At 67.3% G+C, this 57,340-nt stretch carries 50 protein-coding genes and 1 pseudogene (1 of these 51 cut by a window edge); 25 read left to right on the forward strand and 26 right to left on the reverse strand.

The features are described from left to right. The first annotated feature begins 114 nt into the window (after positions 1 to 114). On the forward strand, positions 115 to 1,389 hold the full coding sequence (locus FS825_RS14420) for a hypothetical protein (RefSeq protein ID WP_144714225.1): 1,275 nt from the start codon (positions 115 to 117) through the stop codon (positions 1,387 to 1,389). Positions 1,390 to 1,428: 39 nt separating this feature from the next. Here the strand turns inward: FS825_RS14420 and FS825_RS14425 are convergent, their stop codons facing one another. The 8 genes from FS825_RS14425 to FS825_RS14460 all read right to left on the reverse strand — a co-directional run bounded on the left by FS825_RS14425 (position 1,429) and on the right by FS825_RS14460 (position 8,463). Further along, complete coding sequence (locus tag FS825_RS14425; protein ID WP_144714227.1) at positions 1,429 to 2,055, reverse strand: response regulator transcription factor; 627 nt, start codon at positions 2,053 to 2,055, stop codon at positions 1,429 to 1,431. Further along, positions 2,052 to 3,251, reverse strand: a complete 1,200-nt coding sequence (locus tag FS825_RS14430) for a sensor histidine kinase (RefSeq protein WP_186377260.1) — start codon at positions 3,249 to 3,251, stop codon at positions 2,052 to 2,054. Before FS825_RS14430 ends, FS825_RS14425 begins: the two co-directional genes overlap by 4 nt. A gap of 53 nt (positions 3,252 to 3,304) precedes the next feature. Beyond that, a complete protein-coding gene (locus FS825_RS14435) occupies positions 3,305 to 4,120 on the reverse strand; it encodes an ABC transporter permease (protein WP_144714231.1) in 816 nt (271 codons plus the stop codon). Beyond that, the gene (locus FS825_RS14440; protein ID WP_144714233.1) at positions 4,117 to 4,956 is read right to left on the reverse strand and encodes an ABC transporter ATP-binding protein; all 840 of its coding nucleotides are present in this window, start codon (positions 4,954 to 4,956) and stop codon (positions 4,117 to 4,119) included. Before FS825_RS14440 ends, FS825_RS14435 begins: the two co-directional genes overlap by 4 nt. Positions 4,957 to 5,073: 117 nt before the next feature. Further along, positions 5,074 to 5,493 carry a hypothetical protein gene (locus tag FS825_RS14445; RefSeq protein WP_144714235.1) on the reverse strand — a complete coding sequence of 140 codons (420 nt, stop codon included), beginning with the start codon at positions 5,491 to 5,493 and terminating at the stop codon, positions 5,074 to 5,076. Between the two features lie 839 nt (positions 5,494 to 6,332). Then, positions 6,333 to 7,313 (reverse strand): tetratricopeptide repeat protein, encoded by a 981-nt coding sequence (locus tag FS825_RS14450; RefSeq protein ID WP_144714237.1) that lies wholly within the window; start codon positions 7,311 to 7,313, stop codon positions 6,333 to 6,335. Next, positions 7,310 to 8,134 (reverse strand): hypothetical protein, encoded by an 825-nt coding sequence (locus tag FS825_RS14455; protein WP_144714239.1) that lies wholly within the window; start codon positions 8,132 to 8,134, stop codon positions 7,310 to 7,312. The genes FS825_RS14450 and FS825_RS14455 overlap by 4 nt, the downstream gene beginning before the upstream one ends. Continuing rightward, on the reverse strand, positions 8,131 to 8,463 hold the full coding sequence (locus FS825_RS14460) for a hypothetical protein (protein ID WP_144714241.1): 333 nt from the start codon (positions 8,461 to 8,463) through the stop codon (positions 8,131 to 8,133). The genes FS825_RS14455 and FS825_RS14460 overlap by 4 nt, the downstream gene beginning before the upstream one ends. 248 nt (positions 8,464 to 8,711) lie before the next feature. Here FS825_RS14460 and tcmP point away from each other — a divergent pair, with 248 nt between their 5' ends. Together tcmP and FS825_RS14470 are read left to right on the forward strand one after the other, a co-directional pair. Continuing rightward, positions 8,712 to 9,923: a three-Cys-motif partner protein TcmP gene (gene tcmP, locus FS825_RS14465; RefSeq protein WP_144714243.1), complete on the forward strand. Its 1,212-nt coding sequence runs from the start codon at positions 8,712 to 8,714 to the stop codon at positions 9,921 to 9,923. A gap of 21 nt (positions 9,924 to 9,944) precedes the next feature. Further along, positions 9,945 to 10,712 (forward strand): DUF5131 family protein, encoded by a 768-nt coding sequence (locus tag FS825_RS14470; RefSeq protein ID WP_144714245.1) that lies wholly within the window; start codon positions 9,945 to 9,947, stop codon positions 10,710 to 10,712. Between the two features lie 231 nt (positions 10,713 to 10,943). On the opposite strand, the gene FS825_RS14475 is transcribed toward FS825_RS14470, so the two are convergent. The 3 genes from FS825_RS14475 to FS825_RS14485 are packed head-to-tail and all read right to left on the reverse strand — an operon-like array spanning position 10,944 to position 16,944. After that, positions 10,944 to 14,324, reverse strand: coding sequence for a DEAD/DEAH box helicase family protein (locus tag FS825_RS14475; RefSeq protein WP_144714246.1), 3,381 nt, complete (start codon positions 14,322 to 14,324; stop codon positions 10,944 to 10,946). Further along, positions 14,321 to 15,487 (reverse strand): restriction endonuclease subunit S, encoded by a 1,167-nt coding sequence (locus FS825_RS14480; RefSeq protein ID WP_144714248.1) that lies wholly within the window; start codon positions 15,485 to 15,487, stop codon positions 14,321 to 14,323. Before FS825_RS14480 ends, FS825_RS14475 begins: the two co-directional genes overlap by 4 nt. Next, complete coding sequence (locus FS825_RS14485; RefSeq protein WP_144714250.1) at positions 15,484 to 16,944, reverse strand: type I restriction-modification system subunit M; 1,461 nt, start codon at positions 16,942 to 16,944, stop codon at positions 15,484 to 15,486. Before FS825_RS14485 ends, FS825_RS14480 begins: the two co-directional genes overlap by 4 nt. Before the next feature lie 129 nt (positions 16,945 to 17,073). Between FS825_RS14485 and FS825_RS14490 the strand changes: the two genes are divergently transcribed. Both FS825_RS14490 and FS825_RS14495 read left to right on the forward strand, forming a co-directional pair. After that, positions 17,074 to 17,811: a hypothetical protein gene (locus FS825_RS14490; RefSeq protein ID WP_186377261.1), complete on the forward strand. Its 738-nt coding sequence runs from the start codon at positions 17,074 to 17,076 to the stop codon at positions 17,809 to 17,811. 157 nt (positions 17,812 to 17,968) lie between these two features. Further along, positions 17,969 to 18,607: a TY-Chap2 family putative peptide chaperone gene (locus FS825_RS14495; protein ID WP_144714252.1), complete on the forward strand. Its 639-nt coding sequence runs from the start codon at positions 17,969 to 17,971 to the stop codon at positions 18,605 to 18,607. 30 nt (positions 18,608 to 18,637) lie between these two features. Here the strand turns inward: FS825_RS14495 and FS825_RS14500 are convergent, their stop codons facing one another. After that, positions 18,638 to 20,737, reverse strand: a complete 2,100-nt coding sequence (locus FS825_RS14500; protein WP_144714254.1) for a DUF262 and DUF1524 domain-containing protein — start codon at positions 20,735 to 20,737, stop codon at positions 18,638 to 18,640. Between the two features lie 421 nt (positions 20,738 to 21,158). On the opposite strand from FS825_RS14500, the gene FS825_RS14505 reads away from it, so the two are divergent. The 5 genes and pseudogenes from FS825_RS14505 to FS825_RS14520 all read left to right on the forward strand — a co-directional run bounded on the left by FS825_RS14505 (position 21,159) and on the right by FS825_RS14520 (position 30,499). Next, entirely contained in the window at positions 21,159 to 26,669 is a 5,511-nt protein-coding gene (locus FS825_RS14505) for a DUF3320 domain-containing protein (RefSeq protein ID WP_144714256.1), read from the forward strand. Positions 26,670 to 27,619: 950 nt separating this feature from the next. After that, entirely contained in the window at positions 27,620 to 27,859 is a 240-nt protein-coding gene (locus FS825_RS14510) for an AAA family ATPase (RefSeq protein WP_260981205.1), read from the forward strand. Next, positions 27,768 to 28,736, forward strand: a pseudogene (locus FS825_RS19005) (GIY-YIG nuclease family protein); the annotation flags it as partial. The gene FS825_RS14510 and the pseudogene FS825_RS19005, both read left to right, overlap by 92 nt. 83 nt (positions 28,737 to 28,819) lie before the next feature. Then, positions 28,820 to 29,449: a DNA/RNA helicase domain-containing protein gene (locus FS825_RS19010; RefSeq protein ID WP_395886359.1), complete on the forward strand. Its 630-nt coding sequence runs from the start codon at positions 28,820 to 28,822 to the stop codon at positions 29,447 to 29,449. Between the two features lie 231 nt (positions 29,450 to 29,680). Continuing rightward, a complete protein-coding gene (locus FS825_RS14520) occupies positions 29,681 to 30,499 on the forward strand; it encodes a hypothetical protein (protein ID WP_222126943.1) in 819 nt (272 codons plus the stop codon). On the opposite strand, the gene FS825_RS14525 is transcribed toward FS825_RS14520, so the two are convergent. Both FS825_RS14525 and FS825_RS14535 read right to left on the reverse strand, forming a co-directional pair. Continuing rightward, on the reverse strand, positions 30,496 to 30,888 hold the full coding sequence (locus FS825_RS14525) for a (deoxy)nucleoside triphosphate pyrophosphohydrolase (protein ID WP_144714260.1): 393 nt from the start codon (positions 30,886 to 30,888) through the stop codon (positions 30,496 to 30,498). The genes FS825_RS14520 and FS825_RS14525 overlap by 4 nt on opposite strands. A gap of 622 nt (positions 30,889 to 31,510) precedes the next feature. Next, positions 31,511 to 32,149, reverse strand: coding sequence for an NUDIX hydrolase (locus tag FS825_RS14535; protein WP_260981207.1), 639 nt, complete (start codon positions 32,147 to 32,149; stop codon positions 31,511 to 31,513). Positions 32,150 to 32,306: 157 nt separating this feature from the next. On the opposite strand from FS825_RS14535, the gene FS825_RS14540 reads away from it, so the two are divergent. Next, positions 32,307 to 33,251 carry an ADP-ribosylglycohydrolase family protein gene (locus tag FS825_RS14540; protein ID WP_144714264.1) on the forward strand — a complete coding sequence of 315 codons (945 nt, stop codon included), beginning with the start codon at positions 32,307 to 32,309 and terminating at the stop codon, positions 33,249 to 33,251. Between the two features lie 43 nt (positions 33,252 to 33,294). On the opposite strand, the gene FS825_RS18720 is transcribed toward FS825_RS14540, so the two are convergent. From FS825_RS18720 to FS825_RS14555, 4 genes are all read right to left on the reverse strand, one after another. Beyond that, positions 33,295 to 33,447 carry a hypothetical protein gene (locus FS825_RS18720; RefSeq protein ID WP_186377262.1) on the reverse strand — a complete coding sequence of 51 codons (153 nt, stop codon included), beginning with the start codon at positions 33,445 to 33,447 and terminating at the stop codon, positions 33,295 to 33,297. A gap of 156 nt (positions 33,448 to 33,603) precedes the next feature. Further along, positions 33,604 to 34,083, reverse strand: coding sequence for a DUF4395 domain-containing protein (locus tag FS825_RS14545; protein ID WP_144714266.1), 480 nt, complete (start codon positions 34,081 to 34,083; stop codon positions 33,604 to 33,606). After that, on the reverse strand, positions 34,080 to 34,535 hold the full coding sequence (locus FS825_RS14550) for a TlpA family protein disulfide reductase (protein WP_144714268.1): 456 nt from the start codon (positions 34,533 to 34,535) through the stop codon (positions 34,080 to 34,082). The genes FS825_RS14545 and FS825_RS14550 overlap by 4 nt, the downstream gene beginning before the upstream one ends. 63 nt (positions 34,536 to 34,598) lie before the next feature. Further along, positions 34,599 to 35,246 carry a TMEM175 family protein gene (locus tag FS825_RS14555; RefSeq protein WP_144714269.1) on the reverse strand — a complete coding sequence of 216 codons (648 nt, stop codon included), beginning with the start codon at positions 35,244 to 35,246 and terminating at the stop codon, positions 34,599 to 34,601. Between the two features lie 35 nt (positions 35,247 to 35,281). Here FS825_RS14555 and FS825_RS14560 point away from each other — a divergent pair, with 35 nt between their 5' ends. From FS825_RS14560 to FS825_RS14570, 3 genes are all read left to right on the forward strand, one after another. Further along, positions 35,282 to 35,506 carry a DUF1653 domain-containing protein gene (locus FS825_RS14560; RefSeq protein WP_260981208.1) on the forward strand — a complete coding sequence of 75 codons (225 nt, stop codon included), beginning with the start codon at positions 35,282 to 35,284 and terminating at the stop codon, positions 35,504 to 35,506. Positions 35,507 to 35,635: 129 nt separating this feature from the next. After that, on the forward strand, positions 35,636 to 37,255 hold the full coding sequence (locus FS825_RS14565; RefSeq protein ID WP_186377263.1) for a P-loop NTPase fold protein: 1,620 nt from the start codon (positions 35,636 to 35,638) through the stop codon (positions 37,253 to 37,255). Positions 37,256 to 37,337: 82 nt separating this feature from the next. After that, positions 37,338 to 40,790, forward strand: a complete 3,453-nt coding sequence (locus tag FS825_RS14570; protein ID WP_144714274.1) for a TM0106 family RecB-like putative nuclease — start codon at positions 37,338 to 37,340, stop codon at positions 40,788 to 40,790. A 30-nt stretch (positions 40,791 to 40,820) separates the two neighbouring features. On the opposite strand, the gene FS825_RS14575 is transcribed toward FS825_RS14570, so the two are convergent. Then, a complete protein-coding gene (locus FS825_RS14575; protein WP_144714276.1) occupies positions 40,821 to 41,513 on the reverse strand; it encodes a hypothetical protein in 693 nt (230 codons plus the stop codon). A gap of 271 nt (positions 41,514 to 41,784) precedes the next feature. Between FS825_RS14575 and FS825_RS14580 the strand changes: the two genes are divergently transcribed. The 3 genes from FS825_RS14580 to FS825_RS14590 all read left to right on the forward strand — a co-directional run bounded on the left by FS825_RS14580 (position 41,785) and on the right by FS825_RS14590 (position 44,618). Further along, positions 41,785 to 42,093 carry a hypothetical protein gene (locus tag FS825_RS14580; RefSeq protein ID WP_144714279.1) on the forward strand — a complete coding sequence of 103 codons (309 nt, stop codon included), beginning with the start codon at positions 41,785 to 41,787 and terminating at the stop codon, positions 42,091 to 42,093. Positions 42,094 to 42,100: 7 nt separating this feature from the next. Next, the gene (locus tag FS825_RS14585) at positions 42,101 to 42,475 is read left to right on the forward strand and encodes a PH domain-containing protein (RefSeq protein WP_144714281.1); all 375 of its coding nucleotides are present in this window, start codon (positions 42,101 to 42,103) and stop codon (positions 42,473 to 42,475) included. Positions 42,476 to 42,566: 91 nt separating this feature from the next. After that, positions 42,567 to 44,618: a DUF262 domain-containing protein gene (locus tag FS825_RS14590; protein WP_186377264.1), complete on the forward strand. Its 2,052-nt coding sequence runs from the start codon at positions 42,567 to 42,569 to the stop codon at positions 44,616 to 44,618. A gap of 45 nt (positions 44,619 to 44,663) precedes the next feature. On the opposite strand, the gene FS825_RS14595 is transcribed toward FS825_RS14590, so the two are convergent. Together FS825_RS14595 and FS825_RS14600 are read right to left on the reverse strand one after the other, a co-directional pair. Then, a complete protein-coding gene (locus FS825_RS14595) occupies positions 44,664 to 45,335 on the reverse strand; it encodes a GOLPH3/VPS74 family protein (RefSeq protein WP_186377265.1) in 672 nt (223 codons plus the stop codon). 34 nt (positions 45,336 to 45,369) lie between these two features. Then, positions 45,370 to 46,152 (reverse strand): HNH endonuclease family protein, encoded by a 783-nt coding sequence (locus FS825_RS14600; RefSeq protein ID WP_144714287.1) that lies wholly within the window; start codon positions 46,150 to 46,152, stop codon positions 45,370 to 45,372. 84 nt (positions 46,153 to 46,236) lie between these two features. On the opposite strand from FS825_RS14600, the gene FS825_RS14605 reads away from it, so the two are divergent. Together FS825_RS14605 and FS825_RS14610 are read left to right on the forward strand one after the other, a co-directional pair. Next, a complete protein-coding gene (locus FS825_RS14605) occupies positions 46,237 to 46,782 on the forward strand; it encodes a cysteine hydrolase family protein (protein WP_144714289.1) in 546 nt (181 codons plus the stop codon). A gap of 33 nt (positions 46,783 to 46,815) precedes the next feature. Further along, complete coding sequence (locus FS825_RS14610) at positions 46,816 to 47,595, forward strand: aldo/keto reductase (protein WP_144714291.1); 780 nt, start codon at positions 46,816 to 46,818, stop codon at positions 47,593 to 47,595. 37 nt (positions 47,596 to 47,632) lie between these two features. On the opposite strand, the gene FS825_RS14615 is transcribed toward FS825_RS14610, so the two are convergent. Further along, entirely contained in the window at positions 47,633 to 50,965 is a 3,333-nt protein-coding gene (locus FS825_RS14615; protein ID WP_144714293.1) for a DEAD/DEAH box helicase, read from the reverse strand. A 61-nt stretch (positions 50,966 to 51,026) separates the two neighbouring features. Between FS825_RS14615 and FS825_RS14620 the strand changes: the two genes are divergently transcribed. Then, on the forward strand, positions 51,027 to 51,332 hold the full coding sequence (locus tag FS825_RS14620; protein ID WP_144714295.1) for a hypothetical protein: 306 nt from the start codon (positions 51,027 to 51,029) through the stop codon (positions 51,330 to 51,332). 54 nt (positions 51,333 to 51,386) lie between these two features. Next, entirely contained in the window at positions 51,387 to 51,839 is a 453-nt protein-coding gene (locus FS825_RS14625) for a BLUF domain-containing protein (RefSeq protein WP_144714297.1), read from the forward strand. 57 nt (positions 51,840 to 51,896) lie between these two features. On the opposite strand, the gene FS825_RS14630 is transcribed toward FS825_RS14625, so the two are convergent. Continuing rightward, positions 51,897 to 52,844: a family 16 glycosylhydrolase gene (locus FS825_RS14630; protein WP_186377266.1), complete on the reverse strand. Its 948-nt coding sequence runs from the start codon at positions 52,842 to 52,844 to the stop codon at positions 51,897 to 51,899. 104 nt (positions 52,845 to 52,948) lie between these two features. Beyond that, positions 52,949 to 54,370: an amino acid permease gene (locus FS825_RS14640; RefSeq protein WP_144714303.1), complete on the reverse strand. Its 1,422-nt coding sequence runs from the start codon at positions 54,368 to 54,370 to the stop codon at positions 52,949 to 52,951. Positions 54,371 to 54,537: 167 nt separating this feature from the next. Here FS825_RS14640 and FS825_RS14645 point away from each other — a divergent pair, with 167 nt between their 5' ends. Further along, entirely contained in the window at positions 54,538 to 55,026 is a 489-nt protein-coding gene (locus FS825_RS14645; RefSeq protein WP_144714305.1) for a DUF427 domain-containing protein, read from the forward strand. Between the two features lie 78 nt (positions 55,027 to 55,104). On the opposite strand, the gene FS825_RS14650 is transcribed toward FS825_RS14645, so the two are convergent. Further along, positions 55,105 to 55,440, reverse strand: a complete 336-nt coding sequence (locus tag FS825_RS14650; protein ID WP_144714307.1) for a hypothetical protein — start codon at positions 55,438 to 55,440, stop codon at positions 55,105 to 55,107. A 59-nt stretch (positions 55,441 to 55,499) separates the two neighbouring features. Here FS825_RS14650 and FS825_RS14655 point away from each other — a divergent pair, with 59 nt between their 5' ends. The 3 genes from FS825_RS14655 (at position 55,500) to FS825_RS14665 (ending at position 56,915) form a co-directional block, all read left to right on the forward strand. Beyond that, positions 55,500 to 55,880, forward strand: a complete 381-nt coding sequence (locus FS825_RS14655) for a DoxX family protein (protein ID WP_144714309.1) — start codon at positions 55,500 to 55,502, stop codon at positions 55,878 to 55,880. Further along, positions 55,880 to 56,299 (forward strand): DUF6264 family protein, encoded by a 420-nt coding sequence (locus tag FS825_RS14660; RefSeq protein WP_144714310.1) that lies wholly within the window; start codon positions 55,880 to 55,882, stop codon positions 56,297 to 56,299. The genes FS825_RS14655 and FS825_RS14660 overlap by 1 nt, the downstream gene beginning before the upstream one ends. Positions 56,300 to 56,390: 91 nt before the next feature. Next, positions 56,391 to 56,915, forward strand: coding sequence for a hypothetical protein (locus FS825_RS14665; RefSeq protein WP_144714312.1), 525 nt, complete (start codon positions 56,391 to 56,393; stop codon positions 56,913 to 56,915). A gap of 8 nt (positions 56,916 to 56,923) precedes the next feature. Here FS825_RS14665 and FS825_RS14670 read toward each other — a convergent pair whose 3' ends face one another. Further along, positions 56,924 to 57,340, reverse strand: the 3' portion of a protein-coding gene (locus FS825_RS14670; RefSeq protein ID WP_144714314.1) for a hypothetical protein. The gene runs 204 nt beyond the window's last position; only the last 417 of its 621 coding nucleotides appear in the window; its start codon lies beyond the right edge, outside the window; its stop codon occupies positions 56,924 to 56,926.

A 57,340-nucleotide genomic window follows, 5' to 3' on the forward strand; every position in this document is an offset into this window, starting at 1 on the left:
GTACTGCAAGGGGGACCTTGTGGGAGAGTAGGACGCCGCCGGACTCAACGTTGCAACACCAGGGAACCCCTGACCATCAACTGGTCAGGGGTTTTCTGCGTTATGCTCCCGGTCATGGGGGTCGTTCACGTTGTTGGCGGGATGACGGCTTGGCTGGTGAGGACGCTTGACGGCATTCCGGGCCCGCTGGTGTTCTTGGTGGTCGTGTGCAGCTGGTCCGTCGCGGCGTCCGTTCTCGCAACTGCTGCATCGTTCCCCATTCGAAGGGCGTTGTACGGGGCCCGAGTTCGCGCTCGTCGTCGGTACGTCAAGCAGGCTGCAGTGCAAAGCGTGCGCATCGATGAGGAGACGTTGGAGTCGCTCGTCGGTCGTGTGCTCGTGGAGATGCTGCTCCTGGAACGAGTCCGGGCACTGCTGTCGTTCTTCGGCGGGCGACTGCTCACGGAGTCTCTGACGCAGTTCGTTCTTCGCCCGCGAGAGGCGCTCAGGCTTGGCGCGCTCGGAGTCGGCGCCATCATGGCGTGGACGACGTGGCCGCACTCCGACGTATGGATGCCGACCGACCTCTGGGATGCGCTCGCCCGTTCCGGTCCCGACTGGGACGCGCTCCGAGTGGCGCTGCCGGTCATCGTCCTCGCAATCGGGGTCGCGGTCGTCCTGCCGAGAGCGCCGCTGCTCGATCGGATCCGCGCACGCGATGAGGCGGCCAAGGACGCGAACCGGATGCTGGCCAAATGGTCGTACGGGGCGTTCCAGCTCGGAGACGCGGCGAGGGCACGAGCCTACGAGGTGCATCGGAATGCGGCAGCGCTCGTAGACCGGCGGCTTCAATCACTGCACCCCGCGCTGTCCTATTCGAGTGATGGGCTCGTCGACGATCGGCAGCACGATGTTCCCGTGTTGGCCCCGTTCCGGCCGGGCAGCGGCCGCGCGCTGTCGCTGGAGGACGGGGCGCTCGTGCGAGCGCTGCAGAACTTGCAGGCGCGCAGCGATGAGATTCGTGAGGCAGGGCTTGCAGACGTCGCGCGGGCGCTCGTCCCCTCGGTCTGGCCGTTCATCGTTCGTGCCGAGGTTGACTGGTCGATGGGGGAGGCGCTCGTCACGGAGAGGTCATTCCTCACGGATGCGGCGCTCGAGAAGCGCTTGGTCTCTCGGGTCACGCTGACGCTCGTCAACGAGTACGAGCGCGGCCGAGGAACTGGGAGCCCTACCCACGTGCTGGCGTATGAACGCCTGGAACATGCCGCTCGGGATACGCATCATCGATTGGAGGTCTGGGCGGTCGACCTTGCGCTGCAAGCCGGTTGCCTCGCCGCCGCACATGGCTTGCTCTCGCGTCGGTTGCTCGGGAGCCCGTGGACACGGCTGCTCAGCGCAGCGAAAGCGTGAGCAGTCCAGTCTTCAGGTTGGAAAGCGGAAGGGGATGGGTTAGCGGAGGAGGCCGAGCTCCATCGCGCGGGTCACGGCACGGGTCCGGTCGTTCACGCCGAGCTTCTCGAACACGTGCCCGAGGTGCGTCTTCACCGTCGTCTCGCTGAGGTACAGCGTCCGGCCGATCGCCGGGTTCGAGTTGCCCTGGGCGACGAGCTGCAGGACCTCGAGCTCCCGTGGCGACAGGCTCGGGCCCGCAGTCGGCTTGCCGGTGGTCCGGCGGACGAGTGCTGCCGCAGCCGAGGGAGCGAGGGCTGTCTCGCCGCGGGCCGTGGCACGGAGGCCCGCGAGGATCTCGGACTCCGGCGCGGCCTTCAGTAGGTAGCCGGCAGCGCCGGCCTCGATCGCGGCGAGGATCTGGTCGTCGGACTCGTACGTGGTCAGGATGAGTACGCGGACCTCCGGCTCGCGGGCGAGGATCCGAGCAGTCGCGGCGTCCCCGTTCATGCCCGGCATGCGGAGGTCCATCAGGACGACGTCCGGCCGCTCGGCGAGGGCGATCGACACAGCGTCCTCGCCGTTGCTCGCCTGGCCGACGACCTCGACGTCGTCGGCATCCTGCAGCAGGGCGACGATGCCCGCGCGGACGATCGGGTGGTCGTCCGCCACGACGACGCGGATCACCGGGACACCTCCGCCGTGCGTTCAGTGTGATCCAGGAGGCCCGGCTCGGCTCCGGTGGGGAGCGAGACGTCGACGACGGTGCCGCTTCCGGTGCCGCTCGTGATCGTGCAGGTCCCGCCGGCGAGGGCGAGCCGCTCGCGCAACCCGCGCAGCCCGTGGCCCACGGTCGGGACGTCGGGGTCGAAGCCGACGCCGTCGTCCGCGATCCGGAGGCCGACGCGCTCGGCCGCCACGTGCAGTGCGACCTGCACCGAGGCGGCGTCGGCGTGCGCGCGGATGTTGGCCAGCGCCTCCTGGCCGACGCGGAGCAGGACGACCTGCGCGTCCCGTTCCACCGCGCAGTCGGAGGCGTCGACTTTGACCGGCACCCCGGTCTCGCGGGTGAAGCGTTCGCCGAGGCGGTGGAGGGCCCCAGCGAGCCCGTCACCCGACAGTCCGGCGGACCCGGCCGCGACGAGGGTGCGGGATTCTTCGAGGGCGGCGCGTGCTGATTCTTCGAGGATGGTGAGGCGCTCGTCGAGCCGGTCGACGCGGTCCGTCGCGAGGTCGCCGCGGGCGCGCTCGGTGAGCATGACGATGCCGGCGAGGTTCTGTGCGACGGTGTCGTGGATCTCGCGGGCGAGGCGCTCGCGTTCGCTCGTGACGCCCGCGCGGCGGTGGGCTTCGGCGAGGGAGTCCTGCGTGGCGCGGAGTTCTTCGACGAGTTGGCGGCGCTCTTCCGACAAGCCGGCGACGCTCGAGACCCACACGCCCATCGCGCAGGCACCGATCACGCTGATGCCCTCGATGAGGAGGGTGCCGACGAGTGCGTCCGGGCCGCTCGAGACCTGCAGGCCGATGCCGCTCGCGACACCGATCACGATCGACAGGAGGACCGCCGTCCGGACGCGTTCGACCTGGCACCAGACCAGCGGGAACACGATGCACTGCACGAACGCGGTGCTCGGGGCGACCGCCGGCAGGACCAGGGATGCCGCGATGACCAGCGGCAGGAACGCGGCGGCAGCACGGGTGCTGTCGTACCCGCGGTGCCCGTACGTGACGTAGGCGACGACGAGCACCGCGATGGTGAGGAAAGCCGGCCACCGGCTCGACCACGGCGACCAGCCGAACACGGAGATCACGGCGGTGAGGAGCATCGTGCCCGCGAAGAAGACGTGCAACCACCGGTTGCGCACCCACGTCTCGCCGCTCATGACCACAGCATCCCATCCCGCTCGCGCCGGCCGAGGGTTTTCCACAGGCCCGATCACTCGTCCTTGCGATTCCACCGGAACGTCAGCAGGCAGGCCACCGTGCCCCCGACCAGCCATGCTGTCAGGACGAGGGCTCCGAGGCCGAGGTGCCACGCGCCTCCAGGTTCGGTGGACGCGAACGCGTCGGGCAGGAAGACCGACCGCATGCCCGACGCCATCCAGCGGAGGGGGAAGAGCGACGCGACGTTCTGCAGCCAGTCGGGGAGCTGCGTGAAGGGGAGGTAGACGCCGGAGATGAACTGGAGGACCAGGACGATGGGCACGATGGTGGCGGTCGCGCGGCGGCCCTCGCGGGGGAGCGCGGAGATCGCGATGCCGAGGACGGAGCTCGTGGCGACGCCGATAAGCATGATGCCGGCGAAGTGCGCCCATGCGCCGCCGGACGTCGGCAGGTCCACGCCGAAGACGATGCGTGCGATGGCGAGGAGGAGCGCGGTCTGCACGAGGGTCGTGACGAGGACCATGCCGATCTTGCCGATGAAGTAGCTCAGGACGGGCAGGGGTGTGCCGCCGAGGCGCTTCAGCGTGCCGTCGCTGCGCTCGCCCGCGATGTCGACGCCGAGCGACTGCGTGCCGGACAGGAGGATGCCGGTCGCGACCAGGCCGGGCAGGTAGTACGTGGCGTAGTCGACGCTCACGTTCGGGCCCGCTTGGATGTCGTCCGCGTTCGCGAAGGCGACCGAGAAGAGCGCCAGCATGACGATGGGGAAGAGGAAGGTGAAGAAGACGGCCTCGGGGGCGCGGAAGTAGGAGCGGAGTTCGTAGCCGATGCGGTGCGCGCCGATCGTGAGGGGAGTGGTAGTGCTCATCGGCGGTCGACCATTCCGAGGTAGACGTCCTCGAGGGACGGGCGGATGACTTCGAGGTCGTGCATGGGTGCTGTCGTGCTCCTGATCCGACCTGCGGGGTCGCTGGTGGGCTCGTCGTGGAGCTGTCCCGCGTCATCGCGCCACCGCACTCGCGGTGTGCGCGCCTCGGCACCGCCGATCTCGTCGATCGGAGCGATGTCGAGGAGCTTCCCGTCCGCGATCACGGCTGCCCGGTCGGCGAGGTGCGCTGCCTCGTCGAGGTAGTGCGTGGTGAGGAGGACCGTCGTGCCCTCGGCCTTGACCTGGTTGATGAGGTCCCAGAAGCGCCGACGGGCCTCGGGGTCGAAGCCCGTCGTCGGTTCGTCGAGGAAGAGGACCTCGGGGCGGCCGATGATGCCGAGGGCGACGTCCACCCGTCGGCGTTGGCCGCCGCTCAGCCGGCTGATGCGGGAGTTCCGCTGCCCGGTCAGCCCCGTTGCGTCCATCGTCTCGTCGACGTCGCGGCGGTTTGGGTAGAGCGCCGCGAAGTGCCGGAGCTGTTCGGCGACCGTGACGTTCGGGGACTCCGCGCTGGTCTGCAGGACGATGCCGATGCGTGCGTTGTGGCTGCGGCTCGTACGGGCGGGGTCGTGGCCGAGTACACGGACGTCGCCGCCGGTGCAGGTGCGGTAGCCCTCGAGGATCTCCACCGTGGTGGTCTTGCCGGCGCCGTTGGGGCCGAGGAGGGCGAAGGTCTCGCCGCGGTCGATCGTGAAGGAGACGTCGTCCACGGCGCGCTTGCCGGTGGGGTACTGCTTCGTGAGGTGGCGGACCTCGATGGCGGGGGTGGCGGGCATGAGACCAGGGTGGTCGGTCTCGGGGTGTGGGGGATCGGTGGGGTCGGTGGAACGGCATCCTCCGATCGGAGGATGCAGTCGCAGGTCGACGAGCCGGCCTCCGCGGTCGCGGCACGTTCAGCGTCGTCGGGCCCGGTGCCCGAGGCGATGCCCCATCCACTCGCTGACGAGGGACATCGTCGCGATCACGGCGGTCGAGCAGCCGGCTACTGCGATCGGAACGGCGAGCTCCGCCGCAGAGGGCGCAGCGAGATCCACACCGAAGGGCATCGCGAGGACGAACGCGGACGGGGCAGCCGAGGCTCCGACGAGGGAACCGATTGATCCGAGCAGCGGCGCGGTGATGAGGATGACCGTCGTGCGCGCTCGCACCGAGAAGCCGATGAGCGTGAGCGCTCGGAGGTCGTTCCCGGTGCCCCGCGCCTGCGCGGGTGTTGCGGCGATAGCTGCCGCAGCCGCGATCGACGGCGCAGGCCCGAGGGTGAGCGAGGGCTCGCGCCAGTCCGCTGCGGCTGACGCGGTGCTCGTTCGGGTCAAGGCTCGTCAGGGCTTGCGCCGTGACCAGTCCGGTGACCCGACACCGACCGTCGCGGTCGGGCCGAGCCGCGCCGCACGGCGTGCTGTGAGTCGTGCGCCCACGGCGGCGCCGAGGGGCCCCCCTTGAACGCAGATCGCGATCACTCGCCGCGATGCGCCCACCACCGTGCGCAACGCCCCGAGCGCGGTTGCGGAGAACACGGTCATCGCGGGGGCGGTCTCGAGCGTCGAGAGCCGATCGGCGGCGAGGGCGTCACCAGTCCTCTGGGTGCCGAGGACGAGCGCGGGCGCGAACCCGACGGCCAGGATTGTCGTCGGGACGATGAAGAGTGCTGCGACAGTGAAAGCGGTGACGACCCGCCGCCCGACACGAGGGCCACGCGAACCACCGCCCGCCCACCACCCGACCGTGCTGGGGACGACAACACGCGCAACACGAGCGAGACGAGCTAGACCGCGCCACCGGCAGCCTCTGCGCGACCGTGCCCTGGCGTGAGCGTTCCCAACCGAAGACTCCACAGCAGCCCGAGCTGTGGTGCGGCGGCTCCTGCGACGAGCACGCCGGACACGACGGCGACCGCGGTGCTCGCGACTCCGAACAGCGGTGCGCGTGCCGGGGCCCCGAGGACGTGCAAGGGCAAGAGTTCCGGGTGGAGCGCGGTGGCGAAGGCCCTCGAGGTCAGGAAGGATGCCGCGCCGGCAACCGCGACGGTGAGGGTCAGGATCGCCCTTTGCGACACTAGACACCGTGAGGTCCGGGTTCGAATCCATATTGAGCGTTATCGGCGCATCGAAGCCGTTGAAGGGCCCGCTTCAAGTGGATGCAGCGACGAAGCCTGTTACAGGTTCTTCAACGAATCCTTGGCCATGGCTACATGCCGAGAGTAACCCAGTCTCTCGCCGATGCGGATGCTTTCCGCCAGCATGGACCGGGCTTTTGCAGGTGATTTTTTCCGCTCGAGGCGAGCATAGGTATGCAATATCTGCGCTCTAGCCCAGTCGTCGTTTTTTGCCAGCATTAGCGCTTCGTCGAGCATAGTTCTCGCCTCGCCGAAACGAGAACTGTCCGTGTGAACGATGCAGTTCGCCATAGAGTGTAATACATGAATCTGGTGTTGCGTGTCCTTGCGTCTCCGGCCGGATTTGAGGCTTTGTTGAAACAGCCTCCTCGCCTCGTCGAGATTGTTGCGTGAATTACAGTCCGAACGGGCGACCAGGTGTTGAGCAATTGCAATCTCTCGTGCCGGAGATTTAAGCTGCACTAGCTGGCGTAAGATTTCTACGGCTTGGTCATTGCGACCCGCCCGATACAATGTCATTCCTTTGAGGAAGAGGATCTCTGGAGAATCTGCCGACAGCACATCGCGTTGCGTTTGCTCATCGGCAAGCTTCGAAGCCTCGATGCTCAGTGCAAGCGACTCTACGTGGGAAAGGCTGAGATATGCTTCGAGGCCGAGTTTTCTATCTAGCTCGGCGCCATGATAGGCGTACCCAGCCCCGATTTGCATATAGCTTGGACGGTTGTCCTTCTCACCGTTCTTTGCTACATCAAAGTAGTACGACTGGAACTCCGCCCAACGTAAGTGAGCACTAGGTTCGAGTTTGGTTGCGTAGGCAATAGCGCGGTCTCGCAGATCCTCGTTGATTCGTAACTCGTTACCGCTAGAGATCAGCAGACCGAGGCTGCGAAGAAGACCGAGCATCGATTTGTCATACCCGAAGGACTCCACAGCCTCGGCTGCGGAGGTCCTGGTGTGCGACGGGGCGGCCGCAAGTAGCGCGACCTCCGGGGCACGTGCGATATCATCTAACCGTGTCATGGAGTGCTGCGTCGTTCGTACTCGATGACCGCGACGTTTGCGTACAGCTCCTCAACCGTTGAACTCAGATGCAGAACGGTCTCTGCGAAGAGTACAGCGGCGTCAGGAGAGTCGCTCCACCCCTTACTCATCGCGTGATCAGCAATTTCAGTTGAAACCCCGGTCAGAAGTCGCTCAGGGAGCGTGATTCTCTGGTTGGCGGCAGGCGGAATAGCATCCCGATGCCTTTCAATTGACATGGGGTATTGAAAGACCACGTGAGCGCCTTTCTTGACTAGGGTGACTCCCACTCTTGTCCAAACCGATCTGTAGAGCGTGCGACGCATTGGAAGGTCGTGCTCCTCGCAGGCGGGGAAGCTAAGCACGAAACCTTGCAAGTCCACGCCGGAATCCAGATGATCGAGGATCAATTCTTGGAGGCGATCAACTTCGATCCATTCGTCCGTCGCTATCTGATAGCGGACATCGACGCGGACGTCTTCAATTGAGACGTCTCCGCCAGCATCAATATCTTTGATAACGGATACTGTCGGTGGCGTGGCGACGACGGGCGATGGATCGAGGCCAAGCCCTGTCGCAATTCTGCGAAGAACTTCGAACGGAGAACGTGCTCCTGCGTGCGGATCAATAACGCAGGTGACGGGCTTGCCTTCGTGTGTCCTCGCGTTCTCAAGGAACCAATGAACGTAATGCGGCCCATCCCCAACGACGTGAAGGATGCCTGGTGGGCCAGCCGTGAATGCCCTGAAGTCCGCCGTCTCTTGAGTCCAGTTGAAAACGGACTCCGGCTCGTCGCTCCAGGCAGGGGCGGACCCCGTCATGAAGACCGGCCGTCGACATCAGCGATTTCCGTGTCTCCATCGGAGCGGATGCCCGAGACGGTTCTAGAGGAACCGCCACTGTGATTTGCGCGAATACCCTGAATGTTCACGTTGCCTTTGGATCGAATGTCCGTAACGACGTCCTGCGTACTTCTGTTCTCGGCTCTGCGCCGCGATAGCCACAGGGCAAGGCTGGCGAGGACGACGAAAAGAATAACGGCCCCGAGAATCCGAAGGGGCAGAGTCATCGCACCGAGTGCCGTCGTGATGGCATACAGTGCCGCCCCCGCTGCGAGAGCGCCGAGGACGCTCACTGCCGTCTTGACCATGCGGATCACACTACTGCTATCGGGTCAGCCACGCTGCTCCTTCAGTTCCAGCCTTGTGCAAATTGGTGGCTTGTAAGCAGGCTGTCGGGCGTCACCGAAAGCCGAAGTCGCGGGGAGGAGCAGCCGGTACCCGTCTTTGGGGCCGTATCCGCTGAACGCGCCCCACTGGGGGTGGCCGATCGTGCTCCGCGTGTCGCGACGGATACCTCCGCGTTGGAGGCAAGCTTCTCTCATGTACGGAGGTGCGCATGCCCAGTAACGACAGCTTCTTCCAGGACCCGAAGAAGGCTGCCGCGGTCCTCAAGCACGGCATCCTCCGTCGGTACCTCGCGAAATTTGCGGGAGCCACGGCAACTACCGCACCGGGACGCCGTGTTGCCTTCATCGACGGTTTCGCGGGTGAAGGTGAGTACCGACACTTACTTACCGGGGTGACCGAGGCGGGTTCCCCGAGGATCGCGTTGACCATCGCACAGGACCTTCGAGCGCGCGACATCAACCTCGAGTGCACCTTCATTGAGAAGCGACCTGAGGCCTTCGAGCAGCTCGAGGCGCTCGTTCAGTCCTCCGGCGACCGATTCGCGTTGGCGCTCCGCGGAGACATCGGCGATCACTACGAGGACGCAGTTGGGCGAGCCGCGCACGCTCCCACGCTGGTGTTCCTCGATCCGTTCGGGCGGTCTTTGGATCACGACCGAACGGTGGCGGCGCTCGCCGCGCGTGGAGATACGGTCCCGACGGAGTTGCTACTGAACTTCTCGCTGCAGGCTGTCCGACGCATGGGGGCTCGCCTTTACGAGAGCGAAGAGGCTCAGGGGCGTGCAGCAACGTTGGCAAACCTTGACAGCTGGCTTGGTGGGGAGTGGTGGCAGGAGGAGTTCTTGAATGAGAAACTGCTCGAGTTGCCGCGTGAGCAGCGCGCACACCCTGCTGCGCTCGCCGTATGGGAGCGATACGCGTCTCGCGTGCGCGATGCTTTGGGTTACCACTCCTACGACGTGGAGATCAGACGCAAGCCGACGGACAAGCCACTGTTCATGCTCGCTCTGTTCTTCCCTCGCATCAACGCGCTGTACAGCTACAACGACCACGTGAGCCTGGCTGCGCAGGACTGGCGAAGGTTCTTGGCTGAGATGGAATTTGCTGAAGCCGAGGCCCTCGACGAGACAGATCCTCTGCTAGGCGAGAGCCGTCTCGCAGAAGCGAAGCGACGTTTCGCTGACGACGAGGAGGCCACGAAGCGCCAGGCGATCGATGACGTGAAGGACTCGGTGACCCTTCACCTGAGCAAGTTGGGGTACCTCCACGTGAGCAAGAACCTCGATAAGGTCTTGGGGGCAGCCGTGGGCATCGCCCGCGAGACACACATACGGGCAGCTTGGAAGGAGCTCGCAGCAGAGGGCGTCACGAACGGCTGTCCGAAGGGCAGCCTCGAGAAGCAGACGATCTGGCGAGCCTAGAGTTCTCACCGAGGTGATGTCGTGAAGAAGAGCACGATCGAGTGGACCGAGGCTACCTGGAACCCGGTCACCGGCTGTGACCGTGTCACCGCCGGCTGCGATAACTGCTACGCACTAGCACTGGCCAAGCGGTTGAAGGCGATGGGAGCCGAGAAGTACCAGAACGACGGCAACCCCATCACCTCGGGCCCCGGCTTCGGGGTGACGACTCATCCCGAAGTGCTCGCTCAGCCCGCGAAGTGGAAGCGTCCTACGACGGTGTTCGTCAACTCGATGAGCGACCTCTTCCACGCGAAAGTACCAAAGCCCTTCATCCAGGAGGTGTTTGACGTGATGTTGGCCACTCCGCAGCACACCTACCAGATCCTGACGAAGCGCCCGACGAGACTCCGGCGGATGGCGGGCGACCTTCCGTGGCCGGAGAACGTGTGGATCGGCACGTCGGTCGAGGAACCGAAGGTTCTTGACCGCGTAGCAGACCTCGCTCAAGTTCCTGCTGCCGTCCGGTTCCTCTCCTGCGAGCCGCTGATCGCGGCGCTCCCGGACCTCCCCCTTAACCGCATTGACTGGGTCATCGCTGGCGGTGAGTCAGGGCCGCGCCACCGCGAGATGCAGGCGGAGTGGGTGCGCGACATCCGAGACCAGTGCCTGACCGCCAACGTCCCGTTCTTCTTCAAGCAGTGGGGCGGTCGCACGCCCAAACAGAACGGTCGTGAACTCGATGGTCGGTTGTGGGATGGCTACCCTCTTGCCCAGATGCGCGGCGAACGCGGCGAGGCGCTGGCTTAGCTACCGCTGAGCTCCTGCTGCATCGAGCCGGGGCTGTACCCCGTGGAACAGAATCCCGAAACCCGTGGAACGCCCGTCAGCACTGGGATCCGCGATCCGCGCCACCGCTGGCATCCGCGAATAAGCCGAACACCTCTTATCGGCAAAGTGCCCTCATGGCGAGAAATTGCTGATTGCGACTTGCTTGCCGGGCGCTCGATCGTGCCGCGACCGCGCGTCAGCGCGCCCCTCTCAGGCCACGGTTCCGGGTCGGGCATGTTCGTGCACGTCGCGAAGGATCTGCACGATAGCTGCCACGTCGTCGTCGTCGAAAAGGTAGTCGACGCCGCTTGGGGCCCGGTCTGTGAACGGCGATTCGTACAGGCGTCCCGCGTCCATCAGACCGTTGGCGGTGAGTTCGTCGACGATGAGATGAATGAATCGGATCTGGTCGACGGAGAAGCGTGAGCCGTCGAGGAAGCGTGCGAACGACTCGAGAGCCGCATCTCGGTCGAGGCCGACGAGCGACCGAATGAACGATCCAAGCCCATGCGCCTGCTCGGCCGCCAACTCAATGTCGGCCTGTGACCCTGCCCCGCTCGCCAGCAGCATCTGCTCGAGGGCTTCCAGGTCGTCTGCGGTGAGCTGACGGTTGCGGCGCAGCCGCTGCAGCGCGAGGTGGTCCTCATGCTGCCGCAGGTACGCGGTCGCCTTCGCGCGGAACCGCTCAAGGTCCGTCCCCGGCGTTGTGTGCTGCAGCACGATTTCGGTGGCGTCGCCGAGTTCGTCGATGAAGTCGGTGTACACGCGAGGGCGGGTGACGTTCGGTACGAACCGTGCCAGCGCGCGAATGCGAAGGCGCGCGACTTCAAGCATGCCGAGGGTCACGTCGATCCACCAGTCGTCGCCGGCGACCTCCTCCAGGAGCACGACCTGTTCCGCGACGGACGGGATCGCGGTCTTCGCCAGCAGTGCTGTCGCGATGGCTTGCACCGTTTGGCGGACCCGCTCGGAAGCGGTGGCGTCGCCGTCGAGCTGCGCGAGCTGCCGGCGCAGGATCAGCAGGTCGAACCGCTTCGCGTCAATGTCGTCGTCCACCACGCTCGACGGAAGCCCGGCGAGGTGCTCGAGCGCTTCCGATGCGCCCTCGGGAGTGAGTGCGTCCCACGCCGCCAGGTCGGCGTACTGCTCGACCCAGCGCCGCTCGGGACGGACAAGGAAGTTGTCGAGGTTCATGCCAGCGACGACCTCGTGCAGGGTGCTTGCTGCGGAGGCACGGAGGTCGGCGTCGCCATGCGTTCGGTCGAGGGCGGTGATCAGTCCGAGCCGGGCTTCGAACAGCCGTTGGGTGAGGGACTTCTGCGTCGACCCTTCGGCGCCGGGGAGATCCTGGCTGAAGAACTCGAGGTTGCCGCAGAAGTCGAAGACCAGGAAGTCCTTCTTGGGGCGGCCTTCGCCGAACAGGTCGGGGCTGAGGCGGGTGCCGCGGCCGATCATCTGCCAGAACTTCGACTTCGATCGCACAGTTTTGAAGAACACGAGGTTTACGACTTCGGGCACGTCGATGCCGGTGTCGAGCATGTCGACGGAGATCGCGATGTGCGGTGCGTGGTCGGCGATGGAGAACTCGTCGATGAGGTTCTGTGCGTACGGGGTGCCGTGGGTGATGACGCGCGCGAAGTGTCCCGCATATTCGGGGTACTGCTCGTCGAAGCGCTGCTGAATGAACTCGGCGTGGTCCTTGTTCTTCGCGAACACGATCGTCTTGCCGGGGCGGTCGCCGCCGGCGACTTTGTACCCGTCCGTCATCAGCGTCGCCAGCACCTTGTCGACGGTGTCCTCGTTGAACAGGAACCGGTTCACTTCTTCGGCGTCGACGGCGGTCGGCGTGCCGCCTTCGCCCCAGTCGAGGGCGTCCCAGTCGTCCTTCTCGGCCTCGCTGAGGTCGTCGTAGCGGATGCCCTGACGCAGGAAACGGGTGCCGACCGACACGCCGTACGGCGGGACGAGGAATCCCTCAGCCACGGCTTCGTCCAAGCCGTACGCGTCGGTGGGCACGCCGTCTTCGAGGTGGAATCGTCGGTACGTGTTGTGGTCGACCTCGTCCTTCGGCGTGGCAGTCAGCCCGACCAGCATCGCGTCGAACCAGTCGAAGAGCGCCCCGTACTTCTGGTAGATCGACCGGTGCGCTTCATCGACCACGATGAGGTCGAAGAATCCCGGCCCGAAGTGACGCGCCGGCCCGTCGCCGCCGTCATCGGTCTGGTTGATGAGGTTCATCATCGTCGGGTAGGTCGAGACGTAGACGCGTCCTTCGGCGGAGCGTTCGGTGACCAGGTTCACCGTCGCGACGCTCGGCAGGTACTCCTTGAACGCGTTCGCCGCTTGCTTGACAAGCGCAGTGCGGTCCGCGAGGAACAAGATGCGCTTCGCCCAGTTCGCCTTCATCAGCTGATCGGCCAACGCGATGACTGTCCGGGTCTTCCCCGAACCGGTCGCCATGACCAGGAGCGCTTGCCGCTGCCGCCGATCGAACGTGTCCCCGACAGCCTTGATCGCCCGCACCTGGTAATGCCGCCCAGCGATGTCCGTGCTCACAGGAGCGGCAGACAGCGGCAGACGGGAGAAGCGACGCTGGATCATGAGTTCCAGCTCACTGCGGGTGAAGAAACCTGCGACCTGCCGCGGCGGGTAGCCGGCTGCGTCGTCCCAAAGCCAGTGCTCGTATCCGTTGGTGTAGAACACGACCGGCCGACGCCCGTACATCGCCTCGAGGGAGTCGGCGTAGAGCTTCGCCTGCTGCTGCCCGACAAGGGCGCTCTTCGTCGTGCGCTTCGCCTCGACGACCGCGAGCGGCAGCCCGTCCGCTCCCCACAGCACATAGTCGACAAACCCAACACCAGGGGCGTTCGGCATGCTCGAGACCTCGAACTCGCGATCACGCGCATCGGCGAGCGGCCAGCCAGCCTCAGCCAGCAGCACGTCGATGAATAGATCGCGCGTCTCGGCTTCGGAGTAGTCGTGGTCATCCGACGCGTGATTCGCCGCCTGCACCTCAGCGACCTGCGCGCGCAACTGCTCGATCTCCGCGGCCTGCGCTGCTGCGACCTCGTCACGCTCGGCGAGAGCCTTGGCATGAGCTTCATCCTGCGCGGCGAACTTCCCAGCGAGCCGCTGCACGTCCCCACGCGTGAGAGGCGCCGCACTGCTTGCGAGCTTTGGATCGAACGTCGCGCCGGTCGGCACGCCCCCCGGGTGCGCCGAATGCCGGAACACCGCCCACACCAGCACGTGGTGCAGCTCGCGCAGTGCGGCCAGCGCGATGTCGGGCCGCACTGGCTGTTGCGCGTGCACCGCCTGATTGCCAAGCTTCCGGATCAGGTTCAGCTTCTGCCGGATCCCCACCCCCGCGACCCGCGCGAAGCCAGCATCGTTGATACGTGCGGCGAGGTCATCCTGATACGGGACTGGTAGGGCGAGGATCTCGTACAGGTGGCCGACGAGCAGCTCAACCGTCCGGCGGCTGTAGAAGCAGGCCGACCGCGGGTCGCTCGAGAGATAGGACTCCGCGCGGGAGACGTCAGCGAACACATCCGGCCAAACGACCCGCACAAAGTCAAAGTTCGCCGTCATAGCTCGCCCCTGAACGCATGCGATTGCAGCGACTCCAGCAGTTCATCGGCAACTGCCAGATCGCGTTCGACGAGGGTTCGATGTTTTCCAATCAACTTTATTTGCGCAGCGAACGCATCGATTCGGTCCTGCGGGGGTAGTGCTATCGGAACCGATTTGAGTTCGGTCGGATTGATGTTTGCCTGGTTCACTGCAGTCTTAGCGAGGCCACGGCGCACAGCTCGCCCGTGGCGACTTCTCAGGTATGCTGACACGAAATATGCGGCCAGAGGATTCGCGAATCGAATGCGCACGAGGTACCCTGCAAAGGCGAGGGGTAGGGCGGTCTCAACGACGCAGCTTTTGCCGACCTTCTCAAGGCTATTAGTGCGGTTGAAGAGTAGGTCACCACGCCGCACGGTATATTTCGGGAGGTCGGTCGTCGGCAGATCGAGGTATTTCAAATCGTGCAGATCCAACCGACCGTCGTCCGTAACATTTCCCATGCGGAGCACGGGCCACTCGCCGATATTGCTCGCCTTCGTTGACGAGCCGTACTGCGTCGACTCCACCAGATCCCCGATAGAGCCAAGCGTCCATCGGTCGGACCATGAGGAGGGATCCCCAAACAGCTGCACGAAAACCGACTGCTGCAGGCCTTGAAGGTGCTCGAGTACTTGGCGACGCTTGACGCGGAGTAGGTCGGCTTGGTCGAGGATGGAGGCGATCCGACGTTGCTCCGCAAGCGGCGGCAGCGGAATCATCGACTCTTTGACGATCTTGTCGGAAACAGCTGGATAGCTCGCGCCTGTTGCCCTGCGCACCATGTCCATAACGAAGGGACGAGTTTGCACCCAATGGAAGAGGTAGCGGGCGTCGAGTCGCTCCGTCGGACGCAACACCGTGAAGCCGGTCGACCCGGTTGCTCCATCCAAACGCGCTGGGACTTGTGCAACGGCGTTCAAGTTTGGTCTGACGGTTGAGACGAGGACGTCACCGGTCTGTAGCAATTGGCGCGCCCTGCTAGGCGCATCGGCGCCGCGGATGCGTGCAACTTTAACAATCGATTTTGTCTCGCTCGAAACTGATCCTAAATCAATGTAGGAAAATTCGTCCTGACCAAGCCTTGACGGGTTCCACGACACCACCTTGGTGGTCAACGCATCGAGCGACGCCGTCTTCACCTGAGCATCGCCTTCAACTCGGCGAGCCCGTCCGTGATTTCCGCTTCCAGGGTCTCGACGTCGCCGATGATGTCGAGTGGCGGCCGATGTTCAACTTCGTCGTGAACGATCTCCTTGTAGCGGTTCAGGGAGAGGTCATAGCCCTTTGCGGAAATCTCTGCCTTGGGCACGGTGAATGATTGGTCGGTGCGGGCCCTGTCGCGTTCATCGGTCCTGCGGTCTGCCCAACGGGTGAGCACATCTGGCAGGTCGTTCGCCTCGATCGGGTTGCGCTTGTCATCAAGCGAGAGACCGTCGGCGTGCACGTCGTAGAACCAGACGTCATCGGTGCCGCCGGAGTTCGTTTTCGTGAAGAACAGAATCGCGGTCGACACACCTGCGTAGGGGCGGAAGACGCCGGAGGGTAGCTTGACGATCGCGTCAAGCTTCTGGTCCTCGACGAGCATCCGGCGCAACGTCTTGTGCGCGGTCGATGACCCGAACAGCACACCGTCAGGCACGATCACGGCCGCTCGGCCGCCGGGCTTCAAGAGCTTCAGGAACAGGGCGACGAAGAGCAGCTCGGTCTTCTTCGTCTTGAGAATGCGCTGCAGGTCCTTCGACGTCGACTCGTAGTCGAGCGAGCCAGCGAAGGGCGGGTTGGCGAGGATCAGCGTGTACCGCTCCGCGTCGTCGCTGGCGCCCTCGGAGAGGGAGTCGCGGTAGCGGATGTCGGGCGCTTCGATGCCGTGCAGGAGCATGTTCATGCTGCCGATGCGCAGCATGGTCGAGTCGAAGTCGAACCCGTGGAACATGCTTGTGTGGAAGTGCGAGCGCTGCGCGGCGTTGGTCAGCACACTTGAGTGCTCTCGCCGCACGTACTCGGATGCGGCGACCAAGAACCCGGCGGTGCCGGCCGCAGGATCGCAGATCTCGTCTGTTGGCTGCGGGGCCATCATGGCGACCATGAGGTCGATGATGTGGCGGGGGGTACGGAACTGCCCGTTCACGCCGGCGGATGCGATCTTCGACAGCAAGTACTCGTAAAGGTCGCCGTTGGTGTCGCGTTCAGCCATGGGGATCTCGTCGAGCATGTCGACGACCCGTGACAGCAACGCGGGTGTCGGGATGGTGAAGCGGGCGTCGCGCATTTGCTCGCCGTACGTGGAACCATCACCGCCAAGAGCACGGAGGAACGGGAAGACTCCTTCCCCGACGGTCCGCCACATCGTCTCAGGCTGGTCGTTCTTGAACCGGCTCCACCGCAGCTGCTCCTGGCCGGGCCCGTAGATCTCCCGATCGATGCTGCCGCCGGTGACGCGCGCCTTCCTTTCCGCGAGCATCTGGAGGTCGTCGAGCCGGCGGACGAACAGCAGGTACGTGATCTGCTCGATCACTTCAAGCGGGTTCGAGATGCCACCGGACCAGAACGCGTCCCAAACTCGATCGATCTTGCTCTTGAGTTCCCCGGTTATCACGGTCTCACGATAGCGGCTGCTCGCGCGGGGGCGGCTGCGCACGCTCGTGCCAACTTGCTGCTGTCGGGAGTGAACGGTCGGGTTGATGACCCGTCGCGAAGCGAGTAAGGCTCGCTCTAGTCTGTGCAGGTGACCAGCATGCGCCTCGGCGAAGACGACTCGACGCCAGAGCACCGACGCAACCTCCTCACCGCCGCGCTGGACAAAGCGCTCAGCGTCCAGGGCACCGTGGTTGCAGGGAACATCGCCCGTGCGCGGCAACGCAACCCGGAAGCGACTCCGCGGCAAGTCGTGCACACGCTCGAGAACATGTACCGCACCGCCTTAGCCGGCACCGGCGCCGCCGTCGGCGCCGTCGCAGCCGCCCCCGGAGTCGGTACTGCCGCGGGACTGGCTCTCGCAGGAGGGGAGGTCTTATCTTCACTTGAACTGAGCGCGCTGTTTGCGCTCTCCGTCGCGGAAGTGCACGGCGTCCGTGTCGACGAGCTCGAGCGCCGTCGCACGCTAGTCCTAGGCGTTGTCCTCGGAGGCGGCGCTTCGCAGACGATCGAGAAGGTCGCGGGGCGGACCGGACCCCACTGGGCGAAAGCCATCGTCAACGCAATACCCGTGTCGCAACTCAAGCAGATCAACAAGGTCCTCGGCCAGAACTTTGTGACGAAATGGGGAACGAAGCAGGGCATCATCGTGCTCGGCAACGTTGTCCCGTTCGGTATTGGCGCCGTCATCGGGGGCGGCGCGAACCTGGGCATGGCCGAGTTGACGGTCCGTGCAGCTCGACGCGCTTTCGGGCCGGCACCCACCGCCTGGCCGGGCTCGAACGACACATCGTCCGATTCCGGGGTCGGTCCCATGGGTGAAGAATGACCTGGGCATCGAATCTCCGCCGGAACCCGCGAATTGAACGCCTGAAGAAGAGTCACGCGCGTCGGAAGCGGCACCGTCAAGCAACCCCGACAACGACCTTCAACCTGGAGCCTTAAAGCAGATCGCGGAATGATTCAAACTCACCCAGGCGTGGTGGGTGTCTAGCGAGCTCGCCCGCCGACACAGCCACTTCAAGATCGCCGAAACATGGCCAATGGATGGCTTCTACCACGGTCTTGAAATCTTCGACCCGCGTTCAGGCAGCTCAGTGTTCATGAACCTCAACGGCAGCATTCACCTGACGCGCGGAGACGACCGAGCCGTCGACGGCATCGGCTGGCAGGCACTCTTCGAGGCTGAGGATCCCCACGAGGTGGTGAAGCTCATTGAAACCGCGGTGGGATGGACGACTGCCTCTGCCGACCCCACTACACCTCGATCTCTGACCTATCGAATCATCGCCGCCGTCCTGGGCCGCACGATCAACGACCGAATCAGACTCACTGTTGGCACGCACTGGTATGGCGCGTCGTACTTGACTCCTGAGGCGACGCCGGCGTGGGTCAGCGAGTTCGAGGGCCTCGAATCGGCTGTCCGGGCATGCCCGGACGAAGCTGGCCTGCCGTTACGACACTTTTGGATGATCCATCGTGGCGATCAGCCGTCAGCGGTGCTCGCGGACGACGCCACCCTGTATGCAGCCCACGATGGCCCGACCTCGCTGATGCCCTTGTACCGAAAGACCCGATCACTTGAGGACTCGGTCAACGTCGTTCTGGGTGCCAGCGCCTCCTAGCCCGGGAAGCAAGCAGGCGCAAACGATCCTTCACGCCAGAACCTGGTACTCGTAGGCCTGCCGGACGAGGCCGAGTACGTAGCTGAAGTCCGTCGTGTCATCGAAAGCGACCTGTGTGTTGCCGACTCCCCAGTGGCCAATCCCGCTGACGTCGCGAGCGACTCGGCGCTCGTCGCGGAGCGCCGTGATCGGGATGTTCAGCACGAGGAGGAGCCGCGACGCCTGCGGGACGACGTCGAGGAACGTCGTCTCCGTTCGGAAGGCCACGCGCACCTTCAGGTATTCAAGGGAGACGGAGGGATCGAACGACATGACTTCGTTGCGAAGCCGCTCGAAGTTCCTACGGCGCTCCGGCCGGAGCAGATTCGGGTGGTCTGCGATTGTGTACTGCGACTCTGTCCGGCTCTCCTGGTACGTCGCGAGCACCTCGGGCGGAAGCGCGGGCCGAGGCCAGATTCGCAGCGCCTGCTGAGCCAGCCGCGCGGCGCGGGTCCGGATGGCGGACTCGTCCCAGATGTCGAGCTGCCCGATGCCTTGATTGAGGCGAAGCGGGCTCTCCCGGAAGCCACCTTCCATGTCCCGCTTCTCATGGAACGGCCGGTCTGAGTATTCGGAGTTGTATCCGGTCAGTGTGAGATTGCCGAGGGTGTGGAGGTACGCGGCCTGGATCTCCTGCCATTTCTCGCCGAGGTCGGCTCGCCACTCCGGACGGAGTGACTCGTTCTGCGGAAGGATGTGCTCGATCGTGTACTCGTCCGTCGGGACGGGTTCCTTGCGGCCGTGGTTCTCCAACGACCGGAAGAAGTATGAGCGCCGCTTGAAGTGGAACGCGTCGAAGGACTGCAGCTTCTCCTCGAACTCGGCGTCGGTCGGGAACGTCCGGTATCCCTGCAGGCGCAGGAAGTGCGCTTTGACGCTTTCGACGTAGCGGTCCTTCCGGAGGGCGCGCGCCAGGCTCTGGAACGTGGTGGTCAGCGAGTTCGTGGCCCAGCCGGTGACGGCGCGTCGCACGACGTACGAGGTCACCATGTGGACGATCTCGAGCAGCTCGTCCTTGTTGATCACCTCGAAGTCGTAGTCCGTGTATGCCTCGAGGAGGAAGGGGTAGACCACGTCCGCGCGGATCTGGACGAGATCGTCGAACGCTGCCCGTAGTGCTTTTTCGGGTTCGCGGCCGAGCGCGATGGCGCTGTACCGGCGGGAGTACTCGCGCAGCTCATGGACGAGGACATCGATCGATTCGCCGCGCTGCATCCGAACGGCTGCGTAGTCCTTGAACGCGTCGTAGATGTCCCCGAGTCGCGGGATGCTGCCGGTGACGGCGGCAAGGTAGTGCCGTACGAAGTCATCGAACGCCGACTCGGAACCGGCGCCGGTGAAATCAAGCTCCATTGGCCGCCAGTAACCCGTCCAAAGCCGTTCCTGCGCGTCCGTCGTCAGCCCCATCAGCACAAAGTTGCGAATGAGATCCGCCTGCGAGAGCCGCTTGCCGGTTGAGTTCATCGCCTCGAACACGAGCTGCGGGTGATCGATCCCGAGCTGCAGGTGCACGTCGACCACCTGCAACTTCGCCAACCCGCGGCACACCGTCGCCAGATTGGTGGACGACGCCCCGATCTGGGCACGGAAGAACTCGAAGTTGTCGAACACCCGGCTAGTCGACCCCGCCGCAGGCTCGGTGCCATCAACGACCGATTTCAGTGCGCCCCGATCGTCCTGGGAGAGCAGGAGTTTGTATCGCCGTTCGTCGGTCTTGAACCGGTTCGTGAGGTAGGAGTCGCGGATCTCCTCAGCGGAGAAGCCTTCAAGCGGTTCGTGATCCTCGGCGGCTGCGCCCTCCAGGTGGGAGACGAGCGCTGCGAGGATCAGGCTGACGGTTGTGACGCGTTGTTGACCGTCGATGATGAGGCTCGGCGCCTGGTTGGTCTGCGTGCCTGCGGCCTTCTCCACGTACACGACGGATCCCGTGAAGTGAGCGCCGAGCTCTTCGTTGCCGCCAGCCCGAAGGATGTCCTTCCAGAGCTGCTCACACTCGGCACGACCCCATGCGTACGCCCGTTGATAGATGGGGACCTCGAACTGACTCGTCACCTTGAGCAGATCGAGGAGATTTGCGTCGACAGCCTTCACGGGACTCAACCTAGCTGCTCTCGCCCGCGGGCTTTCGTGGGCTGACCCCGTGCTGATAACTGGAAGAAGGCGGACCCGAATGAACTGCGGTGCGCGAGGGCAGGGAGTTGCCCGTGCACTCGCCAGGCAGCTAGAGATCGGACTGAACACGCCGCCTGACTGCGCTCGTCAGCCCCAGGAACCTCGCCTCTACCTGTAAGGATTCAACCGAACCTGCAGGAGTCCCTGGCACGCCTGACCCTTTGTCGCCGTCCTGTCTTGAGCTGTCGAGCGCGTCCCCCGATCAGGACGCGTGCGGTTGTCGTGCGCCTCGGTCAGAATAGGAGAATCGCTCGAAGCTGCTGACCGAGCCGACCCAGCCCCTGGAGGCCGGATCGTCGAGCGGCGTCAGGCGTCCTGTTCGGGCGTCAACGAGGGGCGCATGGTCGTTCAAGAGGTAGGAGCGTTGGCTTTGGAGTTGGGAACGGGCAGAGCGGACCGAGCGATCGCGCAATGGCGCGACTCCCTCCTGAACCTCTCGGGCCGAAATCGGTTGCTGAACTACCGTCCGACTCGATCGTCGACGATCGAGTACTCGAAGCACTCCGCTGCGGAGGTGTTCGACTTGATAGCAGCCGAGAGCCTCACGTTCACGATGGGCACACGGGCGGACGAGCGCAACGCCGAGTTGGTTCGCGACGACGAAGAACTGGCGACCTCCGACGTCGAGGGCGCCGTGCTTGAGCAGCTCCGCGAGTTCGATTTCGAGCAGCACCCCGGACACCTGTTCGCCGACAAGACGCAGAGGGACGTCGATCGTGCGCTCCGAAACCTCGCAGCAGCGTCGAAGCGGGAGTTCATCGACAAGGGTCTGCGCATCCTGTACGTGGCGCTGGGTGAGTTGCGTTGGGTCGACGCCGCGGGCGATACCCGACGCAGTCCGCTCCTACTTGTACCTGCAGAGCTCGCAGCGCCCGGACCCAGAGAACGGACGTATGTCAGGTTTTCCGACGACGACTTCGCAGTGAATCCGGCGCTGTCGCTGCTTCTTGCGCAGGAGTACGGCATCGAGCTTCCGTCCGCCGACGACCTCGAAGTGGAACTCGAAGCCGACGGGGTCCAAGCAGTACTGAATCGTCTGGCATCGATGAACTGGCCCGATGGCTGGGAAGTGCACGACTTCGCTGCTTTGGCCGCGTTCATGTTCGCCAAAGAAGCTATGTACCGCGACCTGCTCGATAATGCCGACGCTGTCGCGAACTCGGAACTCGTTCGTGCCCTATCAGGCGCCATCCCGCCCGAACAATCCGACTTCGTGTTCGACCCTGCCGGCGACGACACCATCGACGACGTCGCCCCACCAGAGACCACGCCACTGGTCCTCGACGCGGATGCAAGCCAACGAGCGGCGATTCACGCCGCGGTCGCGGGGAAGAGCTTCACGCTCGACGGGCCACCCGGCACGGGCAAGAGCCAGACCATCGCAAACATCATCGGCGCTCTCATCGCTGAAGGTCGAAGCGTGCTGTTCGTGTCCGAGAAGGCGGTGGCCCTGGACGTCGTCCGCAACCGCCTCGCCGACAGGGGCCTCGGCGCATTCCTGTTCGAACTACACAGCAGCAAAGCCGTTCGGAAAGACGTCGCCCGACGACTCGGCGATGCACTCGGAGCTACGCCGGTCCCGCCTGCCGGCATGAGCGCGGTAAAGCTCGGGCAACTCGAACAAGCGCGGAGGGATCTCAGCGACTACGCCGAGGCGGCCAACGAGATCCGCCAACCTTTGGACGCCACCTTCCACGACATTCTCGGCCGACTCGAACGAGACCGCACCGACCAGGTCGGACCGCCGTGGGGTGCATCTGGGGCAGGACTGACCGCCCAAGAGCTCGACGCCATCGAGCGTGCCGCCACTGGCCTCCAGCGCAACTGGCGGATCGCCAAGCAGGGCCGGCAAGCCACTTGGTATGGGCTCGTCGAGGGCAGCGTCGATATGGCCTACCCGTTACAGCGACTGGCCCGGGCCATCGAGCGGCTTCGTCCAGTAGTCGACAGCACCCGCGAGTTACGAGAAGCCTTCGGAGCCCGGGCCTCCAACGAGCTGAACGGCATCGCGACGCTGCTCGACGTGTGGTTTGAAGCTCCTGAATTCCACGAGCAGCCCTGGCTGGACGAAGCGATTCTGAAGCAAATTGAGAACACACTCGCCGGGTACGAGAGCTGTGCCAGTGACCTGCAACGGGTCGAACATGACCTGACAGCGTTAGTCGGGGACCAGTGGCGGCGCCTGGAGCCCGTCCCGGAGGACCGGATCCCCGAACCGAGCCTGCTCGCTGGACTGCCCGGGATCACATCGACGTCGACCTCCGCCGACCTTGATGCCGCTCGGCGTGACGTAGAAGATCGTGCAAGCGCGCTTCGGTCGTTGGAGCGGAATGCGCAAGCCCTTGCCCGCGGAGCAGGAGCCTTTGCGCCGTCGAACCCGGCTGAGACGCGAATGCTTCTCGACGCGTTGCCGAATCTGCTCGACCCGCATCCGCCGCTGAGCACGTGGCTCTACGACAACTCGCTTGCCCTGGCCGCTCGCGCCACCGCCGATCGCCTGCGCAATGCGCAGCAGCGACTCGTGGCGGCGGAACGCGAGGCGAGCTCTCACTTCAATGCCGCAGTGCTCACGGCGGACCTCGATGAGCTCGAGCGCCTCGCAGCCGAGCACACCAGCTTTGCGAGACGATTCGGGGCAGGGCACAAGGCCCTTCGCGAGGCCCTGGCGACGATCTCGCACGTGCCTTGGAAGGATGCCGTCGTTGCGCTCCCACGAGCTCGGCGTTGGGCGGACGCGTGGAATGCATATCGGTCAGCATTCGACGAAGCCAGGACGGGCATCGGCGGCGATGTCGACCCGAACCACGCGGTCGACTGGGAGCTGATCGACCGCCGCTTCCGCAACCTGCACGCGCTATCGGACGTCCCGTTCGTCGACGAACAACAGACACGACGCGCTACCGCCGACCCCGTCCATCGCCATGAAATCGGCGCCCTCGCCGACCGGCTCGAAGACGACCTCAGACGCTGGCACTCCACCGTCAGCGAGGACCGCAAGCCATACGTCGAGGTCGCCGCCGAATTGGAGGAGCAGCTACGGCGCCTGCAGCCTCTGCTGGAGTTCGTCGCACTGCAAGCAGAGGTGCTCGGTCCCAACGCGAGCATAGATCGCCACATGCACGCCGCTCGACTGCACATCCATCTCGAATCCGCCGCCGCCGCCGCGGCGCGCTCATGGAGCGACGTGCTCGCAACGGCTTCGGCAGACTCAAATCCCGGGGCATCGTCGGACGTCGAACCGGTCGCGATCCGCAGGCACATCCAGTGGGCACGACGTCTCCTCGACGCCGCCACGACAGCGCCGAACCTCCGCCAACTCGAGAGTTCACAGATCAATCTGCTCCGGCGCACGCAGTCGCACATGGACATCAAGGGCGCGTCGGACGATTACCAGCGGGCCAGCGAAGGACTGTTCGACAAGTTCGATCAGCCACGACGCGGCGAACTCCGGCGAGCGTTCGCCGACCTCGGTAACGCCGCCGAATCGGTCGCCCGACTGCGGGCGGACCTCGACGGGGTGGACGCGTGGTTCGACCTGCAGCGCTCGATCTCAAAGCTCGAAAGCCACGGCCTTGGCCCCTCCGTCCAACACGCGCTTGTTGAAGAACTGCAGGAGACGTCGGTTGCGGCGTTCCTGACCGAGACGGTCCTCCGCGGCTGGATCGATGCGCAGCTCAAGTCCGACCCCCGATTGGCCGCAGGAGCCGGAGCCGATCGCGATGAACTCGTCGCCCAGTTCCGGGAGCTTGACTCAGAACTCGCCAATACCGCCGTCACCAGGATCGTCGAGTCCGCGTCCGCCCGTCGGCCGCGGTCGGCGAGCGGGCAAGCCGCGATCATTCGACGCGAAGCGGAGAAGAAGCGCAAGCACATCGCAGTCCGGGAACTGATTGCACAGACTAAGGACGTTGTACTCGCGCTGCATCCGTGCTTCATGATGAGTCCGCTGGCGGTGTCGCAGTACCTTCCTGCGGAACAGCTGTTCGACGTCGTCATCTTCGACGAGGCGAGCCAGGTGCTGCCGGGTGACGCGATCAACTGCGTCTATAGGGGAGCCGCACTCATCGCGGCGGGAGACCAGAAGCAGCTGCCGCCGACCTCGTTCTTTGAAGCGAACGTTGACGACGGGGATGAGGACGGCGAGGAGGACCTCGCCAACGACTTCGAGTCGATCCTCGACCTGATGAAGTCCAGTGGCGCGTTCACCGCTCAAAGCCTCCGCTGGCACTACCGCAGCAGGCACGAGCACCTGATCGCGTATTCAAACGCCTCCTTCTACGACTCCCGGCTCGTCACCTTCCCGGGCGCCGTTGCCGAGAGCGCCGACGCCGGCGTCCGCTACTTCAAGGTCGACGGCGTCTATCGGAGATCGGCCGGGCGCGACAACCCAATCGAAGCGCGGCACGTCGCCGACCGTGTGCTGCATCACTACACGACCCGACCCAACAAGAGCCTCGGGGTCGTCGCGTTCTCCACTGCGCAACGCGACGCCATCGAAGCGGCCGTCGAGCTGGCCCGATCCGACCGGCCGGACCTCGATGCGCATTTCGACGATGACCGCGTGTCCGGATTCTTCGTCAAGAGCCTGGAGTCGGTGCAGGGCGACGAACGCGACGTGATCATCTTCTCCACCGGATACGGACCCGACGAACACGGGAAGGTATACCGGCAGTTCGGTCCCGTTGGGCGTGCAGGCGGGGAACGACGATTGAACGTGGCCATCACGCGCGCGAAGGAACTCGTGGAGCTCGTCACCTCGATGAGCGCTGGCGACATCGGCGAAGTCAGCGCCGCCGGCACTCGGCACTTGCGGCGATACCTCGACTTCGCGGAGCGAGGGCCGTCGGCGCTTGCTATGGAACTCAGCCCGTCTGGGCTCGATACGGAATCGCCCTTCGAAGACGCGGTCGTGGACTTCATCCGTAGCCTCGGCTTCGAGGTCCAACCGCAGGTCGGCGTATCCGGATACCGGATCGACATCGGCGTGAAGCATCCGAATCAGCCTGGAGCGTTCATGATCGGGGTCGAATGCGACGGCGCGATGTACCACTCGAGTCGCGCCGCGCGAGATCGCGACCGTCTCCGGCACGAGATCCTCGAAGGTCTTGGATGGAATCTGCACCACATTTGGGGCACCGCCTGGTATCGGCATCCCGACCGGGAGAAAGAGCGGCTACGGCAGATTCTGGAACGTCTCGCAGCCCAACCCGTTCTCGGACGAGTCGTCGCGGAAACGCCGCAAGCCGCGGCACCTGTCGTCGTGGAGGTGGTGAAAGCGCGGCTGGATGCGACGCCGGGCTGGGTGTCGGAGTATCAGATCGGGCGCACAACCCGTGTCCCGAACGTCGATCTGAGCGATCCGCTGAACGCTCCTGCGCTGATTCCATTCGTCCAGGCCATCGCGGGAGCGGAGGCGCCGTTGCACATGGACGTACTTGCGCAACGGCTACGTGAGCACTCCGACTATGGTCGGATCGGCTCGCGCATCCGAGGAACACTGATGCTGGCCGTCCGGCAAGCCGGCCTCGAGACCGACGGGGTTTTCGTGCGGAGGGAACCCGAACACAGCGCCGTTGTCAGAAGTGGTGGGGCGTTCGTTCGGTCCGTGGACCAAATCCCGGACGACGAGCTGAGCCGCGCGCTTGAACTTCTGACACAGGACGCGGTTGTGGCCACCAAAGATGCCCTGGTGACGGGCACCGCTGGGCTGTATGGCTGGAAACGGGTCGGAGCGGACATCCGGGGACGGCTTCTCAGCGTCATCGCCGCTCTCCTGCGCGACGGTCGATTGGAAGAGACCAACGACGGCATCAAGCGAGGACGAGAGATAGCGCCGGATTCTGCTCGTTGAGACGCAAGCCGTTGTCCTACCCCCGGGCTCGTTGCTCCCCCATCCGCGACTGCGAGCCGGGGGAGTAGTTCAGCGCCGTGCTTCGGCCGACTCTATTCAGGACCGTGCATGCGAACCATACGGGTGGTGAGATCTTGAGTTAGTAGATGCTCCGGTGACCGACGACGAGACTCGTGGCTGCGCGCTCGTGCGTTGCCCCACCACGAACCCTTCAAACGGAGTCGCGGAGCGTGGGTTTCGCGTGCGCACTGTCGTAGTGACGTCGAGGGCGCCGGGTCGGACTCGGCTGCGTGGAACAGATCCCCGAAAGCCGTGGAACGCCCGACGTTGCAGGGATCGGGAATCCGCTCCACCACTGGCATCCGCGAATAAGCCGAACACCTCTTATCGGCACGAACGCGAGCAGTTCAGTCGCTGTCGACCACGGCACTTGGGTGCAAGTCGACGGGGGGAGCATCACGCAGCTGTTTCGATCGAATGGACAGTCTCCGCGGCGTCGCGGCCTGGTTCCTCGGTCAGAAGCGTGAAAATCGTCGCGTGCCTGGACCGGTGAAGGTGCTCGCTCTCCATGTTGCCTTCGCGACGCGGTATCTGACGGATTGGGTCAGACAGAGCATCCGGGCCTCTCGATTGCCTAGATCGACCAACTTCTCAGGTGGGTTCATGTGACTTCCCGCGGGATGTGTTCGCCGTCTGTCGACATGCCACGATATTGATTTTGTATGTGACATACAGAACGGATACGCCCGGGATTTCCTAAATGACTGCTTGGCCTATGTCTGTCCGTGGGCGCGTTCCGGTGACGGGTGGCGGTCTCTGTGCCAGAAGATCATGTCGCTTTCGATGACTGCGACAGATCGCGCGACAGCGGTGACGGACTCAGTGCCACTCGGCGGTTTGGGGGCACGCCAATCGCCCTACTGCTCGACCCTGCCACTCAATGATTAGATGTGAACATCCATCACCCTGGGCGCTCGCCCACCGAGCACGACAACGACGCGCACTTGCGGCTGAGGAAAGTAGCCATTACCAACCACAGTCGCATCCAGGATCTGAACCTGGAGATCCGTCGCCACGCGGTAATCGTCGGCGCGAACGATGTCGGCAAATCATCTATCCTGCGGATGCTCAACCTCCTGCTCGGTCTACGTGATCGACGACGAGGAGGCCGGTCGGGCGTACGTCGGTGAAACGCTGAACGCCAGCGGGCGCATGAGGCAGCACCTCCGTGCCCGCGGGGACCTGTTCCGGCGCGTGCGCCTCATCATTGACAAGACCTTCAACAAGTCCGTCTGCCTCGATCTCGAATCTCAACTTATTGCTTGGTTGAACGCGGATCAGAAGTACCAGTTGCTCAACAGCAACGCCGGAATTGTGGGCGCCCAGTACTACGCTCGGGATTCGTACCAAGAACGCTTTAAAGAGATCTTTGCGCAGCTCCGGAAGGACGGCCTCTTCGAGCAATCGCTCGATGACCTCGAGAACAGTGAGATCTTTAAACTTTCTCCGTTCAAGGCGCTCAATGGGGATCAAGCTCGAGTCGCCCTGCGCGTGGTGGAGGACCTCTTCCACGACGTGGAGAACAGAGTGAGTGAGACCGTGGTCGTCCGCGGCGAGCCGGGTATGGGAAAGACGGTCCTCGGGGTCTACCTCATCAAGCTCCTCAGAGACATCATCGATGGAACGGACTTCGACGGTGAGCGCGAGTCCCTGTTCGCGACGTTCCTGTCGAGCGAGTACCAGTCGATCCTCGGGGAGGGCTTCCGCATCGGGTTGGTCGTGCCGCAACAGGCGCTGCGGCGCTCGCTTCAACGGGTCTTCCAGAGCACTCCCGGTCTTGCGCCGGAGATGGTGCTCTCACCCTTCGACGTCGGGAAGTCCGACGCGCGATGGGACCTGCTCGTCGTGGATGAGGCTCATCGCCTCGGCCGACGTTCCAACCAGTCCTCCGGCGTTCAGAACCGTGACTTCTCAGAGATCAACCGAAAGCTGCTCGGTGACGACGATCCACGTCACACGCAGCTCGACTGGGTCGTTGCGCAGAGCGCCCATCGAGTGCTGCTCCTCGACCCTGAACAGAGCGTTCGACCCGCGGACCTATCGGCGCGATCCCAGCGTTCCCTTGTCCGTGAAGCCCGCGAAACGGACCGATTCCCCTCACGACACAGATGCGAGTTGCCGCTGGATCGGACTACGTCGGGTTCGTGCGGTCGGTGCTCCGTGGTGAGAGGCCTTCGCCCCCGGACTTGGGTGACTACGATCTCCGCCTGTTCGCTGACATCGGCGAGATGCATGCCGCCATCAGAAAGATGGACCGCCGTTTCGGCCTCTCGCGCCTCGTTGCGGGATTCGCGTGGGAGTGGAAGAGCAAGAAGGACCGAGACGCCGTCGACATCGCACTCGATGGCGTCGAGCTCCAGTGGAATCGGACGGACAAGGACTGGATCACCTCGACAGGCGCGGTTGACCAAGTCGGTTCGATCCACACGGTGCAGGGTTACGACCTGAACTACGCGGGGGTCATCATCGGCCCGGACATCAAGCTTGACCAGAACTCGGGGGAGATCGTGTTCAGCAGGGCGGACTACCACGACAAGAAGGGAAAACAAAACCTGCCGAAGCTCGGCGTCGTCCTCACGGATGACGACATCTTGCGGTACGTCACGAACGTCTACTCGGTTCTGCTGACCCGCGGTATCCGGGGAACGTACGTGTACGTCGTCGACCCACTTCTTCGGGATCACCTCGCTCGAACCCTCCCGTTCCGATCGGACGACTGAGGACCCCTGCTGTTGATGTCGGGTTGAGCCCTGGCTGGCTCTTTCTCCGTGGCCCCGTTAGCCTCACGTGCGTTAGCAAAACGGGCGATCGGGGAAACCGTGCGGGTCTTTTGGGTCAACCAGGGACAGACCTTCGAGGAAGAACGGCGTGCAGGAGTCCTGTGGGCACCGAAACGGTCCCGGCCCCGCTCTGGACAGGACGTCGGCACGCCTCGCGCGCACTGGGACCGTATGCTCGAAGCGAGACCGGACGACGTCGTGATGCACTACTCGCGCAACGCGCTTCGGGGGTGGAGTCGTGTCCTGGCGTCGGCCTTCGACGGGCTCCCGCCGTTCGACGTTGCGACGCGGACCTGGTCGACCGACGGACGTCTCCTTCGCGTCGAGCTCCAGGCGCTCGAGATCCCGATAGCACTCGCGGACATCCCCATGGAGCTCCGGACTGATCGGGACGACACGAGCTGGCCGTTCTCGAAGAAAGGCGCGGTCAAGCAGGTCTACCTGTCCGAGGTGAGTGGAGGTCTCGCTGATTGGTTGTTGGACGAGGTGGGACTGCGCGTCGACGCAGCGCAGATGCCGTCTTGGCCAGTTGATTCCGAGGCAGCGACGGGCTTCGACTACCGGGGAGATAGGCAGGTCGTCGTCAACGTCCGCGGTGAGCAGACTCGTCTGAGGCGGCGCCTGTTCGGTAGCGAGCTCCTTGCCACCTGCGCGCTGTGTGCGCGGGACCTCCCAGTCTCCTTGCTCGTGACCGCACACATCAAACGCCGAGCGGACACGACGGACGCGGAGCGGAGCCGTGAGGACATCGTGATGGCCGCGTGTTCCTTGGGCTGCGATTCGATGTTCGAGCTCGGCTACGTGACCGTGGCGTGCGACGGGACGATCGAGAAGGGGCCCCGCAGAACACCGATGACCGTCGACCTCGAACTCGCTGTCGAGGCCATCGTTGGTCGTACCTGTGGCGCGTGGAGTTCTTCCACGGAGCGGTACTTCGCGTACCACCGAAGGTGGCAAAATGCCGCCGCCCGGCGTTACGGTCTCGGCTAATCGCCGCGCAACAGCCTCACTGCGGAAAGATCGGGAGGTGCCCAGTCGAGTGTCGAGAGCTCAGCGGGGGTCACCCAACGCAACGCGTCGTGGTCCGTGCTTCCGCTTGGCTCTGCAGTTGTGAACGACATCCGGTAGCACGCGAGGTCGATCATCACGTCTCCGACCAGCGTCATGTCGCGCGTGATCAGATCGCCGACCACACCCTCGACTCCGAGCTCCTCGCGAATCTCCCGCTCGAGGGCATCGCTCGCTGATTCGCCGTGCTCGACCTTTCCGCCAGGGAACTCCCAGAGGCCGGCGGATGCTCGCCCGGCCGCGCGTCTGCACGCAAGGATCGTGCCGTCCCCGCGAACCGCCACGGCCGCGACCACTTCTATGGTGTCCACAAGCCAGTTCTACCCGGTCAGCGGCCGACGATCGACCTCACCGGGCGAGCTCGAATTCGATTGAGTCCGCGGCCTCCCGTGGGTCGTCTTGCTCCCAGACCCTGACCACACGCGAGCCCTCCGAACGGAGCGCAGCGGAGTTCGCGGCATCCCTCCGTCGGGTGGCGAGCAGCTTCTGGCGCCAGAGCTCGGCGTTCGCCTTTGGAAGGTTGGCGTGCTCCTCGCAGTAGTGCCAGAAGCATCAGTCGACGAACACCGCAATTCGTGCGCGAGGGAAGACGAGATCCGGCCGGACACGGCAGCCATCGCTGACCCGTTTGTCCACGAAGAACCGCCGGCCACGTCGGTGGAGCTCGTCGATGAACCCTGCGACCCTCGCACGCGGGCACACCAGGTCCAGCCGTACTCGACAGCGCCGACTCACCTGGCGGTCGACGAAGAACCGTCGTTCGCGCCGGTGCAGCTCCCGACGCACCGCGAGCTCGGGCGCGGTGTCCCGGCGGCCGAAGCGGGCCATGTGCCGACGGCGTGCTTCGTCCGCTTCCCACTGTTCCATCGAGGCGATGATCGCCCAGCGGTCGTGCCCAGCGTTCCACCGAAGGCGGATCTTGTGGACGAAGGGTCAACCGAGGCGCGCTGTGCGGGAGCCACCCGTCCGCTGACCAGCGGTCGCCGAAGAGGCGTCCCGCCGCCGGTACCGCGCCCCCGGCTTCCCCGGCCCCGCCGCCGCCCGCTCCCCGGTGTTCACCAACATCGGCACCATCGCCCGCCGGAACGAGTCCGGCAACAGCTGCCGCCCGCCGACCGCCTCGTGCACCCGCCGCAACTCCGTCATCGTGAACGGCTCGGCGACGAGCCCGCGAGGATCCGGCGCCCCGGCGTAGGCGGCTCGCAACGACGCCACAGCGAATTCGACGATGTCGTCGTGCCCGTGCACCATCCCGAGAGCCTCGCCAACCGGCACGACCCGCGCCCGCGTCTCGTCCAGCGACAACAGTGACGCCGGCACCACATCGAGGTGCGCCACTGACAACACCCATCCCCGGTCATCCCGCGAGGGATCATCGAACACGTGCAACTGCTCCGGCGCCAGCCCCGTCACCCCGGCCTTGTCCCGCAGCGACCGCAGCACCGCGTCGGCGAGTTGCTCGCCCTCGTGCACGAACGTCCCCGGCAGCCGCCAGTCCCCATCGGTCGCGTCGCGCACCTGCAGCACGGAGAGCTCGCCGCCGACCGGCACAGTCAGCACTGCGGTGTCCACGGCGACGGACGGTCGCGGGTAGTCGGTCAGCCGCTTGCCGTCCGCGTCGCGGTACGAGGAGGAACTCATGCCGAGGAGTTTACGCACGCTTGCGCAAACAGCGTCAGGCGTGCAGACTCTGGTTTACGCGATCTTGCGTAAACCAGAGGAGGCGGCCATGCCCACCACCGACCAGACCGACCGCGCCATCGGCGCCGTCCTCGGATCCGCCGCTGGCGACGCCCTCGGCGCCGGCTACGAGTTCCGCCCAGCCGTTCCCGAACCCACCCCTATCCGCATGGCCGGCGGCGGCTCGTTCGGCTGGGCGCCGGGGGAGTGGACGGACGACACGAGCATGGCCGTCCCGATCCTCCGCACGGTCACGCGCGGCGGTGACCCGGCTTCCGAGGAAGCGCTCGACGGCCTCGTCGCAGCCTGGGCAGCGTGGTCGGTCAACGCGCCCGACGTCGGCATCCAGACGCGCAGCGTCCTCTCTGGCCTGGAGGCGCGGCTCGCCTCCCACGCGCGCGCTGCGGCCCGGCGGGAGCACGAGTCCAAGGGCCGGTCGGCCGGCAACGGCTCGCTGATGCGCACGGCACCGCTCGTGTTGGGGTACCTGACCGGTGCTCCCGACGAGGAGCTCCGCCTTGCTGAGGCTGCCCGAGCAATCAGTGACCTGACGCACTACGAGTCCGACGCGGGCGACGCGTGTGTGCTCTGGTGCGTGGCGATCCGGCACGCGGTTCTGAACGGCGAGCTCGACGCCCTGCGCGGTCTCGACCTGCTCGACCTCGACCGACGCCGGCTGTGGGTCGACCGCCTCGTTACCGCGGAGCACTCCGAGCCGGTGGACTTCACCGCGACGAACGGCTGGGTGGTGTCCGCGATGCAGGCAGCGTACTCAGCGGTGAAGCACAGCACGTCGCTCGGGGACGCGCTCGTCCGGGCCGTGCGCTCCGGGAACGACACCGACACGGTCGCGGCGATAGCGGGCGGACTCGCGGGTGCGCTGTACGGGGCGTCGGCCCTCCCGTCAGAGTGGCGGGAGCTCCTGCACGGGTGGCCGAACCTCCGCGCGGACGACCTGGTCGCCCTGAGCGAGCAGGCGCTCGCCGCGCGGTGAGACGAGCGGCGGCGGAGGATGTCGTGGGGGGATCCTCCGCCGCTCAGTCGCGACCGTTGCGCTTGTTCGGGCGGATGATCAGCCACACCGCCGCGACGATCGGGACCGTGACGAGGATGCTCAGCACGGTCCCGATGATGTCCCATGCCGTCGGGATGAGCGGGTTGTGAACATCAGCCATCGCTTCGATCAGCATCACTCGTCCTCAGCTGTCTCGGGTGCACGGCTCCCGCTCCGCTTGCTCTCGAGGCGGACCTCCCGGGCCAGGGCCGCCAGCTTCCGTGCGAACAGCGCAGTTGCGAGCGGTGACGGGCGTTGCGGAGGCGAGCCGCGCCTCCAGTCCGACGAGCCGTCAGGCGACGCCGCGGCGCGGACGGAAGACACCCGCGCGCACCAGCCACACGTACAGAAGGCACCCGATGCAGACGTCGAAGACGGCGTTGAGGAACGCGGCGACCAGCGCGATCGCCGCACCGACCGGAGCCGCGGCGGGGACGCCGACCAGCGCGAGCACGAGGGCGAGGGCCGTGATGACGAGGCCGACCTGCTGGGCGAAGGTCGGGGGTTCGGGGGCCTCGAGTTCGGCGGGCGGGGCGAGCCGAGGGCGCACGAAGCGTCGGAAGATCGCGCCATAGGGGTGGCGGCGGATGCCGGCAATGCCTCCGATGGCGAACAGGACGACGATCACGGCGAGGAGGACGATGCCGGCGGTCCACGTCGCGGGGATCAGCGTGAGGACGATCGTCGCGGCGAGGAGGACGGTGGTGATGGCAGCGCCGAACCTCGGGGAGCGGGGGTCGATGCCGGTGGTGCTGGTGTTCGGGGTGGTCATCGGGACTCCTGGTGGCCGGTGGTCAGGACGGTGTCGAGTGCTGCGGTGAGGTCGGCTGGGCGGGGTGGCCCTCCGAAGCGGGTGCGGACGGTGCGGTCGCGGTCGAGGAGCAGGACCGTGGGGGTCTGCATCACTGCGAAGCGGCGGGCGAGCTCGGGGCGTTCCGCGAGGTCGATCTCGAGGCGGGTGACACCGGGGGTCGCGCTGGCGACGGCGTCGAGCTGCCGTCGGGTGGCGGGGCAGCGGGCGCAGGTAGGGGTGGAGAACTGGACGAGGGTGGCGGCGGTGCCGAAGGCCTCGGCGGGGGCGAGGTCGGCGGTGTCGGCGGCGACGCCTCGGGTGCTGGTGCGTCCGGTCCTCGCGCGTCCGGTCCTCGCGCGGAGGAGCATGCCGAGGACCGTGGCGAGTGCGAGGACTCCCACGAGGACGGCGACGGCCGCGGTGACGGTCATGTCGTGACGGTACGTCCTCGTCGGGCGATGGTCACGGACGTGACCGCGTGTGACGGGCCGAGGTCAGCGGCGGGGGTTCGCCTCGGGCTCGGTCGCCGGGGTCGGCGGGAGGAGTCGATCGATCACGCCCTGTAGGACGAGGAGCAGCACCCAGTACAGGCCGATCGACGGGAAGATCAGCGACAGCACGAGTGCGAGCGCGAGCAGGCCGGCGGCGATCGGGCCCCGCCGCCAGTCCCCGAGCGGCGAGGACAGCAGCTCCGGGGCGCGTCGGAGTTCCCGTTCCATGCCGGTCAGGGCGAGGCTCGTGACGACCATGCTCCCGAGGTACAGCGCGTGGGACACCCGGTCGCCGCTCGCGCTGGTGTTGAGCAGGTTCGCGGCGAAGGGCAGGAACACGATGCTGACGAGCCACACGAAGTTGAGGCGCATGACGCGGAGGTTGTAGGAGCGGACGTGTTCGAACACCTGGTGGTGCAACGTCCAGAAGCGGGCGATGACCCAGAACGTGACGAGGAACTCGACGATCGATGGCCAGTGCTCTCGGAGGAGGTCACCGGCGCTCTTGTTGCCCGACAGCTCTCCGGCGATGTCGACCAGCGGGAGGATGAGGAGCGTGATCGCGATGGCGACGGTGGCGTCCGAGAAGTTCACCAGACGATCGAGGCCGCGGTCGGTCCGTGCGTGCTCGGGACGTGCCTGGTCGGTCATCCCTCGAGTGTAGGAGCGGGCCTAGCATCGGGAGCGTGAGCTTCGACGTGACGCCCGGCCGGTACCGCCACTTCGAGGGGAACGACTACGAGGTGGTGCTCGTGGCGCGGGACGTCGAGACCGAGGAGCCGGTGGTCGTGTACCAGGCGCTGTACGGGGAGCGGGGGCACTGGGTCCGATCGCTCGAGGACTTCACGGCGCACGTGGTCCGGGACGGGTACGACGGGCCGAGGTTCGTGCGGACCGGCGGTGCTGGCTGAACAAGCGGCGCCCCGAACGGGGGCTGGAGCCATTCCCCTCCGGAACGAAACGCTGGGGAGTGAACCAGAGGGGGATCTTTGTCGTTTCATGCCGCTGTCCGTCCGAAAACCATCCCAGTCGTTGTCGATGTGCCGACCGAGACTCCGAAGCTCGACTTTGAGAAGTACGTCGAAGGCATCACCGCGGCAGTCCTTGGTGGTAGCCCCGCCAGATACACCGTCGGGATTTACGGCCCGTGGGGCAGCGGGAAGTCATCGCTGCTGAGCGCTGTCGCGAAGATGCTCAGCACCCCTCCGGAGCGAGGACACGCTGCCGGGTCGCCGATCGTCGTTCGCTTCGACGCTTGGCGCTATCAGAAGGCCGACGATCTGATATTCCCGCTCCTCGCCGCAGTCGAGGATGCGATCGTTGCGGCTCGACCGGCGAACGGCTCGCGCCTAGCGAAGATGGGGGCCAAGCTCAGCAAGTTCGTCGGGGCGCTCGAGGTCTCCTTCATGGGTGTCGGAGCTCGCTTCGAATCGGGCGGCTCGGAGCCGAAACAGGCCGACAGCTCGAGGGAGTTCTGGTCGCCGTTCAGCACGCTCTCTGGCCTCGGAAGCAGCGAGGAAGAGTCCGAGCGGATCGTAGTCATGGTTGACGACCTCGACCGGTGCGCACCAGATCGCGTCATGAACGTCCTCGAGGCGATCCATGTCCTCACCGACATCGAGGGCTTCGTGTTCGTGCTCGCGCTCGACCGCGAGTACCTGACGAAGGCGATCCAGGAGCGCTACAGCGAGGATCGAGCCGGTGCGGAGCGCTTCATCGAGAAGATCGTGCAGATACCGTTCACGATCCCGCAGCGCCGAGTCACCGGGGCAGTCCTGAACGACATCATCGATGGCTGGAACGAGGACCGCGGCCTCCGAGGGACGTGGTTCAACGCCGGTGACGAGCGCATCCTGGAAACGATCGTGTCCGTCGCGTTGCGGTCGAACCCGCGCCAGGTGAAACGCCTGATCAATCTCTACCTGCTCATCCGGCACATGGAGTGGCACTCGATCTCGGACACAGGTCTCCTGCTCCGCGTCTTGGGCCTGCAGCTGGCGCTTCCCACGGACTACATCCGCCTGGGATGGGAGATCGAAGAGCGCCTGTCAGAAGCGGAGACACCAGCTGAAGCAGCGTTGCTCACCCTGAAGGACGTTGAGCAGTATCGAGTCTGGAGCGCCAAGGACGACTCGGGTGAGTCTGATGAATTGAACGATCACCCATCGAGGTTCGACTACTTGTCAACGGTGCTCACCGAAGACCTCAAGCTCGACGAGCTCAATAGGCTGATCGGACTGACCAGTGCAGTCAACGAGACGGAATCTGAAAAACAGACGCCTCTCCAAGCCACGCTCGCAGACATGCGCGTGGACGCGAAGAGCGAGTTCCAGGCTCTCCTGTCCCACGCCGAGGACCTCGGGGACGACGTGGTTTCCAAAGAAGTAAGAAACTACCTCTCAATCCGGAGGATGGACACATCCCGACCGAGTGGGACGGTGTTCCTGTCTCTCGTGCCGCGACAGGGCAAAGTACTCGTCTACCTCCCGTACCTTGATGGTCGGTTCCTTCGGTCGTCCATCGCGGTGCGTGACGTCCGGAACATCGGGCACCAAGGACAAGGGCAGATCGAAGTCGCCCTCGAGCCCGGAGACGGCCAGCTCGACGAGGTGATGTACCTCATCGATGAGGCGTACCGACTCGTCGGGAGAGACCTCTAGTCGATTGACCTAGGTCGACCCACGTTCGCTGTCACCGGCCGCCCCTAGGCTCGCCAGAGCACCACACGACCCAGGGGAGCACATGCAGATCGGCACCGACGGCCACGTCCTCCTCAGCCCGAGCGACCTGTCCACCTGGGCCGCCTGCGAGTGGGCGTTCCTCCGCCGCATGGACGTCAAGCTCGGCCGCAGCGAACCCCTGCCCGAGACCCACGACGACATGCTCGAGCGCACGGCCCGCCTGGGGGACCAGCACGAGCTCGACTACCTCGCGATCCTCAAGCAGACGCGGGACGTGGTCGAGTTCGAGCGACCAGAACCCGCGCAGTACGCCGAAGCCGCGGCACAGGCGAGAACCGCGATGCGGAACGGCGCCGACGTCCTCTACCAACCGACGTTCCACGCAGCTCCGACCGCGGACTCGAGCGGTTTCATCGGCTTCGCGGACTTCATCATCCGCAACGACCGCGGCGAGTACGAGGTCTACGACACCAAGCTCGCCCGGCACGCCAAGATCAGCGCGCTCCTGCAACTCGCCGCCTACGCCGAGCAGATGCAGGCGCACGGCATCGCCACCGGCGCGCAGGTCCACCTCGTCCTCGGCGACCGGACGACCACCACGCACGAGCTCGCCGACATCGCCCCGGTCTACCGGACGCAGCGCGCCGAACTGCAGCGCGTGATCGCCGAGCGCATGACGGCGGACGAGCCACTGCAGTGGGGCGACCCGAGGTACGCGAGCTGCGGCCGCTGCGCGATCTGCTCGACACAGGTGGAGGAGCACCGGGACCTCGTGCTCGTCGCGGGCATGCGCCTCGACCAGCGGTCGAAGCTCATCCGCGCCGGGGTGCGGACGATCGACGACCTGGCGGACCGGACCACGGCAGTACAAGGCACGTCGCGATCGACGCAGGACAGGTTGATCCGTCAGGCGCGCCTCCAGACCGAAACCGAACGAGCGGACGCGAGCGCGCCTCGCTTCGAGGTCCTCGATCCCCGCGCCCTCGACGCCATCCCGGCACCGGACCCGGGCGACGTCTTCTTCGACTTCGAAGGCGACCCCCTGCACACCGAGGACGGCGTGCACTGGGGCCTCGACTACCTGTTCGGCCTGGTCGACGACCAGGCCGAGTTCACGGCGTTCTGGGCGCACACGATCCGCGACGAGCGGATCGCGCTGGAGCAGTTCCTCGCGTTCATCGCCGAGCGGCGCCAGCGGTACCCGAGCATGCACATCTACCACTACGCGGCCTACGAGCGGACGCACCTGCTGTCACTCGCGGCCCGGCACGGTGTGGGGGAGGAAGCCGTCGACGACCTGCTCCGCGCGGGCGTCCTCGTCGACCTGTACCCGATCGTGCGGAAGGCGCTCGTGGTCGGCAGCCACAGCTACTCGATCAAGAAGCTCGAGCCGCTGTACATGGGGTCGGACCTCCGTGAGAGCGACGTGACGAACGCCGCCGACAGCATCACCGCCTACGTCGACGCCATCGCGGAGCTCCGCACCGGCGACCCTGCGGTCGGGCAGCACATGCTCGACGAGGTCGCCGACTACAACGCGTACGACTGCCGGTCGACGCTGCGGCTCCGCGACTGGCTGCTGTCGCTGCGGATCGACGCTCCCGCCACCCCGGAACCGGACACGCTCGACCTGCCGCCCATCCCGGTCGAACGGGAGCCGAACCCGGTGTCCGTCGCGCTCGCCGCAGCGACGGCGGACGTCGATGCCCTCGACCGCACGCCCGACCAGACGGCGCTGGCGCTCGCCGCAGCCGCGATCGACTACCACCGGCGCGAGGCGAAGACCTTCTGGCAGGACCACTTCGACCGCCTCCGCAACCCGGTGGACGACTGGGCGGACACGCGCGATGTGCTCGTCGTGGAGCGTGCGTCGGTCGAGCGGGACTGGGGGATCGTGGGCAAGGCGCGGACGCAGTCCCGAGAACTCCGGTTGTCGGGGACGCTCGCGCCCGGCTCGCGGCTCCGGCCTGGAGGCGCGCCCCACCTCGTCTACGACGACCCACTCCCGCCATCGGTCACCGCTCCGGGCCCCGGGTCGAAGGGCGCGTCGGAGCGCGCCGTCATCGTGGACGTCGGGGTGAACGGCGATGCCACCGAAGTCCTGCTCGTCGAGCGGTTGCCGACGGGCGGGGAGCCGCACCACGACTTCCCGGTCGCCCTCGCGCCGGCCGCGCCACCGCGGGCGAAGCCCCAGCCGGAGGCGATCGCCGAGTGGGGGCAGGCGGTGCTCGACGAGCTGCCGTCGATGCTGCCCGACCCGGCGCTCGACCTGCTGCGACGGGTGCCGCCGCGCGGACCGATCGTGCCCGTCCAGGGCGACGACACGGTGTCCGCGGTGGTGGCGACCCTGCTGGGACTCGACCGGTCCTACTTGGCGATCCAGGGGCCTCCCGGCACGGGCAAGACGTACGTCGGGTCGAACGTCGTCGCGCGGCTCGTCCGCGAACACGGTTGGCGGGTCGGGGTCGTCGGGCAGTCGCACAAGACGGTGGAGAACTTCCTCGACGCGGTTGCCGCCGGGGGAGTGCGGCCCGACCGGATCGTCAAGAAGATCGGGCGCGACGCAGACCCCTCCGACTACGAGGGCGCCGCGTGGAGCGTCACGAAGCAGGACGGCGACATCGCTTCGCTGCTCGATGACGGAGCCGGAGCCGTCGTCGGTGGAACGGCCTGGATGTACGCCAACGAGCGGGCGGTCCCGCGGCGGTCCCTCGACCTGCTCGTCGTCGACGAGGCCGGGCAGTTCTCCCTCGCACCGACCATCGCCTCGTCCGTCGCCGCCACCCGACTGCTGCTCCTCGGCGACCCGCAGCAACTCCCGCAGGTGTCGCAGGGGTCGCACCCGGAACCGGTCGACGAGTCCGCGCTCGGGTGGCTGGCCGACGGGGAGCACGTGCTGCCGGCTGGGTTCGGGTACTTCCTCGCCCGGACCCGGCGGATGGAGCCCGCGCTGACGGCGTCGGTGTCGGCGTTGTCCTACGACGGACAGCTCGCGTCGATGGTGTCCGGCCGGCACCTCGACGGCGTCGACCCGGGCGTGCACGCCGAGCCGATCGTGCACGTCGGGAACACGACGTCGTCGGTGGAGGAAGCGGCGCGGGTGGTGCAGCTCGTCGGTGACACGGTCGGTCGGCGCTGGATCGACGGCGAGGACTCCCGCGTGCTCACCGACGAGGACGTCATCGTCGTCGCGCCGTACAACGCGCAGGGTGCGGTGATCCGCGAAGCGCTGAACCGGGCCGGGTTCCGGGGAACACAGGTCGGCACGGTCGACCTGTTCCAAGGGCGCGAGGCGGTCGTGTCGATCGTGTCGTTGGCGGCGTCGAGCGCGGCCGACATCCCGCGGGGGCTCGACTTCCTGCTCATGCCGAACCGGTTGAACGTGGCGCTCTCGCGGGCGAAGTGGGCGGCGTACCTCGTGTACTCGCCGGCGCTCACGACCGGGTTGCCGCCGTCGATCGCGGGGCTGTCGTTGCTGTCGCGGTTCATCGAGCTCGTCGAGCCGCGGGTCTGACGGTCGGACGTGGTCGGGCTTCCTGGGTGGTCAGCCGGATTCGACGGTGCCGACTGCTGAGCTGTAGGTCGCGACCGCTCCGAACCGCGCCCCGATGATCGTGATCGACCACGCGGACCCGTCGGACGACGTCGAGTAGAGGATCCGGGCGCCGTCCGGAACCGCTGCGAGCCCGGTGCCGTCCGGCAGCAGGATCCGTTCGGGACTCGCCATACCGACGGCGAGCGATGACGGGTACGGCCCCGAGCCGAAGGACTGCCGCATGACGAAGGCGAGCGTGCCGGCGCTCTGCACGACGGCCGAGCGCTCCGCTTCGATCGTGGTCGGTACCGGGGGTGCAGTGGCCGCCGTCGGAGCCCGGGGAGTCGGAACCGCGGGTGCCTGCTCCGGAGCCACTGCGACGCCGCTCGACGAGAGCACCGAACCACTCGCCGACCAGCGGTGCTCGATCGGCAGTGACAGTGCCGGGAGGCTGACGTCGACGGCAGTCAATGCAGCTGCGACGAGTGCGTAGGCCATGAGCGCCGTGCCGACGCCACCGAGGATCGCGCCACCTCGACCGAAGGCCCGCGCCGTGGCCGACCCCCACCGTGCACGTTTCACGGTGTGGACCCCGAGCGCGATCGCCGTGATCCCGACCGTCGAGACGATGAACCCGGACGGGACGCCCTCCTGCTGCGGCTCGAGCACGCCGAAGACGACGCTCCCCGCGCCCAGGAGCATGGAGAGCGTCGCGTACGCCCAGGGTCGGGTCGGTTGCGTCGGCCGAGCCGGTGACGGAGCGAGCAGTGTCGGAGGGCGACGACCGCCCCGCCCGCCAGTGCCCGAGGAGTACTCCGGTGGGGACCAATCGCGTGGTCCCGGTCCTGCTAGCGGCATCGACTTCCCCCTCGTGCGTGCGCGATCGCCGACCCAGTCTGGCGAAACCGCAGAATGCGAGCGATCCCCAGAACTGGGTGCGCGCTCGCTTGCTCATCACCCGTAGAGTGATCGCATGACATATCAGCAGCCGCCCAACCAGCCGTACGCTCCCGCACCGGGATACGTCGTACAGCCGGCGGGGAACGGGTTCGCCGTCGCGGCCTTCGTCCTCGGGCTCTTCGGGTTCCTCGTGACGTGGATCCCGTTCCTGATCGGGCTGGTCCTCGGGGGTCTCCCGGACGTCCTCGCCATCGTCTTCGGCATCTGCGGCATCGTTCGGGCGAACCGGGTGCACCGCGGGATGGGGCTCGCCGTGACGGGGCTCGTGCTCGGCGGACTCGCGTTCCTCAGCATCTTCGTCGGCGCCGGAACGGTGTGGTGACGTTCGGATGATCGACTTCGCCAACGGCTCCCTCTTCAAGCTCGCGCACTGCGACCCGGGCGAAGTGCAGCCGCAGATCGCCGCGCTCCTCCTCGAAGGGGAGCAGATCCTCGTCGCCGCCAAGACCATCCGGGACTTCGTGGCCTTCACGGACAAGCGGATCCTCGCCGTGAACGTGCAGGGCCTCACCGGCAAGAAGCGGGACTTCAGCTCGCTGCCGTACAGCAAGATCCAGGCGTTCTCGGTCGAGACCGCCGGGACGTTCGACCTCGATGCCGAGCTCGAACTGTGGTTCAGCGGGCTCGGGAAGGTCCGCTTCGAGTTCAAGGGGCACTTCGACATCACGTACCTCGGGCGACTCATCGCGCACCAAGTGCTCTGACGGTCCTCCACAGGCTGCCTCGGAGTGCTCGTCGTGCACAGCTGGAGGGACGGACACCCGGCGGCGCGGCGCTCGTTCCTACGCTGCGGGCATGGACGTGCAGGAGACGACGATCCGGCAGCTGCTCGAAGGGTCGAAGCAGTACATCGTGCCGCTCTACCAGCGGCCGTACGCGTGGGGAGACCGGCAGCGTACCCGCCTCTGGCGGGACGTCCTCGCACTCGAGGAGACGCGGCGCACCAACCCGCAGGCGACGCACTTCATGGGCTCGCTGGTGTTGTCTTCGGGCCGTGTCGGGCCGACCGGTGTCGAGTTCCTCGTGGTCGACGGCCAACAGCGACTCACGACGCTGTCGATCCTGCTCTGCGCCGTCCGCGACCACCTCCGCGAACACCGCCCCGACGATCCGATGCTCGCGGCGAGCATCCACGAGCAGTTCGTCGCCGACCGGTACAAGAGCGGCGATGCACGGTTGAAGGTCCTGCCATCGCGGGTGGACCGGAAGCCGTACTGCGCCGTGGTCGACGACGCCCCGGTCGATGCCGACGCCAGCGGGGTCAGTGCGGCGTACCGGGACTTCCGGTCTGCGGTCGCCCGGGCGGACGACGCAGCGGATCCGCTGCGGGTCGAGCGCATCCGGGACGCCGTGCTCGGAGGCCTGGCGTTCGTGTCGATCACGGCGAAGGGCGACGACAACGTCTACCGGATCTTCGAGTCGATCAACAACACGGGCGTACAGCTCACCCAGGGCGACCTCATCCGGAACCACGTGTTCATGCGACTCGGGGCGGACGGAGCATCGACCTACGCGTCGTGGTGGCTGCCGATGCAGGACCGTCTGTCGAGCGAGGACCTCGAGCTGCTCTTCTGGCTCGACGCGGTCGTCTCGAACCCCACGGTCCGCCAGTCCGAGATCCACGCCTTCCAGCAGGCTCGTCTCGCCGAACTCGACGAGCAGCAGGTCGTGCAGGCGGTGATGCGGTTCTCCCGGCTCTCCGAACTCCTGGCGCTCATCCGCGACCCGAGCCGCGAGCATGACCCGGCAGTGCGGACAGCGCTCGAGCGGCTCGACGAGTGGGGCTCGACGACGACCGTGCCGATCACGCTGCGGCTCCTCGCACGACGGGCGGCTGGGGTGACGACGAGCGAGACGGTCGCGGCGGCACTGGCCACGGTCGAGTCGTTCCTCGTCCGCCGCGCGTTGGCCGGACGACCGGGCGAGAGCGCCAGCCGTCTGCTCCTGCAGGCGTGCGGTGACCTCGGGGAGCAGACGTCCGCGGACGACGAGGTCGTGCGGACGGCCCTGTCAGCCAGTCGCAAGCACTTCGTCGACGACGACGGTGTGACCGAGGCCGTCCTCACCGAGCCCTTCTACCTTCGGGGTCGCCGTCCGCAGCAGAAGACGATCCTCGGGTGGATCGAGCGCTCGCTCCGCCCGAACGAGGCGACGGCGATCACCTCGGCGACCATCGAGCACGTCCTCCCGCAGCGCCTCACCCCGGAGTGGCGTGAAGCTCTCGCGGTGGACGCCGGCCCGGGGGAGAGCGTCGACCTCGTGCACGAGCGACTCGTCCACACGCTCGGGAACCTGACGCTGACCGGGAGCAACGCCGAGCTCGGCAACCGGCCGTTCGAGCAGAAGCGGGTCGAGTTCGCCGCGAGCGGGTTCCGCCTGAACCAGCAGATCGCGATGCAGCCTCGCTGGGGTCCTGCACAGATTGAGGAGCGCGGCCGACGGCTCGCCGCGCACATCTGCTCGCTGTGGGTCCCGCCGAACGAGTCCGTCCGCCCGAGCAACGTGCACTGGCAGACGCTGCACGACGCGCTAGTCCGGCTCCCGGCGGGGCGGTGGACGTCGTTCGGCGATCTCGCGACACTGGTCGGGACGCACCCGGTGCCCGTGGGGCAGCACCTAGCCGCCGTGTCGGTCCCGAACGCGCACCGGGTGCTGCACTCGCCCGGAACGATCCCGCCGGCTTCGCGGTGGTCGAGTCCCGACGGCCGTGACGTCCGCGGTGTGCTCGTCGACGAAGGCGTCGTCTTCGATCCGGTGACCGGGCGGGCAGCGCAGGGCCAGCGGGTGCGAGCAGCAGCGCTCGCCCACGCCCTCGGCATCGCGCTCCCGGGGAAAGCTGCACCGTGAACCGCTGCGCGAACCCGCCGAAGCCCGAAGCCCGACCCCCCCCGCTCAACTCGAAGCGATCACCGCCGTCGTCGCCGCCGCCGTGCTCGCCGCGACCGCCCCCATGATCGCCGCCGTCTGGATGTCCTCGAGCACCGCCTTGACCGCCGGGCTCGCCCAACTCCCCGAGATGATGTCCCGGACGAGCCCTCTATCGACCTTCCCGAACTGCTTCCGGAGCGTGCCCGTCGCGTCGAGCAGCCCGATGACCGCGGCAGCGAACGGCGTCGGGGCGGCCCGCTGCTCCAGGACGTCGGCGATCCCGGCACGCAGCAGCGTCTCCGGGCCGCCGTCCTGCTCCGGGTACTTCATGGTGGGGAAGATGCCGAGGGCGCGGCCTTGCTCGACCTGCAGTACGCCATCGGCGATGAGCCCGGCGAACACGTCATCGCGCAATGGACGCTTGGCGAGCCGGGTGATCCACCACTTCGCCTTGCGCGGTGTGCCGGCCGCGGCGATCGTGCCGACGACCCCGTCGAGCACCGGGTCCCCGGTCGCTGCGCCGTTCACGACGGTGACGAGCCCGGACCGCAACGAGACGGTCCCGCGGAGCGCGAGGTCGGCGAGAACAGCGCCCGCGAGCCCGGCGTCGAGCGTCTGGACGTCGGTGGACTTCCGCCCGTCGGCCTCGACCTGGAGGAGCGCGAACGCCTGCGGGACGGTGAGTTGACCAGCCATGTCCGCAGCCTGCCACGCGCGGTGGAGACCCTGGTCAGCAGTTCTGGAGGATCCGCGCCATGGCATCGTGCTCGGCGGGAGCGACCCAGAGCCGGTACCTGGTCTTCACCGCGACCTGGTGCTCGATGTACTCGCACCGGAAGCTCGTGTCGGCGGGCAGCCACGTCGCGGCGTCTCCGGAGCGCTTCTGCGCGTTCGAGTGCCCGTCGACGGCGAAGAGGTTCTCCGGGTCGTTCGCCAACGCCTCGCGCTGGGCCTGCGTGAGCTGCTGCGCCCCGGTCCGCCAGGCGTTCTCGAGCGCGACGACGTGGTCGATCTGCACGAGCGTCGAGGTCGTGTTGCCGCGTACGAAGTCGATCGTCGCGCCGGTGTACGGCGACACGAGGACGCCCGTGAGGACCTTGCACGGGCCCTGCTTCACCACGGCCGTCAGGTCCCGCGCCAACACGTCGTTCCGGGTGTCGCACCCGTTCCGGTCGACGTCGAGCCAGGCGGTCCCGAAGTCGCCGACGCGGTCGTACCCGGTGGCGGGCGCCTTCCCCTTGACGGGCAGCGCTGCGAGCTGCGCCCGCGCGGTCACCGCGGCGTCGCTCCCAAGGGCTGTCGGACTGGAGGCGCGGCTCGGCTCCGGCGATGCCGGTCCAGTCGTGCTCGTGGTCGCCCCTGACCCGGTGCTCGACCCGGACGCACCAGGGGCGGCATCCGCCTGGGACGGGAAGACCCCGGCGGCGTGCAGCACGTACCCGCCGACGGCGAGTGCCAGGACGACGAGGACGGACGTGAGCGATGTGCGGGTGCGGCGTCGACGGGACGTCATGCGGTGGTGGAACTCCTGGTGGTGCGGGGGTGGGCACCGTCGATCATGGCGGAGGCCACGGACATCGCCGGTAGCCTCGCCCGGGTGAGCACCGCACTCCTCGTCATGGACTACCAGAACAGCATCGTCGAGCGACTCGGCACCGAGGAGGGCCTCGCAGCGGCGACGGCCGCGGTCTCGGCAGCACGCGAGCGCGGGATCCCGGTCCTGTTCATCCGCGTCGCCTTCCGTCCCGGGGCTCCCGAGGCCGCTCGCACGAACAAGATGTTCGGCGGCATGCGGGAACGCATCGGTTCCCAGGCGCCCGACGCGACGGACATCCACCCGGCGTTCGGCCTCGGCCCCGACGACGTCGTCGTGACGAAGCTCCGGGTGAGCGCGTTCGCGGGCTCCGACCTCGAGGTCCTGCTCCGCGGGCTCGAGGTCCGCGACCTCGTCCTCGCGGGCATCGCGACGAGCGGGGTCGTCCTCTCGACCCTGCGGCAGGCGGCGGACCTCGACTTCGGCCTCACCGTGCTGTCCGATGCATGCGTGGACGGCGACGGCGAAGTGCACCGTGTCCTCACCGAGAAGGTGTTCCCGCGCCAGGCCGACGTCGTGACCACCGCCGAGTGGACCGCTTCGCTCTGAATCGCTCCACCGGCACGGGGTAGACAAGTCTGCATGACCGATTACGCGAATCCGTCCGTGTCCGTCACCGGTGGGTCGATGCCGCTCCTCGGCTTCGGCACCTGGCAGATCCCCGACGGCGAGGCGCCGGCCGCCGTCGGCGAAGCCCTCGCAGCCGGCTACCGCCACATCGACACCGCCACCGGCTACAGCAACCAGCGCGGGGTGGGGAAGGCCATCGCCGACTCCGGGCTCGCTCGCGACGATCTGTTCGTGACCACGAAGCTCCCGCCGGACAACGCCGACCGTGTGCGCCAGACGATCGAGGAGAGCCTCGACCAGCTGGGCCTCGACCACCTCGACCTCTGGCTCGTGCACTGGCCGCCGAACGGCGAGGCGCGTCCGGACGTGTGGGAGCAGGTCGTCCAGGCGCAGGCCGACGGGCTCACCCGCGCCGTCGGCGTGAGCAACTACTCGCTCGCGCAGATCGACGAGATCACGCAGGCGACGGGGACGGCTCCGGCCGTGAACCAGATCAAGTGGAGCCCGGTCGAGTACGACGCCGCGATCGCGAGCGGGCTGTCCGAGCGCGGGGTCGTCCTCGAGGGCTACAGCCCCTTCAAGGCGAGCAACCTGCAGGACCCGACGCTGCTCGAGATCGCCGAGGCGCACGACGCCGACAGCGCCCAGGTCATCGTGGCGTGGCACGTGGCGCACGAGTTCGTGGTCATCCCGAAGTCGTCGAACCCGGAGCGCATCCGGTCGAACGCGGCGGGAGCACGCATCGAGCTGACGAGCGACGAGGTCGCGAGGATCGACGCCCTCGGCCACTGACCTCAGCAAGCCCAGCACGACCGGACGGCCGGCGCATTCACTCCAGCAGCGAGCGGATGTCGTCGGCCGTCAGGTCGTCGGCGAACAGGGCGTCGTCGTCGATCATGGTGGCGAACAGCTCGGCCTTCTTCGCCGCGAGTGCGAGGACCTTCTCCTCGATGGTGTCCTCCACGATGAACCGCTGCACGTTGACCGACCGGGTCTGCCCGATGCGGTGCGTGCGGTCGACCGCCTGGTTCTCGGCGGCGGGGTTCCACCACGGGTCGAGCACGAACACCGTGTCGGCTTCGGTCAGGGTGAGCCCGAACCCGCCGGCCTTCAGCGAGATGAGGAACGCGGGCGCGGTGCCGTTCCGGAAGCGGTCGATGACCTCAGGTCGGCGCCTCGTCGAACCGTCGAGGTACTCGTAGGCGATGCCGCGGTCGTCGAGGGCCGCGCTCACCATGCGGAGGAACGACGTGAACTGGCTGAACACCAGGGCACGACGGCCCTCGGCGGCGAGTTGCTCGAGCTCGTCGAGCAGCAGATCGAGCTTCGCCGACGGCACACCGTCGGCGGATGCCGACGCGACACCGTCGGCGGACGCCGACGTGGCCGGGACCAACGCCGGCGACAACGCGAGCATCCGGAGCAGCGTCAGCGACCGGAACACGATCATCCGGTTCCGGGCGAGGTCGTCGATGAGGTCGAGCACCTTCAACCGTTCCCGGTTCAGGGTCCGTTCGTAGAGCGCCCGGTGCGCGGGGTCGAGCGTCACCCGGACCACCTGCTCCTGCTTCGGCGGGAGGTCGGCGGCGACGCTCTCCTTCGTCCGCCGGAGCATGAGCGGCCGGATCCGACGACGGAGCCGCGCGGTCAACTCCACCCGGGCGGCACCGCGGAGGTCCGGCGACGCGAGCGGCTTCACGAAGTCGTCCCCGAAGCGTGACCACGACGACAGCAGCCCGGGCGCGACGATGTGGAACAGCGCCCACAGGTCGGTCAGCCCGTTCTCGAGCGGTGTGCCCGTGATCGCGAACTTCACCGGCGCGCGCAGGTCGACGGCAGCGCGGTGCGTCTGCGACTGCGGGTTCTTCACGAACTGCGCCTCGTCGAGCACGAGGGCCGCCCACGGCAGGTCGGTGTACGCGGGGGCGTCGAGGCGGAGCAGCGCGTACGAGGTGACCACGACGTCGGCGGCAGCAGCCGTGCGTGCGACGAGTCCGGGGTCCTTGAGGGAGGTCGACCCGATCGTGGCGACCCGGAGCGACGGCGTGAACTTCGCCGCCTCGGCCGCCCAGTTGCCGACGACCGACGTCGGCGCCACGACGAGGAACGGCGGCGCATCCGGCGACGACTCCCGCGCTGACGCGATCGTGGTCAGCACCTGCAGGGTCTTGCCGAGCCCCATGTCGTCGGCGAGCACCCCGCCGATGCCGTGCGACAGCAGGAACGACAGCCACGCGTACCCGGCGTGCTGGTACGGCCGGAGCTCCGCGTGCACCGACGCCGGCACCGCCACCGTGTCGGGCGGTGTCGCGCCGAGCAGCCCGGAGACGATCGACTGCCAGCGCTCGTCGTGCGAGGTCTCGTCGGCGATCTGGTCGAACTCCGACCAGATGCCGGCCTGCAGCGGCGTCACGGTCATCGGCTGGTCGGGTTCCCACTCGTCGAGGTCACGGGCTTCCTCGATGAGCTCCTTCAGCCGGTCGAACGCCGGGTCGGCGAGGGACAGGTACGAGTTGTCGATGAGCTTCATCCGCCGGTCGCGCTTCGCGAGCGCCCGGAGCAGCGGCGTGAACGGCACCTGCTTCCCGTTCACCGTCACGAAGATGCCGAGGTCGAACCAGTCGTGCTTCTCCGACGGCATCGTCGTGACGCGGATGTGCGGCCGCCCGGTGAGGCGCTCGTAGTCGACGCGCTCACCCTGCACGACGGTCCGCAGGCCGAGCGCGGGCAGTTCTGGCAGCAGCTCGTTCGCGAACACGGCGACGTCGGCGCCGTCGATGGTGCCGTCCTCGAACCAGTCCAGTCCACCCCCGGGGCTGGGAGGCGCGGCTCGGCTCGCGTCGTCGTCCGCAGCGCGCAGGCCGGAGAGGTCCGGCAGGGGGCCGTGCAGCGCGACCGGGTCCTTCCGCCCGTCGACGTGCCACCGCCACTGCAGGTGCACCCGGTCGTCCGTCCGCGGTGCCCGCGCAGGCTCGAACGTCGCCGTCAGCACGAGCTCGGGCGGCGTGCGCTCCGGCAGCTCGATCGAGCCGTCCGAGCTGACGAGCCCGAGCGCACCGCGGAGCCGGGGGGACCAGTCGGCGAGGAACTCCTCGACCTCGGGCTCCGGCACGGTGATCCGAGAGCCCTCGACGAGCATGCGGCGCTGGTCTTCGGGGACGGGCGCCGGCGTCGGGGCGAAGGCCACGTGGAACTCGGGGGACTCGCGGAAGGCGTAGACCCCGTGGTCGCCGATCATCCGCGCCGTGCCGTCCGCGACGGGTCGGCCGTCGAGCACCGCGCTCGCGCCGATCACCAGCGCGCCGTCGTGCCGTCCGGCATCGAGGAGCACCCGGGCTTCCGCGCCGAGGACTGCGCCGCCCTCGCGCTTCCCGGTGACGAACGCGATCCCCAGCCCCGGGGCCTGCCCGAGCAGCGGCCACAGCAGCGGACTGCCGAAGTCGTCGAGGTGGATCCAGTCGGCCTCGCCCGGGAGCCCCGCGAGCTGGCCCGCGCGGTGGAGCGCCGCGAACTGCAGGAACCAGCCGTGCTGCTCGGGGGAGAGCCCGAGGCGGTTCAGGGAGTACGGCAGCGTCCCCCACGTCAGCGGCCCGCGCACCCAGTTGCCGGCGTCGCTGCGGGTGACCGGGCGGACCCCGAGCCGGACCGACCGCGAGGCCGTGGGCAGCGCACGACCGGCGGCACGCGCGCGCGACGCGAGTCGGGCGCTCACGGCGTCACGCAACTCGAACTGCAGACCCATGGGGGTGCCCTGCGGGGTGACCGCCTGCTCGTCGTCGCCGGCGAGGCGGGCGAGGTCGTGCCTCCAGTCCGCGACCGGCGGAGCCGTCGTCTCCGGACGCGGGCCCGCTGTGGAGGCGAGCGCGCGGGCGTTGACGGTGAGGAGCGCGGCGGCGACGTGCTTGCAGTCGCCGCCGAGGGGGCAGGAGCACGTGCTGCGGACCGGACGGACGAACTCGCCGCGGGCGGGCGTGGTCTCGACGCGGAGCTCGTACGGGTCGTCCGCGGAACCGGACACCGTCGCGGTGACCGTGCCGTCGTCGTCGTGCCACGTGGCGTCGTCGACCAGGCCGGCGCGGACGAGGTCACGCGCGCGGCCGAAGGTCTGCGGCCCGACGAAGCGGATGACGTCGACGGCGTCGATCATCGGGGCGGCTGGCACGGGTCAACTCTGCCAGGTGCCACCGACCTCCGCGGCCCGGCGCCCGAGCCATACTGGACCGGTGACGACACTGCGAGGAGAACTGCGTTCGACGGCGACCACCGAGTCCGAGGGCAGCGGCGACGACATCGAATCGGCGCGGACCACGGCGGTCGAAGCCCTCGACCTGCACGGGTTCGAACTGCAGCAGGTGAACGCCGTCACGAGCAAGGCGACCGGGGAGACCACCGTGCGCGCCGTCGCCCGGTCGACCGAGACGAAGCCGCACGAGGCGACCGGCCGGACCTACGAGGAAGCGCTCCAGGCCTTCCGGGCGTCCATCCCCGAGGGGTGGCAGGCGCAGAACGTACGCGAGGTGCGGGAGTAGCCCCGTCCCGTTCTGGGGGAGCGCGCACGGGCTCGCAGCGTGCAGGATCGAGGCATGCTGCAGTCACTCGTCTACATGAGCTCGGCCACGGCGCCGTTCGACGACGACGCCCTCGAGGCGGTGCTCGCGCACGCGCGGGAACGGAACACCGAGGACGGGCTGACCGGGCTCCTGCTCCACCGCGACGGCCGCTTCATGCAGTTGCTCGAGGGCCCGTACGACGCCGTGCTGTCCACGTACCAGCGGATCCTCGCGGATGACCGGCACGACAGCGTCCGCCTGCTCGCGGAGGAGTCCATCCACACGCGGCGGTTCCCGGAGTGGTCGATGGCGTTCGACCGCGACGCCTCCGTCGGCGACGACGTGCCGGACGGGTTCAGCGACTTCCTCGAGTCGGGGGACCGGAGCGCGGACCGCAGCCGTTCGCGGGAGCTCCTGCGGTGGTTCCGGAACCACCCGATGGCCGACCCGACGGCGGCGAAGGGGAAGCACCGCCGGGAGGCCTAGCCGACATCGCGTCGTACCCGCGTCGAACGGTCGCGCGGTGCGGTGCGGGTCGTCGGTTCAGTTCCAGATGGCGATCCAGTCGACGGACACCTGCCCGGACGCGTCCTTCGGGACGGCGGAGTGGTCGGTCCACGTCTCGCCTTGCAGGGTGACGCGCATCGGCGTCGTCGGGACGGCCGTCGTGGTGGTCGAGACGAGCTCGCCGTCCCAGTAGAACCGGACGATCCCGTGGTCCCACTCGGTCGTGGCGACGTGGTACGCGGTGGTGTCGGTCTTCGCGTAGACCTGGGCCGAGCGGTCGTACCGCATCCTGCCGTTCGCGTACGTCCCGGGGATCGCGGAGGCGGGGCGCGGCCTGCCGCCGAGCGTGAGCGTCTCGGGCCAGTCGATCTCGCCGTCGTTCCACTGGTCGGAGGACGGCCACAGCATGCCGACGAACTTGTACCCGTCGGCGACGGTGGTCTTGTACCGGATGCTGACGCGTGCGGTGGTGTGCGGGGCGTACCCGTCGGGCATGACCGTGGCGACGAGCGGCTGGCCGTCCTCGGTGTGGAGGTCGAAGTCGAGGTTGCCGTCGGCGACGGACAGCACCTTGCTGGGGGCGTACATGCCGAGTCCGCTGGTGTCCTTGAAGCCGTCGTAGAAGCCCATGCCGGGGTAGACGGACGCAACCGTGCCGAGCGCGGCGGGCTTCGTGAAGTCCTCGGTGAACGACTGCCGCCACGTCCGGCCGTTCGACACGACGTCGCCGACCGGGAGCGCCGCTGCCTCCGCGTCCGGAGTCGGCGTCGGTGTCGGCGTCACGATCGGAGTCGGCGTGAGCGTCGGCGTCGGAGTCGGGGTGGCCGTGTCGGCATCGCCGGGCGCGCCCCGCGTCGCCGTACTGGTCGGTGGGGTGGTCGCATCCGGGATCGCGGTGGACGCAGCACAACCAGCGAGCGTGCCAGCGACGACGAGGGCGGTGACGGCGGCGATCGCTCCGGTGCTGCGTGTGCGAATCGTCACGGTGTTTCCCTGGTGGAGTCGGCGAACCTCCTGGTGATGCTAGTCACGGAGGACCCGTCCACCTCGTGCCCGCGGCCCCCCAGTCCGAGGGTGGCGCCGGTGGACTAACGGGTCGTGGTCGTCTCGGATCCCGCCAGCTTGCTGTGCTTGCGGGAGTACCCGAAGTACACGCCGAGACCGATCGCGAACCACACCGCGAAGCGCACCCACGTCTCCCACTGCAGGAACGTCACGAGCCACAGCGACGCGATCACGCCGATGATCGGGATGACCGGCATGAACGGCAGGCGGAACTGCCGGTCGAGGTCGGGCTGCCGGTAGCGCAGCACGATCACCGCGGAGCAGACCACCACGAACGCGAGCAGGATCCCGATGTTCGTCAGCTCTGCGACGACGCCGATCGGCAGGACGCCCGCGAGGACCGCGGACGCGATCCCGAGGATCCAGGTGACCCGGGTCGGGACGTGGCGCTTCGGGTCGGTCTTCGCGAACCACTTCGGCATGAGGCCGTCGCGGCTCATCGAGAACCAGACGCGGCTCGCGCCGAGCATGAACGTCACGAGGACCGTGACGATGCCGACGATGGCACCGATCGCGATGACGTTCGCGACCCCGCCGAGACCGACGGACGCGAACGCCGACGAGAAGCCCGAGGCCGGGTCGATGTCGGTGTACTTCTGCATCCCGGTCAGGACCAGGGTCGCGAGCACGTAGAGGACCATCGAGATGCCGAGCGAGAGCAGGATCGCCTTCGGCATGTGCTTGCGGGCGTCGGTGGACTCCTCGGCGGCGGTGGACATCGCGTCGTACCCGAACACGGCGAAGAACACCGTCGCGGCGCCGGTCATCACGCCACCGAACCCGAACGGGAAGTACGGCGAGTAGTTCGCGCTGTTGATGTGGAACACGCCGAGCACGACGATGAGCACGACAAGGGTGACCTTGATGCCGACGGCGACGAACTCGAACCGGGCGGCGCTGCGGATCCCGCGGGTGAGGACGAACGCGGTGAGCAGGCAGAGGATGATCGCGAAGACGTCGATCACGTGGCCGTCGCCGGTGCCGGGGGCGCCGAGCATCCACGCGGGCAGGTCGATGCCGAACTGGCCGACGAGGAACCCGACGTAGCCGGAGATCCCGATCGCGACCACCGCCACGATCGCGGTGTACTCGAGGAGCAGGTCCCAGCCGATGAACCACCCGACGATCTCCCCGAGCACGGCGTAGCCGTACGTGTAGGCGCTGCCGGCCTTGGGGATGAGGCCCGCGAACTCGGCGTACGACAGGGCGGCGGCGGCGCTGGCGACTCCGGCGACGAGGAAGCTGATGAGGACCGCGGGACCGGCGACGCCGTGGGCGACGGTGCCCGCGAGGGTGAAGATGCCGGCGCCGATGATCCCGCCGATACCGATCGCGGTGAGCTGCCAGAGACCGAGGTGCCGTTTCAGGCCGTCCTCGGCACCGGTCTCGTCGTCGATCGTGTCGATCGGCTTCCGTCGGAACAGGGTTCGCGTCGTCGTCGTCACGCGCCCACTCTGCACCCTGACGGGAGGCGCTGCCCGGCGGACGCGACCGACCACCGGGCGGGAGGCGCGGGCGCCGTCGGCCGGCGGACGCGACCGACCACGGGGCTGGAGGCGCCGGGCGGGCCGGCACCGGGCCTCCAGGCAGGATCGCGAGGTAGACGGGGAGCATGCGCCGACCGAACCGAACCGAACCCGCCCCCGGCCAGGAGTCCGTGTGGGACTACCCGCGGCCGCCCGCCGTCGAACCGGTGGCCGAGCGGGTGGTGGTGCGGCTCGGCGGGGTGGTGATCGCGGACACGACGGATGCGGTGCGGGTGCTGGAGACCTCGCACCCGCCGGTGTACTACCTGCCGATGGCGGACCTCGACATCGTGCCGGCCGAGGGCTCGAGCATGTGCGAGTTCAAGGGGCGCGCGCGGTACTTCGACGTCGTGGGCGGCGGGGTCGTCGCGGCCCGCGCGGCCTGGAACTACCCGACGCCGGAGCCCGGCTACGAGGTGCTGCGGGACCGGGTGGCGATCTACCCGTCGGCGATGGACTCGTGCGAGGTCGGCGGCGAGGTGGTGCAGGCGCAGGAGGGGGACTTCTACGGCGGCTGGATCACGTCCCGCGTGGTCGGCCCGTTCAAGGGCGGGGCGGGCACGCTCGGGTGGTGAGGTGCGCCGGCGGCGGGGCGGGCGCCCCGGGGCACCGCACTGCGCTGCGCCGGCCGCGCTGCTCCGCTCCGCTCCGCGCTAGCGGTAGGCGTAGGGCGACCAGAACGGCGGTGGGAACGCCCCGCCGGTCACGATCACGAGCAGCTGCCAGCCGAGCATCACCAGCCCGAGCCCCCCGAGCACGATCCCGATCCACGACCACACCCGCACCCCGTGCTGCCCCCGGCGCGCGATCACGATGGCCCGCCACCCGCTCGCGACGCACACGAGCCCGAAGACGGCTCCGAGGACGAGGTGCCGACCCATCGACGCGGCCGGCACGATGATCCCCATGTAGAACGCGACCGGGCCGAGCACCACGGCGACGGTCGCGGGGACAGCGGGCGGCTCGTGGTCCCGGCGAGCTGCTCCCATGTGTCCGAATCTAGCGAGCGGTGCGGCCGCTGTCCGACGCGAGCGAGCACGATGGGGTCATGCGTTCCTTCCTCCGGGTCCTCCTCGGGCTCGCCCTCGTCTTCGCCGGCACGAGCCACCTCACGTTCGCCCGGCAGGACTTCCGCGCGCAGGTCCCCGAGTTCGTCCCCCTCGACGAGGACACGACCGTGCTGGCCTCCGGCGTGGCGGAGATCGGGCTCGGGAGCGCCCTGGTCCTCGCACCCCGTCGCCTCCGGCGCCTGGTCGGGGCGGTCGCGGCGCTGTTCTTCGTCGCCGTTTTCCCCGGGAACCTGTCGCAGTGGGTGAACCGCCGCGACGCCTTCGGCCTCGACTCGGACGAGAAGCGCATCGGTCGGCTCTTCGGGCAGCCCCTCCTCATCGCCGCGTCGCTGTGGTCCACCCGAGGGCGGCGGGGCTGATGGACGCCCCGGTCGTCGCGGATCCGCTCGGGTCCGGTCCGGCGGCCTTCGGACGGGAGGCGCGACACCCCCTGGCAGGTGGCCGTCGCGTCGCCGACGTGGTCGCGACCATCGCGTTGCTGGTCGTGTTGGCCGCGGAGTCGGTCGTCGCCGGGGGCGGCATCGCGTTCCTGTCGCTGGCGTTCAGCTCGTGCGGTGCGCCGGGGAACTCGTGCGACGAGGCCTTCGGCGGGACGGTGGTGTACGCGGGGCCGGTGCTCGTCGCGCTCGTGCTCGTCGCGACGCTGGTGGTGTGCGTGCTGCGGCTCGTGCGGCGGCGGTTGTCGTGGCCGTTCGCGCTGGTGGGGATCGCAGCCGTGGTGGCGGTGTTCTTCGGGGCGATCCTGCTGGTGGACAGCGCGATCACGCACGGGATCTGACGTTCCTCCACAGGGCGGTGCTGGTGGCGCGTCGTCCACAGATCGGGGGCGGGGCGGGTGTCGGCGGGTGGCGTTCGGCGACGCTGGGGTCATGCCTGACACCGACATGCTCGACCGCCTCATCCGCACCCCCGTCCGCACCGACGACGACGTGGTGGACCTCGTGACCGCGCTCCTCGAACGACCCGTGACCCGGCAGTGCTGGGTCCTGTTCCTCGATCGACGGGCGGTCCCGGTGCCGTTCGTCATGCCGATCTCCGACCTCCCGTGGCAGCCGGACGAGCACGTCGAGGACTTCGCGGCGCTCGTGGCGGACGTCGTCGGGCACGTGTCCGCGGCCGAGGTCGTGCTCGTGTGGGAACGCCCGGGGGAGTCCCGGCTGTTCCCGGTCGACTGGGAGTGGGTGGACGCCTGCGCGTGCGCGTTCGCGGAGCACCACGTGCGGATCCGGGCGCAGGTCGCCGTGCACACCGGGGGTGTGGCGACGGTGTCCTTGGACGAGGTCGACGGGGTCGACGGGGTCGACGGGGTCGACGGGGACGGCGGCCGTCGCTGCGACTGTTGCCCTACGGACGACGACGACGGCTGCGGCGGTGCGCTCGCGCTCGCGTCGTGAGCCGGAGGTCAGCTCTGCGCCACCGTGTCCGGGACGCTCTCGCCGGTCAATCCCTCGACGACGGCCTTCGCCTCCGGCCAGAACTTGGCGTAGTGGTCGGGGTCCGAGTTGATCTGGACGGCGTGGGCCACCTGCGTCGGGCTCATGGTCTGCCAGCCGGGGACCTTGACGAGCTTCGCGTAGAACATGGACGCCGCTGTGTACGGGTCCATGCGCTGCGCGTACGTGCCCCAGGCGCCGTTGTCCCGCTGCTGGAAGAGCCCGCGGCTGTCCGGGCCGGCGGCGTCCCCGTGGTCGAGGTTGACGAGGCTGGACTCGCCGATCGCGGTCATCACCCCGACGGCCTGGGTGTGCGGTCCGATGCCGAGCGCCTGTGCGGCCCGGATCACGGCGGCGGCGTTCACCAGACGGTCCTGGCAGAAGCC

This window comes from Curtobacterium pusillum (assembly GCF_007680845.1).
GTDB classification, from domain to species: Bacteria; Actinomycetota; Actinomycetes; order Actinomycetales; family Microbacteriaceae; genus Curtobacterium; species Curtobacterium pusillum_B.

Excerpts from the sequence above, each read along its gene's own strand:
- FS825_RS14420 (WP_144714225.1), top strand. The coding sequence starts at position 115 with ATGGGGGTCGTTCACGTTGTTGGCGGGATGACGGCTTGGCTGGTGAGG.
- FS825_RS14430 (WP_186377260.1), bottom strand. The coding sequence starts at position 3,251 with ATGAGCGGCGAGACGTGGGTGCGCAACCGGTGGTTGCACGTCTTCTTC.
- FS825_RS14435 (WP_144714231.1), bottom strand. The coding sequence starts at position 4,120 with ATGAGCACTACCACTCCCCTCACGATCGGCGCGCACCGCATCGGCTAC.
- FS825_RS14440 (WP_144714233.1), bottom strand. The coding sequence starts at position 4,956 with ATGCCCGCCACCCCCGCCATCGAGGTCCGCCACCTCACGAAGCAGTAC.
- FS825_RS14450 (WP_144714237.1), bottom strand. The coding sequence starts at position 7,313 with ATGACACGGTTAGATGATATCGCACGTGCCCCGGAGGTCGCGCTACTT.
- FS825_RS14455 (WP_144714239.1), bottom strand. The coding sequence starts at position 8,134 with ATGACGGGGTCCGCCCCTGCCTGGAGCGACGAGCCGGAGTCCGTTTTC.
- FS825_RS14460 (WP_144714241.1), bottom strand. The coding sequence starts at position 8,463 with ATGGTCAAGACGGCAGTGAGCGTCCTCGGCGCTCTCGCAGCGGGGGCG.
- tcmP (WP_144714243.1), top strand. The coding sequence starts at position 8,712 with ATGCCCAGTAACGACAGCTTCTTCCAGGACCCGAAGAAGGCTGCCGCG.
- FS825_RS14475 (WP_144714246.1), bottom strand. The coding sequence starts at position 14,324 with ATGACGGCGAACTTTGACTTTGTGCGGGTCGTTTGGCCGGATGTGTTC.
- FS825_RS14505 (WP_144714256.1), top strand. The coding sequence starts at position 21,159 with ATGGTCGTTCAAGAGGTAGGAGCGTTGGCTTTGGAGTTGGGAACGGGC.
- FS825_RS14520 (WP_222126943.1), top strand. The coding sequence starts at position 29,681 with ATGCTCGAAGCGAGACCGGACGACGTCGTGATGCACTACTCGCGCAAC.
- FS825_RS14540 (WP_144714264.1), top strand. The coding sequence starts at position 32,307 with ATGCCCACCACCGACCAGACCGACCGCGCCATCGGCGCCGTCCTCGGA.
- FS825_RS18720 (WP_186377262.1), bottom strand. The coding sequence starts at position 33,447 with ATGCTGATCGAAGCGATGGCTGATGTTCACAACCCGCTCATCCCGACG.
- FS825_RS14545 (WP_144714266.1), bottom strand. The coding sequence starts at position 34,083 with ATGACCACCCCGAACACCAGCACCACCGGCATCGACCCCCGCTCCCCG.
- FS825_RS14550 (WP_144714268.1), bottom strand. The coding sequence starts at position 34,535 with ATGACCGTCACCGCGGCCGTCGCCGTCCTCGTGGGAGTCCTCGCACTC.
- FS825_RS14555 (WP_144714269.1), bottom strand. The coding sequence starts at position 35,246 with ATGACCGACCAGGCACGTCCCGAGCACGCACGGACCGACCGCGGCCTC.
- FS825_RS14570 (WP_144714274.1), top strand. The coding sequence starts at position 37,338 with ATGCAGATCGGCACCGACGGCCACGTCCTCCTCAGCCCGAGCGACCTG.
- FS825_RS14575 (WP_144714276.1), bottom strand. The coding sequence starts at position 41,513 with ATGCTCCTGGGCGCGGGGAGCGTCGTCTTCGGCGTGCTCGAGCCGCAG.
- FS825_RS14580 (WP_144714279.1), top strand. The coding sequence starts at position 41,785 with ATGACATATCAGCAGCCGCCCAACCAGCCGTACGCTCCCGCACCGGGA.
- FS825_RS14585 (WP_144714281.1), top strand. The coding sequence starts at position 42,101 with ATGATCGACTTCGCCAACGGCTCCCTCTTCAAGCTCGCGCACTGCGAC.
- FS825_RS14590 (WP_186377264.1), top strand. The coding sequence starts at position 42,567 with ATGGACGTGCAGGAGACGACGATCCGGCAGCTGCTCGAAGGGTCGAAG.
- FS825_RS14595 (WP_186377265.1), bottom strand. The coding sequence starts at position 45,335 with ATGGCTGGTCAACTCACCGTCCCGCAGGCGTTCGCGCTCCTCCAGGTC.
- FS825_RS14600 (WP_144714287.1), bottom strand. The coding sequence starts at position 46,152 with ATGACGTCCCGTCGACGCCGCACCCGCACATCGCTCACGTCCGTCCTC.
- FS825_RS14610 (WP_144714291.1), top strand. The coding sequence starts at position 46,816 with ATGACCGATTACGCGAATCCGTCCGTGTCCGTCACCGGTGGGTCGATG.
- FS825_RS14625 (WP_144714297.1), top strand. The coding sequence starts at position 51,387 with ATGCTGCAGTCACTCGTCTACATGAGCTCGGCCACGGCGCCGTTCGAC.
- FS825_RS14645 (WP_144714305.1), top strand. The coding sequence starts at position 54,538 with ATGCGCCGACCGAACCGAACCGAACCCGCCCCCGGCCAGGAGTCCGTG.
- FS825_RS14650 (WP_144714307.1), bottom strand. The coding sequence starts at position 55,440 with ATGGGAGCAGCTCGCCGGGACCACGAGCCGCCCGCTGTCCCCGCGACC.
- FS825_RS14655 (WP_144714309.1), top strand. The coding sequence starts at position 55,500 with ATGCGTTCCTTCCTCCGGGTCCTCCTCGGGCTCGCCCTCGTCTTCGCC.
- FS825_RS14660 (WP_144714310.1), top strand. The coding sequence starts at position 55,880 with ATGGACGCCCCGGTCGTCGCGGATCCGCTCGGGTCCGGTCCGGCGGCC.
- FS825_RS14665 (WP_144714312.1), top strand. The coding sequence starts at position 56,391 with ATGCCTGACACCGACATGCTCGACCGCCTCATCCGCACCCCCGTCCGC.